The 57671-nt window shown below is 63.1% G+C and carries 49 protein-coding genes and 2 pseudogenes (1 of these 51 cut by a window edge); 27 read left to right on the forward strand and 24 right to left on the reverse strand.

Going from position 1 to position 57671, the window contains the following annotated elements; genetic code table 11:
• Positions 1-15: 15 nt before the first annotated feature.
• The 6 genes from ligD (at position 16) to EJ079_RS18940 (ending at position 7795) form a co-directional block, all read left to right on the forward strand.
• Entirely contained in the window at positions 16-2508 is a 2493-nt protein-coding gene (gene ligD / locus EJ079_RS18915; RefSeq protein WP_127809767.1) for a DNA ligase D, read from the forward strand.
• A gap of 227 nt (positions 2509-2735) precedes the next feature.
• On the forward strand, positions 2736-3641 hold the full coding sequence (locus EJ079_RS18920; protein WP_024501732.1) for a Ku protein: 906 nt from the start codon (positions 2736-2738) through the stop codon (positions 3639-3641).
• The gene (locus EJ079_RS18925; protein WP_127809768.1) at positions 3638-4753 is read left to right on the forward strand and encodes a tetratricopeptide repeat protein; all 1116 of its coding nucleotides are present in this window, start codon (positions 3638-3640) and stop codon (positions 4751-4753) included. Before EJ079_RS18920 ends, EJ079_RS18925 begins: the two co-directional genes overlap by 4 nt.
• 233 nt (positions 4754-4986) lie before the next feature.
• Complete coding sequence (locus EJ079_RS18930) at positions 4987-5631, forward strand: alpha/beta fold hydrolase (RefSeq protein ID WP_127809769.1); 645 nt, start codon at positions 4987-4989, stop codon at positions 5629-5631.
• A 4-nt stretch (positions 5632-5635) separates the two neighbouring features.
• Positions 5636-6406, forward strand: coding sequence for an exodeoxyribonuclease III (locus tag EJ079_RS18935; protein WP_127269168.1), 771 nt, complete (start codon positions 5636-5638; stop codon positions 6404-6406).
• Positions 6407-6598: 192 nt separating this feature from the next.
• Positions 6599-7795 carry a hypothetical protein gene (locus EJ079_RS18940; RefSeq protein WP_127809770.1) on the forward strand — a complete coding sequence of 399 codons (1197 nt, stop codon included), beginning with the start codon at positions 6599-6601 and terminating at the stop codon, positions 7793-7795.
• A 60-nt stretch (positions 7796-7855) separates the two neighbouring features.
• Here EJ079_RS18940 and EJ079_RS18945 read toward each other — a convergent pair whose 3' ends face one another.
• Both EJ079_RS18945 and EJ079_RS18950 read right to left on the reverse strand, forming a co-directional pair.
• Positions 7856-7966 (reverse strand): putative RiPP precursor, encoded by a 111-nt coding sequence (locus tag EJ079_RS18945; protein ID WP_127396512.1) that lies wholly within the window; start codon positions 7964-7966, stop codon positions 7856-7858.
• Between the two features lie 210 nt (positions 7967-8176).
• Positions 8177-8266 (reverse strand): putative RiPP precursor, encoded by a 90-nt coding sequence (locus EJ079_RS18950; RefSeq protein ID WP_127396513.1) that lies wholly within the window; start codon positions 8264-8266, stop codon positions 8177-8179.
• Between the two features lie 170 nt (positions 8267-8436).
• On the opposite strand from EJ079_RS18950, the gene EJ079_RS18955 reads away from it, so the two are divergent.
• On the forward strand, positions 8437-10053 hold the full coding sequence (locus EJ079_RS18955) for a WD40 repeat domain-containing protein (protein WP_127809771.1): 1617 nt from the start codon (positions 8437-8439) through the stop codon (positions 10051-10053).
• 42 nt (positions 10054-10095) lie between these two features.
• The gene (locus EJ079_RS18960; RefSeq protein ID WP_127809772.1) at positions 10096-10647 is read left to right on the forward strand and encodes an isochorismatase family protein; all 552 of its coding nucleotides are present in this window, start codon (positions 10096-10098) and stop codon (positions 10645-10647) included.
• Positions 10648-10948: 301 nt separating this feature from the next.
• On the opposite strand, the gene EJ079_RS18965 is transcribed toward EJ079_RS18960, so the two are convergent.
• The 4 genes from EJ079_RS18965 to EJ079_RS18985 all read right to left on the reverse strand — a co-directional run bounded on the left by EJ079_RS18965 (position 10949) and on the right by EJ079_RS18985 (position 13599).
• On the reverse strand, positions 10949-11161 hold the full coding sequence (locus tag EJ079_RS18965) for a hypothetical protein (protein ID WP_127811366.1): 213 nt from the start codon (positions 11159-11161) through the stop codon (positions 10949-10951).
• A 77-nt stretch (positions 11162-11238) separates the two neighbouring features.
• Positions 11239-11538 (reverse strand): DUF1236 domain-containing protein, encoded by a 300-nt coding sequence (locus EJ079_RS18970; protein WP_127396222.1) that lies wholly within the window; start codon positions 11536-11538, stop codon positions 11239-11241.
• A gap of 1236 nt (positions 11539-12774) precedes the next feature.
• Positions 12775-12975, reverse strand: coding sequence for a hypothetical protein (locus EJ079_RS18980; RefSeq protein ID WP_127396224.1), 201 nt, complete (start codon positions 12973-12975; stop codon positions 12775-12777).
• Between the two features lie 336 nt (positions 12976-13311).
• Positions 13312-13599: a hypothetical protein gene (locus tag EJ079_RS18985; protein ID WP_127268526.1), complete on the reverse strand. Its 288-nt coding sequence runs from the start codon at positions 13597-13599 to the stop codon at positions 13312-13314.
• A gap of 316 nt (positions 13600-13915) precedes the next feature.
• Between EJ079_RS18985 and EJ079_RS18990 the strand changes: the two genes are divergently transcribed.
• Together EJ079_RS18990 and EJ079_RS18995 are read left to right on the forward strand one after the other, a co-directional pair.
• Positions 13916-14134 carry an exopolysaccharide production repressor protein gene (locus EJ079_RS18990; RefSeq protein WP_306462370.1) on the forward strand — a complete coding sequence of 73 codons (219 nt, stop codon included), beginning with the start codon at positions 13916-13918 and terminating at the stop codon, positions 14132-14134.
• A 569-nt stretch (positions 14135-14703) separates the two neighbouring features.
• A complete protein-coding gene (locus tag EJ079_RS18995; RefSeq protein ID WP_027035237.1) occupies positions 14704-15006 on the forward strand; it encodes a DUF1236 domain-containing protein in 303 nt (100 codons plus the stop codon).
• 87 nt (positions 15007-15093) lie between these two features.
• Here EJ079_RS18995 and yghU read toward each other — a convergent pair whose 3' ends face one another.
• Complete coding sequence (gene yghU / locus EJ079_RS19000) at positions 15094-15960, reverse strand: glutathione-dependent disulfide-bond oxidoreductase (protein WP_127809774.1); 867 nt, start codon at positions 15958-15960, stop codon at positions 15094-15096.
• Between the two features lie 198 nt (positions 15961-16158).
• Between yghU and EJ079_RS19005 the strand changes: the two genes are divergently transcribed.
• The gene (locus EJ079_RS19005) at positions 16159-17064 is read left to right on the forward strand and encodes a S1C family serine protease (RefSeq protein WP_127809775.1); all 906 of its coding nucleotides are present in this window, start codon (positions 16159-16161) and stop codon (positions 17062-17064) included.
• Positions 17065-17385: 321 nt separating this feature from the next.
• Here EJ079_RS19005 and EJ079_RS19015 read toward each other — a convergent pair whose 3' ends face one another.
• A complete protein-coding gene (locus EJ079_RS19015; protein ID WP_127809776.1) occupies positions 17386-18000 on the reverse strand; it encodes a hypothetical protein in 615 nt (204 codons plus the stop codon).
• A gap of 247 nt (positions 18001-18247) precedes the next feature.
• On the opposite strand from EJ079_RS19015, the gene EJ079_RS19020 reads away from it, so the two are divergent.
• A complete protein-coding gene (locus EJ079_RS19020) occupies positions 18248-18847 on the forward strand; it encodes a YdeI/OmpD-associated family protein (protein ID WP_127809777.1) in 600 nt (199 codons plus the stop codon).
• Positions 18848-19143: 296 nt separating this feature from the next.
• Here EJ079_RS19020 and EJ079_RS19025 read toward each other — a convergent pair whose 3' ends face one another.
• A complete protein-coding gene (locus EJ079_RS19025) occupies positions 19144-19455 on the reverse strand; it encodes a hypothetical protein (RefSeq protein ID WP_127809778.1) in 312 nt (103 codons plus the stop codon).
• A gap of 389 nt (positions 19456-19844) precedes the next feature.
• Between EJ079_RS19025 and EJ079_RS19030 the strand changes: the two genes are divergently transcribed.
• Positions 19845-21467, forward strand: a complete 1623-nt coding sequence (locus EJ079_RS19030) for an ABC-F family ATP-binding cassette domain-containing protein (protein ID WP_127809779.1) — start codon at positions 19845-19847, stop codon at positions 21465-21467.
• A 72-nt stretch (positions 21468-21539) separates the two neighbouring features.
• Here the strand turns inward: EJ079_RS19030 and EJ079_RS19035 are convergent, their stop codons facing one another.
• Complete coding sequence (locus EJ079_RS19035) at positions 21540-21980, reverse strand: hypothetical protein (RefSeq protein WP_127267000.1); 441 nt, start codon at positions 21978-21980, stop codon at positions 21540-21542.
• A 256-nt stretch (positions 21981-22236) separates the two neighbouring features.
• Between EJ079_RS19035 and EJ079_RS19040 the strand changes: the two genes are divergently transcribed.
• From EJ079_RS19040 to EJ079_RS19050, 3 genes and pseudogenes are all read left to right on the forward strand, one after another.
• Positions 22237-22593 carry a hypothetical protein gene (locus tag EJ079_RS19040; RefSeq protein ID WP_127809780.1) on the forward strand — a complete coding sequence of 119 codons (357 nt, stop codon included), beginning with the start codon at positions 22237-22239 and terminating at the stop codon, positions 22591-22593.
• A gap of 396 nt (positions 22594-22989) precedes the next feature.
• Positions 22990-23095 (forward strand): annotated as a pseudogene (locus tag EJ079_RS33940) (ABC transporter permease); the annotation flags it as partial.
• A gap of 1097 nt (positions 23096-24192) precedes the next feature.
• Positions 24193-28439, forward strand: a pseudogene (locus tag EJ079_RS19050) (autotransporter outer membrane beta-barrel domain-containing protein); the annotation flags it as partial.
• A 309-nt stretch (positions 28440-28748) separates the two neighbouring features.
• Here the strand turns inward: EJ079_RS19050 and EJ079_RS19060 are convergent.
• The 5 genes from EJ079_RS19060 to EJ079_RS19080 form a co-directional block, all read right to left on the reverse strand.
• The gene (locus EJ079_RS19060; RefSeq protein ID WP_127809782.1) at positions 28749-28988 is read right to left on the reverse strand and encodes a MoaD/ThiS family protein; all 240 of its coding nucleotides are present in this window, start codon (positions 28986-28988) and stop codon (positions 28749-28751) included.
• Complete coding sequence (locus EJ079_RS19065) at positions 28976-31246, reverse strand: xanthine dehydrogenase family protein molybdopterin-binding subunit (protein ID WP_127809783.1); 2271 nt, start codon at positions 31244-31246, stop codon at positions 28976-28978. Before EJ079_RS19065 ends, EJ079_RS19060 begins: the two co-directional genes overlap by 13 nt.
• Position 31247: 1 nt before the next feature.
• Complete coding sequence (locus EJ079_RS19070; RefSeq protein ID WP_013530647.1) at positions 31248-31724, reverse strand: (2Fe-2S)-binding protein; 477 nt, start codon at positions 31722-31724, stop codon at positions 31248-31250.
• Positions 31724-32584, reverse strand: a complete 861-nt coding sequence (locus tag EJ079_RS19075; RefSeq protein WP_127809784.1) for a xanthine dehydrogenase family protein subunit M — start codon at positions 32582-32584, stop codon at positions 31724-31726. The genes EJ079_RS19070 and EJ079_RS19075 overlap by 1 nt, the downstream gene beginning before the upstream one ends.
• 284 nt (positions 32585-32868) lie before the next feature.
• Positions 32869-33762: a LysR family transcriptional regulator gene (locus tag EJ079_RS19080; protein ID WP_127809785.1), complete on the reverse strand. Its 894-nt coding sequence runs from the start codon at positions 33760-33762 to the stop codon at positions 32869-32871.
• A 100-nt stretch (positions 33763-33862) separates the two neighbouring features.
• Here EJ079_RS19080 and EJ079_RS19085 point away from each other — a divergent pair, with 100 nt between their 5' ends.
• Positions 33863-34621: an SDR family oxidoreductase gene (locus EJ079_RS19085; RefSeq protein ID WP_127809786.1), complete on the forward strand. Its 759-nt coding sequence runs from the start codon at positions 33863-33865 to the stop codon at positions 34619-34621.
• 54 nt (positions 34622-34675) lie between these two features.
• A complete protein-coding gene (locus EJ079_RS19090; protein ID WP_127269408.1) occupies positions 34676-34888 on the forward strand; it encodes a 4-oxalocrotonate tautomerase family protein in 213 nt (70 codons plus the stop codon).
• A gap of 74 nt (positions 34889-34962) precedes the next feature.
• Here EJ079_RS19090 and EJ079_RS19095 read toward each other — a convergent pair whose 3' ends face one another.
• The gene (locus EJ079_RS19095; RefSeq protein WP_127809787.1) at positions 34963-36621 is read right to left on the reverse strand and encodes an acyl-CoA synthetase; all 1659 of its coding nucleotides are present in this window, start codon (positions 36619-36621) and stop codon (positions 34963-34965) included.
• A gap of 429 nt (positions 36622-37050) precedes the next feature.
• On the opposite strand from EJ079_RS19095, the gene EJ079_RS19100 reads away from it, so the two are divergent.
• Positions 37051-38184: a KamA family radical SAM protein gene (locus EJ079_RS19100; protein WP_127809788.1), complete on the forward strand. Its 1134-nt coding sequence runs from the start codon at positions 37051-37053 to the stop codon at positions 38182-38184.
• Positions 38185-38484: 300 nt separating this feature from the next.
• Here EJ079_RS19100 and EJ079_RS19105 read toward each other — a convergent pair whose 3' ends face one another.
• The 4 genes from EJ079_RS19105 to EJ079_RS19120 form a co-directional block, all read right to left on the reverse strand.
• Entirely contained in the window at positions 38485-39675 is a 1191-nt protein-coding gene (locus EJ079_RS19105) for an integrase core domain-containing protein (RefSeq protein WP_127809789.1), read from the reverse strand.
• Between the two features lie 252 nt (positions 39676-39927).
• A complete protein-coding gene (locus EJ079_RS19110; RefSeq protein WP_245481698.1) occupies positions 39928-40611 on the reverse strand; it encodes a 4'-phosphopantetheinyl transferase superfamily protein in 684 nt (227 codons plus the stop codon).
• Positions 40612-40634: 23 nt separating this feature from the next.
• On the reverse strand, positions 40635-41102 hold the full coding sequence (locus tag EJ079_RS19115) for a GNAT family N-acetyltransferase (RefSeq protein ID WP_245481699.1): 468 nt from the start codon (positions 41100-41102) through the stop codon (positions 40635-40637).
• 14 nt (positions 41103-41116) lie between these two features.
• Positions 41117-45241, reverse strand: coding sequence for a Pls/PosA family non-ribosomal peptide synthetase (locus EJ079_RS19120; protein ID WP_127809791.1), 4125 nt, complete (start codon positions 45239-45241; stop codon positions 41117-41119).
• Between the two features lie 261 nt (positions 45242-45502).
• Here EJ079_RS19120 and EJ079_RS19125 point away from each other — a divergent pair, with 261 nt between their 5' ends.
• A complete protein-coding gene (locus tag EJ079_RS19125) occupies positions 45503-46111 on the forward strand; it encodes a BA14K family protein (protein WP_127809792.1) in 609 nt (202 codons plus the stop codon).
• A 90-nt stretch (positions 46112-46201) separates the two neighbouring features.
• Positions 46202-46549, forward strand: coding sequence for a DUF2934 domain-containing protein (locus EJ079_RS19130; RefSeq protein WP_027035205.1), 348 nt, complete (start codon positions 46202-46204; stop codon positions 46547-46549).
• 402 nt (positions 46550-46951) lie between these two features.
• Here EJ079_RS19130 and EJ079_RS19135 read toward each other — a convergent pair whose 3' ends face one another.
• The 4 genes from EJ079_RS19135 to EJ079_RS19155 form a co-directional block, all read right to left on the reverse strand.
• The gene (locus EJ079_RS19135; protein WP_127809793.1) at positions 46952-47902 is read right to left on the reverse strand and encodes an EamA family transporter; all 951 of its coding nucleotides are present in this window, start codon (positions 47900-47902) and stop codon (positions 46952-46954) included.
• 126 nt (positions 47903-48028) lie between these two features.
• Positions 48029-48448: a VOC family protein gene (locus EJ079_RS19140; RefSeq protein WP_127809794.1), complete on the reverse strand. Its 420-nt coding sequence runs from the start codon at positions 48446-48448 to the stop codon at positions 48029-48031.
• Between the two features lie 678 nt (positions 48449-49126).
• Entirely contained in the window at positions 49127-50158 is a 1032-nt protein-coding gene (locus EJ079_RS19150; RefSeq protein ID WP_127809795.1) for an MAE_28990/MAE_18760 family HEPN-like nuclease, read from the reverse strand.
• Complete coding sequence (locus EJ079_RS19155) at positions 50158-51342, reverse strand: DUF262 domain-containing protein (RefSeq protein WP_127809796.1); 1185 nt, start codon at positions 51340-51342, stop codon at positions 50158-50160. Before EJ079_RS19155 ends, EJ079_RS19150 begins: the two co-directional genes overlap by 1 nt.
• A 511-nt stretch (positions 51343-51853) precedes the next feature.
• Between EJ079_RS19155 and EJ079_RS19160 the strand changes: the two genes are divergently transcribed.
• The 6 genes from EJ079_RS19160 to EJ079_RS19185 all read left to right on the forward strand — a co-directional run.
• Positions 51854-52402, forward strand: coding sequence for a hypothetical protein (locus EJ079_RS19160; protein WP_127809797.1), 549 nt, complete (start codon positions 51854-51856; stop codon positions 52400-52402).
• 5 nt (positions 52403-52407) lie between these two features.
• On the forward strand, positions 52408-53046 hold the full coding sequence (locus EJ079_RS19165; protein ID WP_127809798.1) for a hypothetical protein: 639 nt from the start codon (positions 52408-52410) through the stop codon (positions 53044-53046).
• Between the two features lie 463 nt (positions 53047-53509).
• Positions 53510-54304 (forward strand): septum site-determining protein MinC, encoded by a 795-nt coding sequence (gene minC, locus EJ079_RS19170; RefSeq protein ID WP_127809799.1) that lies wholly within the window; start codon positions 53510-53512, stop codon positions 54302-54304.
• A gap of 64 nt (positions 54305-54368) precedes the next feature.
• Positions 54369-55184, forward strand: coding sequence for a septum site-determining protein MinD (gene minD / locus EJ079_RS19175; RefSeq protein WP_013530671.1), 816 nt, complete (start codon positions 54369-54371; stop codon positions 55182-55184).
• A complete protein-coding gene (minE, locus tag EJ079_RS19180; protein ID WP_024501686.1) occupies positions 55181-55453 on the forward strand; it encodes a cell division topological specificity factor MinE in 273 nt (90 codons plus the stop codon). Before minD ends, minE begins: the two co-directional genes overlap by 4 nt.
• Positions 55454-55631: 178 nt before the next feature.
• Positions 55632-57671: the 5' portion of a diguanylate cyclase gene (locus EJ079_RS19185; RefSeq protein WP_127809800.1), read on the forward strand. Its footprint extends 165 nt past the window's final position; the window shows 2040 of its 2205 coding nt (coding positions 1-2040); the start codon lies at positions 55632-55634; its stop codon lies beyond the right edge, outside the window.

Raw genomic sequence — 57671 nt, forward strand, 5'->3', positions numbered from 1 at the left:
GCTTGGACCTTTGCCATGACCACCCCGCCAAAGCTCCAATCCTACCGCGCGAGGCGTGAATTTTCCAAAACGCCGGAACCGGCAGGCGGCCTCATCACGGACGAAGGCAACCGCTTCGTTGTCCACAAGCACCACGCCACCGCGGACCATTATGATCTGCGCCTACAGGTCGGCGATGTCTTGAAAAGCTGGGCGGTGCCGCGCGGCCCTTCGCTCAATCCGGCCGACAAAAGACTGGCGGTCGAGACCGAGGATCATCCGCTCGAATATATCGACTTCGAAGGTGTCATTCCCGAAGGCGAGTATGGCGGCGGGCCGATGATCGTCTGGGATACCGGCAGCTGGGCGCCGATGGACGATGTCGAAAAGAGTTTGCGCACCGGCGCCTTCAAGTTCCGGCTGGCCGGCGACAAGCTCAATGGCGGCTGGATGCTGACCCGGCTGAAGCCGAAACCCGGGGAAGACGAAAACAAGAAGAACTGGCTGCTGTTCAAGGAGCGCGACCTCGCCGCCGACACCGCGCTTGACATCCTCACGGCCCGGCCGGAAAGCGTCAAATCCGGATTGCGCATCGAGGAGCTGGCGGCGCCGGCGAAGCCAGCCGCCAAACCCGCGCCCAGACAGGGATCGCTGAAGCCCGGCACGCTGCCGGGCGCGTTCAAGGCCCCCATGCTTGCTCGTATCGAGCCGCAACTGGCGACGCATATGCCAAAACCACCGGATGGCGAGGACACAAGGGAAGTCTGGCTGCACGAAATCAAAATCGACGGCTACCGCACCATGGCGCATCTTACTGAGGGCGCGGTCAAGCTGATCACCCGTGGCGGCATCGACTGGACGAAGCGCTATGGCGACCTGCCGCATGCGTTCGCCAAACTGCCGTGCCGCGACGCCATCGTCGACGGCGAGATCGTGGTGCTCGATGCCAAGGGCATCAGCCGCTTCGCGCTGCTGCAGGATGCGCTGGCGCAGGGCGCCGGCAGCAAGCTCCATTTCTACGCCTTCGATCTTCTCCATCTCGACGGCTGGGACCTGACCAAGGCGCCGCTGGTCCGGCGCAAGGCGCTGCTGGCGCAGATGCTGTCGGGCCTCGGCGCCAATTCCGCCATCCAGTTCTCCGACCATGTCGAGGGCTCGGGGCAGGGGCTCTACGACCAGGCGGCGGAACTGGGGCTGGAGGGTGTCGTCTCCAAGCGCGCCACGGCCATCTATCAGAGCGGCCGAAGCAAAAGCTGGACCAAGACCAAGGCGCTGCTGTCGGACGACTTCGTCATCGCAGGCTTCACCATCTCCGATGCGGCCGAAGGGCTGGCGGCGCTCGGCATGGCAGAGTTTGAGGATGGTGAATTCCATTATCGCGGCAAGGTCGGCACCGGTTTCGATGCCGCCACCGCCGGTGAGTTGCTCGGCAGGCTGGAGCCGCTGCGGGAAGGCGCCACGCCGCCCGAGGGCGTCCCGCGCGAAATCATGCGCGAGATGAACTGGGTGCGGCCGCTGCTGTCGGCGCACATCCATTACGCCAACCGCACATCGGACAACGCACTGCGCCACGGCGTCTTCCGCGGTTTGAGGGATGTCGGCCTGTCGACGCCGGTCTCGTCCAAACGCAAGCGGCTGATCGCCGAGGCCGACCTTGCCACCATCTGGGTGACCAATCCGACGCGCCGGCTGTTCGGCAAGACCGGCCCGACCAAGATCGACATCGCCGTCTATTATGCGCTGGTCGGCGATTTCATGCTGCCGCACATCCTCGGTCGGCCGGTGTCGCTGGTGCGCTGCCCGACCGGCCTGCCGAAGGATTGCTTCTTCCAGCGCCACGCCTTCACCGGCATGCCGCCCTCGGTGGTGACATTCGAGGCGACAAATTCCGAGGGCGAGACCAAATCCTATCTCTCGGTCGAAGGCGCGAAAGGGTATCTGGCGCTGGCGCAGTTCGGCGTCGTCGAGTTCCATACCTGGGGCACCCACCGCACCGGCCTCGACAGACCCGACCAGATCGTCCTCGACCTCGATCCGGGCGAGGGGATTTCATGGCGCGAGGTGGTCGAGGCCGCCGTGCACATCAAGGGCGAATTGGAGCGCCTGGGGCTGGTGCCGTTCGCCAAGACCTCCGGCGGCAGCGGCATCCACATCACCGTGCCGGTGACGGGCAAGCAGAACTGGAAGAAACTGCACCAGGCGACCAGCGCCATCGCCACGCATCTGGCGACAACGGCGCCGGACACCTTCACCACCACCATGGGCAAGGACAACCGCAAGAAGCGCATCTTCATCGATTATCATCGCAATGCGCGCGGCCACACCTCCGCAGCCCCTTACTCCTTGCGCGCCCGCACCAATCTGCCGGCCTCGACGCCGGTGAGCTGGAGCGATCTGGAATCCATCGATGCGCCGCAGGATCTGAACTATTCCTCCCTGCCGGGGCTGCTGGCGACGTCGGGTGATCCGTGGGCGGAGATCAACGAGTTCGCGCGGGATTTGCCAGTGTTCGAGGGAACGAGGAAGTAGTCGCGAGATGAGGGCGCAGCCCCGCCAGCGTCTCAATTCCAAGTCCATCGACGCTTCCGACAATTTGAATTATTCTCTCCGCCACGACCTCAAAGACGTACCGGAAGATTTCGTCAGGGATTTGCCCGTATCGTGTGGGGTCGGTGTAGGATTTCCTCGGCGCCAATCGTCCTTCGGACGAAAAGCGCTGCAGCAAATGTCAGTGCATGGCCGCGTAGGAGTGTTTCATGGCGCCCAGGGCAAGTTGGAAAGGTTACCTCAAACTCAGCCTCGTGAGTTGTCCGGTGCGGTTGTATCCCGCCACCAGCGCCAGCGAGCGCATCAGCTTCAACCAGCTGCACAAGAAGACCCACAACCGCATCAACATGAAACCGGTCGACCCCGAATTGGGGCTCGTCGAGCGTGCTGATCTGGTCAAGGGCTACGAATACGAGGACAAGCAGTACATCATCATCGATGATGCCGACCTCGATGCGGTGCGCATCGAATCCAATCACACGATGAACATCGAGGCCTTCGTCGACGAGGACGAGGTCGACGTCATCTATCAGGACGCGCCCTACTACATGGCGCCCGACGGTGCGATGGCGGAAGAGACCTTTGCCGTGCTGCGCGAAGCGATGCGCAAATCCGGCAAGCTGGCGATCGCCCGCCTGGTGCTGTCCAGCCGCGAGCGCGTGGTGACGATCGGCGCGCGCGAGAACGGCATGTTCGTGTGCACCTTGAGGAACCCGAACGAAGTTCGCGGGACGGCTGAATATTTCGGCAACATCCCAGCCGGCAAGCCCGACCCCGAAATGCTGCAGCTCGCCGAAGCGCTGATCAAGCAGAAGGAAACCACCTTCGATCCGAAGAACTATGAGGACCGCTACGAGGCGGCACTCATGACGATGATCCGCGAGAAGCTGAAAGGCCACAAGCCAATCATCGCGGCGGCACCAGAGCGCGGCAATGTCATCAACCTGATGGATGCGCTGAAGGCCAGCCTGTCGCAATCGAAGCCGCCGGCCAAATCGAAGAGCAAGGCCGACGAGGTTGCCAAGCCCGCCGCGAAGAAGGCGGCAGCGGGTGGCGCTGCTGAAAATCCGTTGAAGGCCAATCTGCTGAAGGCGGTCGGCAAGAGCAAGAAATGACGGCGCCGACCGGCGCTGTTTTCGGCACGATAGGCGCGCTGGCGGCTTTTCCGCTCAGGCTGGCTGCGCGGGAAGTGGAACGCCAGCACGGCCAGCTGCGGCGCGGTATCACCAGGCGCACCACGCATGTCGTCTTCGGCCGGACACTTCTCGCCAGGGCAGGCCTCGTCAAAAACGGCGATGCCGGGATCGAGCGCAGTGTCGCCGCCGAGCGCGCGGCCGGTCGAACGCTGATCAGCGAGAACGGATTCCTGCGCCTTCTCGGACTGATGAAGACACCGGAGGCGTCTTCACTGTCGCGGCAATCGCTGATCGATCAGTCGCGGCTATCAGGCTCCGACCTCGATTTTTTGTCGCTGTTCGATGCGTTCGAGCATGACACAGAACCTTATTCGTTCCGCGACCTGATCCTGGCGCGCAAATATGCCGGGCTCATCGCCGGCGGCGCGACATGGGGGGCGATCGCGCGCTCCGTCCACCGCTCCGGCCCGGTGGCGTCGCTGACCGCCAAGTCGCTCAATGTCGGCTCGCAGCATGGGCGCGCCGACGCGATCTATCTCGAAGGCGGCCAGAGCGAACTCGATGGGCAGTTGCTGTTCGATCTCGGAACAGCCGGGGCAGAGGGTGACGACACGCTGGAGGAGCTGTTCGCCGAGGCGGAAGCGGCGGAGGAGCAGGGCGACCATGATGGGGCCGCCGCGCTCTACCAGCGTTGCCTGGCCATCGATCCGAGCGATGCGATTGCCGCCTTCAACCGCGCCAACTGCCTGCGCGCCGGCGGCCACGCGGTGGACGCCGCGCATGACTATATCAATGCGATAAAACTCGACCCAGCCTTCGTCGAGGCGTGGTTCAACCTGGCCGGACTGATGAGCGAGCAAGGTCGCGAAGCCTCGGCGCGAAGGCACCTGCAGAAGGCGATCGCGCTCGACAAGACCTATGCCGATCCGGTGTTCAACCTTGCGAGGTTGGAGTTCGACGCGGGCAATCTGCCGGAGGCGCGGCAGCTGTGGGTGCGCTATCTCGAACTCGACGCGGATTCGGAATGGGCGCGGGTTGCAGCCAAGGGAGTGCAGTTCGTGGATCTGCAGCTGGCGCGGACGGCGGGGTGAGCATGATTGGCGAAGGCCGCGATGACAGCCAATCTCCCCCCTTGCGGGGGAGATGCCCGGCAGGACAGAGGGGGGGCGCTGTCCCGCCAACAGATCGGCCAATTTTGGGGCGTGTTCCCGCACGCAAGCCGGACCGAAGACTGGCATTCCTTCACGCCCCCCTCTGCCCTGCCCGGCATCTCCCCCACGAGGGGGGAGATCAGCAGCGTCGCCGTCGCGCCGGACATCACACCATGACCACCTTCCTCTTCGACGGTCCCGACACCGCTGCCATCACCATCCTGCTCGCCCATGGCGCCGGCGCGTCGATGGATTCGCCTTCAATGACCGCCACCGCCAAGGCGCTGGCCGCGGCAGGCTTACAGGTCGCACGCTTTGAATTCCACTACATGGCTGCCCGCCGCTACGGCCACCGCAAGCCACCGCCGAGGGCCGAGACGTTGAACCCGGAATATATCAAGGCGATAGCCGACCTCAGGGCAAAGGGCGTGACGGGACCGCTGATCATCGGCGGCAAGTCGATGGGCGGGCGCGTCGCCTCCATGGTCGCGGACGAGATGTTTGCCAAGGGCGAGATTTCAGGGCTGGTTTGCCTCGGCTATCCCTTCCATCCGCCGGCCAAGCCCGAGCAATTGCGCACCAAACACCTTGCCGATCTGAAGACGCCGACGCTGATCTTCCAGGGTACCCGCGACGAGTTCGGCACCAGGGACGAGGTTGCGACTTATGACCTTTCCGATCGCATCGAGGTCATCTGGCTGGAGGACGGCGACCACGATCTCAAGCCTCGCAAGAGCATCTCGGGATTTTCGGCGGCCGACCATCTGAAGACGCTGGCCGAGACGGTCAAGGCGTGGTCGGGTCGGATCGCTTCCTGAAGCGATGAAGATCGCCTCCTTCAACATCAACAACATCAACAGCCGGCTTGAAAACCTGCTGGGATGGCTGGCTGTGGCAAAGCCCGATGTCGCCTGCCTGCAGGAGCTGAAGGCGCGCGACATGCAGTTTCCACGCTCGGCATTGGCGGCGGCCGGCTATGGCGCGGTGTGGAAGGGCGAGCCGACGTGGAACGGTGTTGCCATCCTGGCACGGGGCGCCGAGCCAGTGCTGACCCGCGATGCCTTGCCCGGCGATGATGCCGACAGGCAGAGCCGTTATATCGAGGCGGCGGTGAACGGCATCATCGTCGCTTGTCTCTATGCGCCGAACGGCAATCCTCAGCCCGGCCCGAAATTCGCCTACAAGCTCGCCTGGCACGCACGGCTGGAGGTGCATGCCGAACAGTTGCTCGACACCGGCCTGCCGGTGGTGCTGGCCGGCGACTACAACATCGTGCCCGAGCCGCGCGATATCTACGCCACCCGCTCCTATGACGACAACGCGCTGGTGCAGCCGGAAAGCCGGGCGTCGTTCCAGCGCCTGCTCGATCAGGGTTGGCTTGATGCCCTGCGCAAGAAGCATCCGAAGGAAACGCTTTACACATTCTGGGACTATCGCCGCAACCGCTGGCCGCGCGATGCCGGCCTCCGGCTCGATCACATCCTGCTGTCGAAGAAACTGGCACGCCGCCTGACCGCCGCCGGCATCGACCGCGACGTGCGCGGCGAGGACGGCGCCAGCGACCATGCGCCGGTGTGGGTGGAATTGAAGTAGGCGACTGCTTTCATTGCGTCGCGCTTGAACGGGTCCCTGCAACGCGCTTAAAGTCTTTTGTCTCGATGCATGTTGCTGTCCCAATCCGGGTTCGCTTTTGGCCGACATGCAATAACCTGTCGGCAAAGTACTCCAACGCAGCCGGATCGCCCGTGAACGCAACCCCCCACGAGATTTGTGAATCGAGGCTCCATGCCTGACTTGGGCGCCGTCGAGATACTGGCCGCCGCCATTGTCGTGCTTGCGGCTGCTGTCATGTCCTGGCTGCTGTGGCGGAAGCGCAGCCGCCGCAAGGGACGGCGGCAGACCAATCCGGCTGCCGACTATGCCGTCCGTACCGAATGGAACGCCGGCGGGGGTATGCTCAATTACTCATCCTTCGTCTATTTCGATGTCGATCGCGACGGCAAATACGGCGCCGGAGACCGGCCGATGGCCGGGATCATGGTGCGGCTGTATGACGAGGCGGGCAAGCTCGCCGCATCCGCGCGCACCAACAATGCCGGCTTTGCCAATTTTCCCATGTCGGTGAAAAGCAGAAAGGCCGTGATCCGCAAGCCGGGCAACTGGCGCTTTGTGGTTTCGGTACCGCCCGGCTGGCAGGCGAAAAGCGAAAATGACATTCAGTCCCGACACTTCATGCCGCTGCCGGGTTCGCCGGCCGGGATGGTATCGCAGGAGATGCTGCTGCCGGTCGGTCTGGCACCGCCGCGCCGCGTCAGCGGGCGCGTTGCCGGCGATGGACCAGCGACCCTCTCCATGTCGGGGAACGGGCACGTCCTGGAGACGCGGGCACTGGCGCCGGGTGCCGTCTTCAGCTTCGACCTGGCTGAAGAAGCCGACACGGCCAGCGTCAGCGGCGGCGGCTTGGAGCGGCGGCTGACGCTGTCGCCCTACTCGGCGGATCTCGGCCTGCTGTCGCCGCAACGCGCCGGCATCGACACTGATGCCGCCCTCGAAACGATCGATTTCGACGATGTGACGTCGCGCCCCTTCAGGAAAATTCCGGCCGGTCATGCCGGATTGACGTGGCGCAACCTGAATGCGATGGCCCGCGACTACACCAAGGACAGCCAGGGCTATGTCAATGGCAATGTCTCCGGTGACTATGTGCTCTACACCAGCAGCGGGCTGCCGGCCGAATTCAGCCGCGAACGGCCGTTCGGCTTTCACTCGGTCATGCTGAGCGCCGCCTGGCTGGCGTCGGAAGGGGAGGTGGCGCTGATCGAAAGCTGGCTTGGCGAGCAGCTGATTTCAAGCGATCAGATCACGCTGTCGGCGCTCACGCCGCTGCACTACGCCCCGATGCTCAAGGCTGTAACGCGTGTTCGCCTGTCGACGAAACACTATTGGCAAATGGTCGTGGACGATTTGGTCTTGACGCGCTGAGATTGGGCACGCCAAAGCGGAGCGAAATTTCGCCCCGCTTCAATCAGGTTACGTTTACGGTCAGGTTGGTGCGGCGCCGTTTGAAATAATAATAGAGGGGCCGTTTGACGCTGTGACCGCCGACAGACGGCCTTTTTTCAAGAACGATGGCTTCACATAAATCTTCTTCATTTTCAGACTCTCCTAAAATCCCAGCGTGATGATGCCATACTGCGGCCATCTGTCAACCATGCGAGCTGAAAGCAACAAACCTGCAATAAATCCAACAATGAGCGACAAGGGGCCAGGGCCCCTATTCTTTGTTTCGCGCTATTCCGAAAACCATTGCACCTGGAGTTTGCTTCTCCAGCAGCTAGCGCGATCCGCCAAAGATGCGCCGGATTAAAGCGTGGCGCTGGTCGGGCCGTTTGCCGTGACGGCTGAAAGCTTCCCCTTCTTGACGAAGGTCGGCTTCGCATAAGTCTTCTTCATCGTGATCTCTCCTCCCTGCGCGATGATGGCAGATACGCAAGATGTGTCAACCAAGCCGGGCGTCCACACGGGCTCTTGGCGACACGAGCTTGCGGCTGATAGTCTCGACGTCGACATGCGGCGGGCAACCGTCACATGGTGAGGGCCGCAACAACGCCCGAGGGGTTTCAATGAACAAGGGTGCCGACAGATTGCTCGCGCTTGCCCTGGTCGTTGTCGCCGTAGGCTGCCTGGCGCGGATCTATTGGCCGGCAATCGGCGAGGCTTTCCTCTGGCGCGGCTTTTCAGGCCCGCCGATGGACCCAGCCTCGTTACGGCTGGCGGGGTTCCTGGTGGCGGCGTTCGCCTGCCTGCTTGGTGCAGGGCTGTTTTGGGCCGGCCTCTTGCCGGACCGGTCGGGCCAAGCAGCGGGCGCGCCGCTGTTTGGTCGCGCGGCGGAGATGCAGGATGCTGGCAGGCCCGGCCTGCGCAGAGTCTTTCTCGTCCTGCCATTGGTCGTGGTCGCCGCACTGGCCGCCGACCGGTTCGGCCCTTGGCATGAGGGCGGCGACATAGCCAGCGAGCCCGTCGAACCGAAGGCCGACGAACCCAACCCTGGCGAGCCGAAGGCCAACGAACCCAAGGGGCATGATGTCGCCAGCGCGCCGCCGGCCTCAGAGCCGGCAGCCCCACCGCCTGCACCAGCAGAAGTTGCTTCGCCGCCGGAGGCCGCCAATCCGCCTGCGGCACCGGTCCCACTGACGCCGCCGGCGCTGGTGCAACCGACCCCGCCAACGCTAGTGCCGCCGACCGCGCCCGCGCCTCCGGCGCCCCCGGAGGTCGCGGTCATTCCGCCGCCCATCGTGGCGCCATTGCCGCCGGCTCCGCCGCCGCTACCGACGCAGCCCGAGGGCCACCGCGATTCGGTCGTCTGGCTGGCGGTGGCGCCCGACGGGCACTCGATCATGAGCGCCAGCACCGATCACACGATCAAGCTGTGGGACATCGCCGCCAAGCAGCTGATCCGCACTCTCGGCGTGCACAAGGATATGGCCCGCACGGCGCTGTTCATGCCCGACGGCGTCAGCGCGCTGACGGCCGGCGACGACGGCGAGATCGTGCAGCGCAAACTTTCCGACGGCGCGGTGCTGCATGTCTTCTCCTCGGGCGGCAATGGCGGCGTCAGAAAGCTGGCGATCAGCCCGGACGGCAAACATGCCATCAGCGGGCACGACACGGGCAATGTCATCGTCTGGGATCTCAAGAAGGGCGCTGTGCTGCACGCCATGAGCGGGAACGGCTGGTCGGTCAGCGCCGTCGCCGTCGCGCCCGATGGCAGCCAAGCCCTCAGCGGCAGCATAGACGGCACACTGAAACTTTGGGACATCGAAAGCGGCAAGCAATTACGAAGTTGGCACGGGCATGAGCGAGGCACATATGGCGCCGCGTTCACCGCCGACGGGCATCATCTGGTCACCGGCAGTGGCGATTACACGATCAAGCTCTGGGATCTAGACAGCGGCCGCGAAGCGCGCCGCTTTGAAGGCCACGAAGGCACTGTCTACGCATTGGCGCTGTCGGCCGACGGCCAGCGCCTGGTCTCCGGCTCGCTCGACGGCACGGCGCGGCTGTGGGACATGGACACCGGCAACCAAATCGCGATGTTCGATAGCCGGACCGGCCCGATCTACGCGGTGGCCTTCACCGCCGATGGCACGGTGCTGACCGGCGGCAACGACCGCGCCATCAGGGATTGGCCGGCCACCGGCGGCGAGGGCGTCGTGCTGTTTGCCGGCGCGCCGGAATGAGCGAAATCTTGATCACCTTGTCCGCCGTGCTATGTAAAACCCATGTCAGAAGCCAGCCTCCCAGACAACGCGCCGCTCATTGTCATCGGTCTCCAGACCGGCATGTTCGACGGTGTGCACGAGCCGCCGATCCATGATGCGCCAGATATTGTCGAGCGCACCAAGGCGGTGATCGATTGGGCGCGGCGCGGCGGGCGCAAGGTCGCTTTTATCAGGCATGACGGACCCGATGGCGATCCGTTGGCACCGGATGAGCCGGGCTGGCCGGTTTGGCCCGCGCTCGGCCAGGCGGCGGACGAGCCGACCTTTGCCAAATCGGTGCGCGATGCATTCAGCAATCCCGCCTTCGGTGACTGGGTGGCCGGGCAAGGTGCGGGTGCTGTCGTGCTCTTGGGCGCACAGACCGATTTTTGCGTGGCCGCGACGGTCAAGGGCGCGATCGCCAGAGGGCTCGGCGTGACCGTGGTGTCCGATGCGCACAGCACGCTGGACAATGCCAGCGAGAGTGCCGAACAGGTCATCACAAGGCACAATGGCGAATTCGCGGAGGCCGGTGTCAATCTGGTGACCACAAAGGCGCTTGTCGGCGGCTGAAGCCCGACCGTCGCCGCAGGCCGCATCAGGCAGGCCGGCTTGAGGAGTTCGCGAGGGAAGACAGCGCTGGGCGGCTGCCGTGGTCGACGCGGACGGGGGGGCGCATTGTTGGGATGGCTCGGGCGCCCGCGTCAACCAGGGCGGCTCGTACCGCCGCATTAGCAACATTGCACATCGCAGGTCGCTCGAAACTTCCGCGAAAGCGGAATAGGCCGGAGCAAAAGTGCGGATTCGGCTGAGACTTTCGGCGCGCTTTCCCGGGACGGGGAATCAAAAAGTCTGCTGGTTGTCGGCATGCCCCTCAAGGCGTCCGTCGCTCCTGCACCGGATCGGCGAGGAACGACGCCGCAATCAGGTCGTCGGCATCGATCCGGCCATGACGATCTTCCATGATGGCCGCGACCTTTTGAAAGGTTTTCATTTCGGCATCCGTTACCCGCGCATCGCGCATTCTGGCTTGGAGATCGGCCAGGCGAACGCCCAAAGCAGGGGATCTCACAGCTTTGCTTGTCATCTTCACTCGTCCTGATTGGAACCTGACATGTGCGACCCGCCGCCGTGGCTGGCGGCGGGTTTGGGACCGTTCGAAATTCAGTCGTAGACCTTGATGATCTTGCGGGTGCCCGGATCCACCAGGACGGTGCGGTTGTCGACGACCACGTAGCGGTATTGGACATCGGGGATCTCATGAAGCTCGACCGTTTCCGGCAACGCGCTACCAATATTCAGTTCCACACCGGGAACCTTGACCGAAGCGAGGGGCTGCTTCTTCACATACTCGCGGATGACCGTGTCCTGTTCAGGCTGAATGACAACGTCCTGAGCGGCAACGGCGCCGACTCCGGCCAACAGCAATAGCGCCGCAGCGGTGCCCGTTAGGTGCATTTTCATACTGTTTCTCCTTGCGAGTCAGCATGACAAGATCGTCCAACGCTGACGAGCAACTGAACTTGAGCCAAATGAAAATGTTCCTCCGCTGGGGCTTCGGTCGGATGAGAAGTGCGACTTAAGTCCGGTCCGCGAGCGCATTAGTCTTACCGACGGGAACGGCTCTCTGTTCACGACTGTTTGTCTCCCGGATTCGGAGAAACAGATGGACAAAAGTGTTTGCCAAGCGCGCTGGTTGCTCGCACCGATTTTCGCGACGGCCGTCACCTTTCTGGGGATGGGAATAGTCCTTGGCTGACATGTCGTCGATCGGCGCAGCAACGTCCCTTCCTGCGCTGATAGGATTCGCAAGCCGCTTCGGCGGCTGGCGAATCCTCTATCTTCACCACGCGCGGGCCTGCTCATTCGGCAAGCGAGCGCTTCGTTCAGCTTATGCAACATTGGGAGGTTTACTATGGATCGGCGATCCTTCTTGACAGCAATGTTTGGCATTGCCGGGGCAGCAGCCCTTGCAGGGGCAATTCGCCCGACCGAAGCAGTGGCCGGTGTTCCAGGCGCCGGAAACGGCATTCTCGATGAAATAGAGGCGTCACAAACAGAGGCCTTCGACGACGGTACACATGCGGAGGTGCAGCCGGTCGACCATCGACGCTGGGATCGGGACTGGGATCGGGACCCGGATCGGGACTGGGATCGGGGCTGGCGCCGGCGCCGGCACGGGCGGCGATGGAGACGGGTCTGCCGTAGTTATTGGCGGCATGGTCGCCGTCGCGTCCGGTGCTATCGCAGACGCGGGCCCTCGGTCATCCTTCGGTTTTAGCAGCTAGCCAGCACGTCTTAGCGGCTTGACCAGCGCGATCGGCTCGGCGTCCGCATTTTTCCGGCGGTTGCCGAGCAGAATGCCGTTTGCCGAGGCTGGAGCTCCACATGGCGAGGCGGCGCGAAGGTGAATCCGCGCCAGACAGAAGCGAAGACGTCAAGATGACGGTGCACCGACGCATGCCATCCGTTGGCGAGAAATGGCCCGGCAGCCAGGTGCAAAGGGAGGCACGCCGGGCCAGCCGACTTCTGGCGGTCGCCGGCCATCCTTATATTCTATACGTCTAATATTAATGCAAGCGGCGCCAAAAGCCTCCGGTGGACAATACATCGCCCGAAGCCGTCCGCTCCACTGGACGAAGCCTGGAGGACCCGCGCGGCCGCAATCTCGCCATCGCTCGGCAATTGGTTCGGGCTCGTTCAGTTTGCCGCTTTGCTATCGTGTGTCGATCGAGCGGGCGGCGAAGGCAGGGCACGTTGATCCGCAGGCTGCTCGCTGAAGTAGAGCGAACTGCCGAGAACAACGAAGACGATGCCCACCGCCATCAATCCAACCATGAGCACGGCGATCGCCGTGCCTGGACCATGGCCTGTCTTGACGATGGTGGATCGGTGGGGCATCGCGCCGTTCTCCAGATATGGCACACCAGGGGTGCCGAACCTTCGCGACAAACGACAAGCGCGGCCCGATGTTCCCTTGGCGGAGCTTCAATCGGTCAGGTCGGGCTTTTGCTATTTCCTGTAGGACCAAGGTCTTATCTGTTGTGCGCAAAAGTCCAAGGGGCCTTGTTCAGTTCCGATAATGTCCCTTGGATGTTCCGCTATTTTAGGTAAATCTCATATAAAGCTTAGGGGGAAAACTTAGCCAGCCAAGCACATTTTCCCGCGAAACGGGCATGGAAAATGTGGCTTTGGCAAGTTCAACAACAGGCAGTCATGTCTCGGGCGACGAATGGCTCACGTCTCGTCGAATGGGCCCTCGCGGTTCTGATCGCGCGTGATCGCGGCTTCTTCCTCATCATCGGGAAGGGCGTCGTCGCTGTCCTGGTACGCGTTATCGTCGTCCTCGTCGGGCAGATCGCCGTCTTTTTCGATGCCGTAACGCATGTCGCCGTTTTCCGGCACGGACTCTGGCAGGATCTCGCCGCCCTTGATTGCATCCCAATCCTGCTGCTCGATGGTCGGCCCGTCCGCCTGCGGTGCGTCATCTTCGATATCGGCGTCTGGTTTGTTGCGCGGTGCCATGTTGGGCTCCTTTCCTTGAAAACTGCAGGCGAAACTCGGGGTGCCGGCGTTTGTTCCCGTGCTTGAACTGCAGGCGTGCTTCTGGATTGCCGACAGCTGGCAGCCCCCGCCAGCACCCGCCGCCGTCCCCGGATCGCCACGCTTGCCAAGTCGCCGCGCAATGGAGAGCGCAGTGGAGATGGGCCGCTTACTTGCGAAGTTGCTAAAATAATGAAATGTTGTCTGCGGGAAATGGGAATGAGGCAGGGACTGATCGGAACCGCCGCGGTTTCGACGGTTTTGGGAAACCATGTATTTTGGACAGTTTCTCGTAGGAATGTCAGCCACGGCCATCATCGTCGCGGTCTGGACCTATATGGTTACCGGCTCTTTCTGGGAGGCATTTGCCTGGACGATAGCGACGCTGCTTGTCCTGCAGGTCGGCTACTTCGTGCTCATCGTGAGGCTGATCTTCAGGGGCTCGCATGATATCGCGCCGAGCCAGGATCCGGTAGACGCCTTCCCGCCATTGCGTCGCGACGGTGTCCGGCTTTAAGACCGGGTAGCCAGGATCACTCGCGCGTGTGCGCCCGGGCAATTCGGGGAACCTCGCCACCAGCGCGACCACGGTGTTTGGTCACTGAGACAGCGTCCGAGCATATCCCTGCCGGAGATTTCGGCGCAGCGTTATCGTGGGAACATGACGCATGCGCGACCTCCTTCGCATGGAGCTCAGGCCGTCAGGTGGAACAAGTGATGATGCTTCGCGTTCTCTAGCGGTACCGGTGAGGTTGCCACCTCCATCGGAACTGCCATGGCTCGCTCTGCTCCCGGCGGGGCGAGCCTTTTTCGTGCTCCCATTGTCCAGACGCGAGGCTGATTTGACGCGGCGACGACAGGTGCTTCGCCAATCCGGCTACAGCAGGAATTTTTCGTCTTCTAATGTCCGTACACATTTGTGCAAGTTTTCAAGCATTTCCGCGCTGTCTGCCGCATGTCTGATCAGCAACAAATTAATATCCGAGCCGAAAACGTAACATCTTCAATTCTGAAGTTCGATGGAACCGCATGGCAGCGGTGGAGTTTTTATGGAGGGCGGAATTCAATTGTCACTAGGAGACGGTCATGAAACTTTATCTTACAAGCGCGGCGGCCGCAGTCGTCCTGATGGGCGGCATTGGTGCGGCGCTGGCGGAGAGCGTCGTCGTCGTCCAGCCGGAGCAGGAGACGGTCGTTCGCGAATACATCAAGAGGGAACCGCTTGCCTCGGTGAACCTTCTGGGGGTCGAACTCAAGCTCGGCTCCTCGGTGCCGGACACTGTCGAATTGCGTGAGGTGCCCGACGTCAAATATCGCGTCGCCGTGATCAATGACCAGACGGTCCTCGTCGATCCGGAGACCCGCCAGATCGTTGAAGTGCTGCACTAAGGGAGTTCCCGCAGCACTGGACCTTGGCGAAAACCCGCCCCGACGTCGCGTCGGTGGCGGGTTTCCTTTGCCGCGACCCGCTATGGCCTATTCGGCGGCCAGTCTATCCTGTGTCTTGGTCTCGAAATCGCTGGCGTCGTGGCGCTCATGCAATTGCATGGCAGGCTCGCCGAAAGCGCGGTTGACCATGCGGCCGCGCTTGACCGCCGGTCGTGCGTCGATCGCCTTGGCCCAGCGTTGCACATGTGTGTATTCCTGCACGGACAGGAACTCGGCGGAATCATTGTACATGCGGCCGAGCGCCAGCCCGCCATACCAGGGCCACACCGCCATATCGGCGATGGAATAGTCCTTGCCGCCGAGATATTCGGTCTCGGCCAGCCGGCGGTCGAGCACATCCATCTGGCGTTTCACCTCCATCGAGAAGCGGTCGATGGCATATTCGAACTTTTCCGGCGCATACGCATAAAAGTGACCGAAGCCGCCGCCCAGATACGGCGCCGAGCCCATCTGCCAGAACAGCCAGGACAGCACCTCGGCGCGGGCCGGCTGTTCGGTCGGCAGGAATTCGCCGAACTTTTCGGCGAGATAGACTAGGATCGAACCGGATTCGAAGATGCGCACCGGTGTGGTGCCACCGCGGTCCATCAGGGCCGGAATCTTGGAGTTGGGATTGACCTCGACGAAGCCGCTGCCGAACTGGTCGCCATCGTTGATCCGGATCAGCCAGGCATCGTATTCGGCGCCCTTGTGGCCGCGCGCCAGAAGCTCTTCCAGCATGACGGTGACCTTGACGCCGTTCGGCGTCGCCAGCGAATAGAGCTGCAACGGATGCTTGCCGACGGGCAGTTCCTTGTCATGCGTCGGTCCGGCGATCGGCCGGTTGATGCTGGCAAAGGCTCCGCCGCTCGGCTTGTTCCAGGTCCATACTTTCGGCGGGGTGTATTCGGTCATCTCGGGGGCCTCGTGTCGTGGGGAAGGATGGCAGGTCGCCATAAACTAGGGCTGCGGATGTGTAAGTTCAACTTGCGTTGAACTATTATCGATGCCCGCAGGGCCAACATCGGCAATTGGGCTCTTCCTTGCCCTTGCGCCTTCTCCGGCGTGGCATACCTATAGAAGATGTCGCCAAAGCCCATCCAGGACAAAAGCATGACCATCAATCCCAATCCGCGCTCGGTCGTTGCCGTGCGGGCTACTGTTCCCGAAGATGCCTTTACAGCCGGGGCGCTCGGCACGCTCAGGGAAGGCAGCGGCGTCGTCATTCGCAATGACGGGCTGGTGTTGACCATCGGCTATCTCATCACCGAAGCGGAAGAGGTCTGGCTGACCAGCCATGACGGCCGCGTCATCCCCGCGCACGCGCTCGCCTATGACCAGGAATCGGGCTTTGGCCTGGTGCAGGCGCTGGCGCCGCTCGGCCTGCCGGCCGTGGCGCTGGGCGATGCCGGCAAGGCCAGGATCGGCGACGCCGTCGTGCTGGCCGACGGCATCGGCCAGTCGGTGCAGGCCAAGATCGTCACCAAGCAGGAATTCGCCGGCTATTGGGAATATCTGCTCGACGAGGCGATCTTCATTGCGCCGGCGCATCCGTCCTGGGGCGGTGCCGGGCTGTTCGGCGCCGACGGCTCGCTGCTCGGCATCGGCTCGCTGCGCCTACAGATGAGCCGCAACGGCGAGGTGGCCGACATCAACATGGTGGTGCCGATCGATCTGTTGCCGCCCATTCTCGACGACCTCCTGACGCGCGGCCAGGTGGCCAAGCCGCCGCGCCCGTGGCTCGGCGCCCTGTCGGCCGAAAGCGACGGCAGGGTGGTGGTGATGAGCGTGACCGAGGGCGGCCCGGCGGCCAAGGCCGGCCTGCGTCAGGGCGACATCATCTCCGACATCCGCGACGGCGCGGTCGACGGGCTGGCCGATTTCTATCGCAAGCTGTGGGAAAGCGGCTCGGCGGGGGCCGAGATTCCGATGCGGGTGCTGCGCGACGGCCGCGAAACCTGGCTGCGCGTCAAATCGGCCGACCGCGGCAGCTTTCTGAAAAAGCCGCAACTGCAGTAGGCGCGTCGATGGCGTCGGCGACGGGCAGCCGCTCGGCCATCGCGGCCAGGGCCTCGTCGGGATTGCCAAGCGCCTCACGCGCCGCAGCCGGTTCTCGCCGCGCCCGGCTATGATCACCCTGGCCCCGGCTTCACTGCAGCGTCGGGCCAGCGCCAGACCCATGCCGGAGCCGCCGCCGACGATCAGGATTTTCTGATTTGAAATGCTCATTCGCTCTGCCTTTGCTTGGATGGAGAAGGGCAGGGAATTGGCAGTTCGGTACGGCAAGTGAAAACGGAAGAAACCGATAGCGCTATCGGAAGCGCCGATGATGCAAAGCGATCAGTTGCCGCAAGCGGTGAAGGCAGCGCCCGGGTTCCAGTCCTTGAAAGCGATGGCCTGGCCTTCGACGGAGACGGTCTTGTGCTTGGTGCTGCCGTCCGGCTGCTTTTCGCTGCTGGTGCCTTTGCCGGTCAGCACATTGTACTCGCAGGCGCTTTCGGCATTCTCCTTCAAATAGTCATCATGGTTATAGGCGAAGCCGGCGACGATGAAGGCACCGTTGCGCCAGGCGATGGTCAGCGTCATGTCGGTCCGTTCGCTGCCGACCGGCATCGCTGGCAGGTAGAATTTGATCGAGCCGTTGGGCAGCATCGTCAGTTCCGGCTCGGTGTCGGAGTTCTCGTAGCCCGGCCGGTCGTAGCCGTTCCATTCCCCGTGGACCTGCTCGTGCACGATCTCGACAGGCTTGAGGTAATTGTGCTCCTTGTCCCTGAGGAAGAAGTGGACGTCCATCGGCTGGCCGGGCTCGGTCTCCACCACCATGGCAAGATCGACGGCGCCATCGCCGTTGAAGTCGCCAGTCACAGCCGTGACGATTTTCCGGGTTTCGATCGGCTCCGCAAGGGCGAGGCTCGGCAACAGCAAAGATAGAAAAGCGAGCAGCAGAGATTTCATGGTGGCATATTCCCCCAGACTGACACCTTGCGGTCCTATAGCATGGCGGTGGAATATCGCGCGCCCTCTCTTCTCCCCGACGAAGTCGCGCGGCGATGCTTTCTTCGCTTTGTGGTACGCAACTGACGAAAACTGACAGCGATCTGTGCCACATGCCGGGCGATGACGATGGGCGCAATGCGGGCAATACGACAGTGGGAGCAGGAACTATGGTGGCGCGAGCGGCACTGAACAAACAGGCCGGCTAATGGCGCCGGTCAAGGTCGATCCCGACAAGGTGCACGAGTTTCCGGATGCGGGCAGCTTCTACGCGTGGCTCGGCAAGCACCACGCCACGGAAACCGAAGTGTGGATCAAGGTTCACAAGGTGGGGTCGGGACTGAAGTCGATCACGCCGAAGGAAGCCATCGACGTGGTGCTGTGCTTCGGCTGGATCGACGCGGTGCGCAAGGGGCTGGACGACAAGAGTTTCCTGCAGCGCTACACGCCGCGCAGCCGGAAGAGCATCTGGAGCCTGATCAACATCGACAATGTCGCGCGGCTGGTCGAGGAGGGCCGCATGACCGAGCATGGGCTCAAACAGGTCGAGGCGGCCAAGGCGGACGGGCGCTGGGCGCGCGCCTATGGCAGCGGCAAGCAGATGAAAATCCCCGACGACCTGCAAGCAGCCATAGACGCCGAACCCGCCGCGAAGGCGATGCTTGAAAAACTCAGTGCGCAGAACCGTTTCGCGCTCGCCTTCCGCACCCACAACATGAAGACCGAGGCCGGGCGCAAGAAGAAGATCGAGACGTTCGTAGCAATGCTGAAGCGCGGCGAGGCGATCCATCCGCAAGGCAGGAAGTAAGCCGCTCAGGCTCTTTCTGCGGCGAGGGGTATGCGTTGCGCATGCGGCCCGCCACCCGATCCCTGGGCAGATTGCGATCGGCACTCAGCGTCGCATGAAGTGCTTCAGTATCTGAATTGTTATAAGCATCTGTTTTTGTGCGGATTTGACAGGTGTCTGTCGCGCATTTCCTCCGGCATTGCGTAGTTAAGAAAAAAGCCGCCCTCGCTTTGCGAGTGGCGGCCTTTTCCCGGGAGGAAGTCAGGAAGGAGGGCAATCAAGCAGCCTTGGCGTGCTTGATGGTTCAAAGGCAGATACTATTGGTTCAAGTCGACCGGCGTCACGCCAAGGAGTTTCAGGGCGTTGGCGTAGGTCCTGATGCCTTGGGCCTGCTTGCGCTCGGCACAAAACCGGTTCGCCTTGTCCTGGAGCGCGGTTGCCTCGGCGATCTGGCTCGCACTGGCACCGGGTTTGGCTTTGGTCTGGATGGCTCCGTCGAGTTGAAGACCGAGCTGGCTGCAGTATTCGCTCCGGGTGACCGCTGCTTCCGCCCCCGACTGTGCGACCGCCAGCATGGCGAGCGAAATGCCTGTCAGGGCACCGGTCCATCCGGTCGAACGTCGTTGCATGTTTTGGACCATTTCTTCGCGTTGTGCAGCAGCCCGCTTGACCGCCGCGAGGGTGGTTATGACAGGCGATGTTTTCGCGAGTTTTTCCCGGATGTTGTTTCTTGTTTCTGGAGTGTGTCTGGGTGGGGTTGTCCCTTCTCCCCCTGGGGGAGAAGGTGGCCTCGCGAAGCGAGGTCGGATGAGGGGTGTTCCAGGGAACACCAACGTCTCATTCCGCTGGAACACCCCTCATCCGTCTCGGCGCTGACGCGCCGATCCACCTTCCCCCACAAGGGGGGAAGGCAAGGGCGTTCCGCTGTCTGCGGCGCTTGCGCCTCTTTCTTTGCGGCCATCCTTCGCGTAAGGCGCCGGGCAAATCCTTTCACGCAAGCATATAGCCCGGACACCGCATGATCAGACTTGAAAGCATCAGCAAGCAGAACGGCCGTCAGCTTGTCTTCATCGAAGCGTCGGCCTCCCTGCAGAAGGGCGAGAAGGTCGGCCTCGTCGGGCCGAACGGCGCCGGCAAGACGACGCTGTTTCGCATGATCACCGGGCAGGAGCAGCCCGACGAAGGCCAGGTGCAGGTCGATCGCGGCGTCACCATCGGCTATTTCAGCCAGGATGTCGGCGACATGGAAGGCCACAGCGCTGTCGCCGAGGTGATGAACGGCGCCGGGCCGGTCAGCGAAGTCGCGGCCGAAATGGCAGCCCTCGAGGCGGCCATGGCCGATCCCGACCAGGCCGACCAGATGGACGAAATCATCGAAAAATATGGCGAGGCGCAGCACCACTTCGAGGAACTCGACGGTTATGCGCTGGACGGCCGCGCCCGCGAAGTGCTCGACGGTCTCGGCTTTTCGCAGGAGATGATGGACGGCGATGTCGGAAAGCTCTCCGGCGGCTGGAAGATGCGCGTGGCGCTGGCCCGCATCCTGCTGATGCGGCCCGACGCCATGCTGCTCGATGAGCCAAGCAACCATCTCGACCTGGAGAGCCTGATCTGGCTGGAATCCTTCCTGAAAAACTATGACGGCGCGCTGCTGATGACCTCGCACGATCGCGAGTTCATGAACCGCATCGTCAACAAGGTGGTCGAGATCGACGCCGGTTCGCTGACCGCCTATTCCGGAAACTACGAATTCTACCAGCAGCAGCGGGCGATCGCCGACAAGCAGCAGCAGGCGCAGTTCGAGCGCCAGCAGGCGATGCTGGCCAAGGAGATCGCCTTCATCGAGCGCTTCAAGGCGCGCGCCTCGCATGCCGCACAGGTGCAGAGCCGGGTGAAGAAGCTGGACAAGATCGACCGCGTCGAGCCGCCGAAGCGCCGCCAGACCGTGTCCTTCGATTTCCTGCCGGCGCCGCGCTGCGGCGAGGATGTCGTGACGCTGAAGAACGTCCACAAGGGCTATGGCAGCCGCTCCATCTATGAGGGGCTCGACTTCCAGGTCCGCCGCCGCGAGCGCTGGTGCATCATGGGCGTCAATGGCGCCGGCAAATCGACGCTTCTGAAGCTGGTCGCCGGCGCTTCCGAGCCGGACACCGGCACGGTCGCGCGCGGGCCAAGCGTCAAAATGGGTTATTTCGCCCAGCACGCGATGGAGGTGCTGGAAGGCGAGCGCACTGTGTTCCAGACGCTGGAGGACGCGTTTCCGCAGGCCGGCCAGGCGCCGCTGCGGGCCCTTGCCGGCTGCTTCGGTTTTTCCGGCGACGAGATCGAGAAGAAATGCCGCGTGCTGTCAGGCGGTGAGAAGGCGCGGCTGGTGATGGCGCTGATGCTGTTCGACCCGCCCAACCTTCTGGTGCTGGACGAGCCGACCAACCACCTCGACATCGCCACCAAGGAGATGCTGATCACGGCGCTTTCGCAATACGAGGGCACCATGCTGTTCGTCTCGCACGACCGGCATTTCCTCGCAGCGCTTTCCAACCGCGTGCTGGAACTGACGCCCGAGGGTATCCACACCTATGGCGGCGGCTATACGGAATATGTCGAGCGCACCGGCCAGGAGGCGCCGGGGCTCAGGAGCTAGGTAAATGATAAGGGCGGCGTCGGCTCGAAGCCGGCACCGCCCTTTGAATATGGTCCGGCTGGAATGACGGCCTTACTCGAACGAGATGGCCATGCCGCTGAGGTCGGCGTTGACCTGCAGGCCGACTTGCTTGCCCGTGAGTTCGAGTTGGGCGCCCTTGTCATTGGTCATGATGATCACCTGGGCTCCCTTGCCGATCGTGCCGCCGCCGCCGGCTGCTCCGTAGACCCCGGTCACGTCGCGGGCGCGGCGGATATGGCGAACCGTGCCGCGGAAATATGTCTTGGACACGCCGAAAGCCAGGCCTCCGGACACGGCGCCGATCGAGATCGGGTAGCTCTTGCCATGGAAGGTGAAGGTGCCCTTGCCGCCGGAGCCGCCGACGAAAAACGCCGCCTTGTAGACGGCGAAGCGGATCGTGCCGCTATCGGCATGCGCGGCGCTGGCAAAGCCGATGCTCGCGGTGGCGATGGCGGCAACCGCGATGGAACGAAATCCGGATGAAATCTTCATGGTGAGAACTCCTCAATGTGCCGCTTTGCCGGCCGGGATGTCAGCGTGGGATCAAAGTTACAACTGAACAGTCTCGCCCGTGATTTGGTTCCAGGCCCCGTAATTTGGTTCCAGCCATGGGTTCGAATCCGGCTGCGGGAAGGCCGGGGAGAGGGCGAGGGGTTGCGGAGGGTGGGGAGGCGCCTGGCCGCAGCTATCGCCTTGTGGGATGAAGAGGTCTATGCAGGCCCTGCACAAGGATTAGGAGAGGCTTCGGATGAGAATCGCAATCTGCCTCGCATTGACCGCGGCAGTGGCTGGATGCGCGACATCCCCGGTCGACTATCAGGCGTCGCTTTCGCAGCAGGACCAGAAATGGGCTTCGCCGGCATGCCAGCAGGCCCGCCGGGCGGCTTCGGATTACCAGGCCCGCGAGAAGGAGCATCCGGGGTGGGGTTTCGGCGTCCTGCTTGGTCCATACTCGATGGGGCTCGTCGCAGCCATCAAGGAGCATGAGCAGAAGCAACGAAAGCTGTTCGCCCGCGAGGTGCACCTGCAATGCTCAAGCCTGCCGCTGCCGAAGGAACTGCAGGGCGATTTGAACCCTGCCGTACCGCCGACGAAGTATCCATAGCCTTGGCGGCGCCTTCCGGGCAAAAGGCGCCGGGGCTGCGGCGCGAGTGATGGAAGCCGCCGTTGGCGCGCACCAGCCCCGAGGCCGTTGAAGCGCGGCTGCAAAGCATCGGCGACGACCGAAGCTCCAACGTCTCGCGCAGCAACTGGCCAAGAACGATAGTCTCTCCGTCAAGAGCAACCTGCGCTACGTCGACAGGATCGTCAAAGGCATCGAGAGTGACTTCACCAAGGTTGATGGAGACATCCTGGTCAAGAATGACCAAGGCCGGCACCGGCTTGGCGATTTCTCGATCTCGTTCAAGGGCCAGGCAATGCTGACCTCTAAGGATACATTCGAAGCATTCGCGGGCTGAGTCCCCTCGCGGCGCCCGTCACCTCGGCAGGGAATCTCCCGGTGCTGAGGCCCTTGCAAGTGCCCGAGGGGGGCAAGGCGGATCTTGTTCGGGCGGATCGTGCTGTTCGTGACGGCGGCGTATTTGCGGATTGTGGAGGAGAGGTAGGGGGGATTTGGTGTATGGCTGCTTTGGGGCCGTGAGCCGACTGTCCGCTATTTGCATCGCCTCCCGACAAGCTGCCGTTCTCTGCAGCTTGACCGGCAGTATAAAAACGTGCGTTTCAGGTCGACACTGCTACGGGCAGACAAGAGCTGCCCAACACCACCGCAGGCTCGCGCTTCTTAATTGCTATCGCGACAAGCTAATTTAGATATATAAGATATATCTTCCATCTTCTCCCTCACATAGTTGCAGTTGCACAACATTCTTAGCGTTTTGGTAGCTCCCTGCACTATAGATGGATTGCCGCGCGACAGTAATCATGCTGCGTTCGGACATCCGGAATCGGGGGCTAAGGCATGGCGGGACGAATTCGCGCGGGCGGCGGGCTTTTGGCCGTGGCGCGCGGGCGGTTTTGGGCGGGAGCTTCCCTGGCAGCTTTGATCGTTGCCGGTGCGACCTCGCGCCAGGCGATGGCGGGCAACTACGTCGCCAACAGCGATAGCTCGCTTCGCACTGCGATCAGCGCCGCGAATGGGGACCCTGATTCCAACGCGACGATTACGCTGACCGCCAGCTTCACGGTAACATCCATTCCTCTGCCGGTGCCCACCAAGCCGCAGACGATCGACACCCAAGGGTTTACGCTGTTTGGCGCACCGGGCAGCGGCGTCGCAATCTCTGGCGCAGGCGCCGTGCGGACGCTGATGGGCACGTTCATGGGCTCGGACGGTGGCAGTTCATCAGCGGGGCTGCAGATGCGGAGTGGCGCCGCGGTGATCAATATGGGCTTGGTCCAGGGCGGAACTGGAGCTTCAGGATCTGGCGGCGCAGGCGTCGATTTTGGCGGCCCGGGCGCTGCCACGACGTTGACCAATCATGGAACCATCCGCGGCGGGCCCGCTGCGAGCGGCAGCGGCGGTATTGGCGTCTATGTTCGAAATGGCGCCGGCCAGATCATCAATACTGGCACCATCGAAGGGGGTGGCCCGGGTGGGGGCGCTATCGCGGCCAACGGCGCTGCCGTCTCGATAGATATTGTTAACAGCGGCACCATCCGGGCCGGTGCCGGCGCCGACGCGATCGGCTGGTTGCCGAGCGTCATGCCGACGACCGGCGTAATCCGTCTTGAGCTGCAGGACGGCTCGCAAATCTTCGGCAATGTGGTGGCGAACGCCACGGCGACCACCGACCGCCTTCGGCTCAGCGGAACTGGCTTCTCGATCCTGGATGGTTCGATCGGCAGCGCCGGGCAGTATCGCAACTTCGACATTTTCGAGAAGACCGGCAGTGGCACCTGGGCGCTGACGGCCGACAACACAGCCACTACCAATTGGGATATCCAGCAGGGCACGCTGCAGCTGGGCAATGGTGGCACCAGCGGCTCAATCATCGGCGACGTCGTCAACGCCGGCACGCTCGCCTTCAACCGCAGCGACGTGCTGACTTATGGCGGTGTTATCAGCGGCACGGGCACGGTCAGCCAGATCGGCAGCGGAACGACGATCCTCACCGGCGCCAACAACTATAGCGGCGGCACCACGGTCAATGCCGGCACGCTTCAAGTGGCCGCCGACGGCAATCTCGGCGCAGCCTCCGGCAATCTCAGCTTCGGCGGCGGCACGTTGCACACGACCGCCAGCTTTTCCACTGCCCGTGCTGTCCAGCTCAATGGCAATGGCGGGTTCGACACCGCCGCAGGCACGCAGCTCGACGTGACTGGCAAAGTGACCGGTGCCGGCACGTTGATCAAGAATGGTACCGGCACGCTCAACGTCACCAGCTTTTCCAACAATTACACAGGCGGCAACATCGTCAATGCGGGCACGCTCGCCGGGAACACCGTGGCCATCCGTGGCGACATCCTGAACAACGGCGCCGTCTCGTTTCTCGACCTTGGGCCCAACACCTTCGGCGGAAACATCTCCGGCTCGGGCAGCCTCGACGTCGAAGGCGTGGGCACGCTGACGCTGACCGGCACCAACACCCACGGCGGCGGCACCAAGGTCGGGGTCGGCAAAAGCGTCTCTGTCGCTTCAGACCAGAATTTGGGCACGGCGACGGGCCTGTTGGCACTCGACGGCGGCGAACTCGTCACGACGGCAAGCTTCGCCATGAGCCGCGATATCAACCTCACGTCCGGCTATGGCTTCTTCCGCACGGCGACGGGCACGACACTGACCGCCAATGGCGAGCTGAGCGGCGTGGGCGGCGTCTACAAGGAGGGCGCCGGCACCCTGGTGCTCAACGGCGACAGCACCTATTCCGGCCGCACCACCGTGGACGGCGGCAAGCTCGTGGTCGAGGGCTCGCTCGGCAACACCGAAACGACGGTCAACAGCGGCGGCACGCTGGGCGGATCCGGTTCGATCGGCGGCGCGGTGATCGTCGCCGATGGCGGCGTGCTGGCGCCGGGATCCAGCCCTGGCACGCTTACGGTCGGCTCGCTCAGCCTGAGCTCCGGTTCTATCCTCGACTACGAGCTTGGCCAGGCCGGCATTGTCGGTGGCGGTGTCAACGACCTGATCGAGGTGACCGGCGCGCTGACGCTGGACGGCAGCCTCAACATCACCGATGTCGGCGGCTTCGGGCCCGGCGTCTACCGGCTGATCAATTATGGCGGCGCGCTCACCGACCACGGTCTCGAACTCGACAATTTGCCGGCCGGCGTCACGGCCGCCGACCTGACGGTGCAGACCTCGGTCGCCAAGCAGGTCAATCTGATCAGCAGCGTCGGCACCGATTTGTGGTTTTGGGACGGCGACGCAGCCGGCAATGCCAACAACGATCTGGTCGATGGCGGCAACGGCGCCTGGACGGCGACGAGCCCAAATTGGACGACCAGCACCGGTCTGGTCAACGGAGCCATGAAACCGCAACCCGGCTTTGCCGTCTTCCAGACCCTCGGCGGCACCGTTGTCGCCGACGACAGTGCCGGTGCGCTGGAGGTCACCGGAATGCAGTTCGCCGCCGATGGCTACCGCATCGAAGGCGACCCCGTCACACTGGCCGGCGCCGGCGGCGAGAGCATCATCCGGGTCGGCGACGGGACGGTGGCTGGCGCGGGCTATACCGCGACCATCGCCTCGGTGCTGACCGGGGCGAGCGGCCTGACCAAGACCGATGCAGGCACGCTGGTGTTGTCGGGCGCCAACACCTACACGGGCGGGACCACGGTTTCGGGCGGTGTGCTTTCGGTTTCGGCCGACAACAATCTTGGCGACGCCGCCGGCGTCCTGACGCTTTCCGGCGGCACGTTGCGCAACACGGCGGTCTTCGGCTCGGCGCGCGACGTTACGCTTGCGGCCACCGGTGGCACCTTCGACACTGTGACCGACCTCACCTTGTCCGGCGCGATCTCGGGCGCCGGCAGCCTTGCCAAGACCGGCAGCGGAGCGCTGACGCTCACCGGAACGAACAGCTATGGCGGCAATACGCTGGTGAGTGCCGGCACTCTGATCGGCAATGCGGCTTCGATCCATGGCGACATCGGCAACTCCGGCACCGTCGTCTTCGACCAGACGGCCGACGCCAGCTTTGCCGGCGATATCTCCGGCACCGGCACGATGGTGAAGGACGGCGCCGGCTCGCTAACGCTTTCGGGCACCTCGCTGCTCGAGTGGACGATCGACCACGGCGGCCTCGTCTCGGCGGCCGAGCGCTTCGGCGGCGATGTCTCGGTTGGCGCGGGCGGCTCCTTCACCTTCGACCAGTCTGCCAACGCCAGCTATGCCGGCGTGCTCTCCGGCGCCGGCACTTTTGTAAAGGATGGTCCAGGCACGGCGCTACTCACCTCGAACAACTCGGCCTTCGCCGGCGCCACCTCAGTCATCGGCGGCACGCTCGCCGCGGGCGCGGCCAACGCGTTCAGCTCTTCGTCGCAGTTCTCGGTCGCGGCGGGTGCGACGCTCGATCTCGCCGGCACTTCGCAGACCATAGCCGAGCTGACCAATGCCGGGACTGTGGGTATCGCCGGCAGTCTTGGAAGCAAGCTGACCGTCAGTGGCGACTATGTCGGCAATGGCGGCAATGTTCTCATCGGCGCCGCCCTGGGTGCAGACAACTCACAGACCAACATGCTGGTTATCGCCGGGGCACGTCAGGCACGGGTACGCTCCAAATTGTCAATCTCGGTGGCGGCGGGGCGCAGACTGTCGAAGGCATCAAGGTCGTCGATGTCGGCGGCATCTCGAATGGCAGCTTCTCGCTCAAGGGCAACTACTCCTTCGAAGGCGATCAGGCGGTGGTCGGCGGCGCCTATGCCTACCGGCTCTACCAGGGCGGAACCAGCACGCCCGGCGACGGCGACTGGTATCTGCGTTCCGCCCTGATCGATGGTGGACCCGGAACTCCGCTCTATCAGGCCGGCGCACCGCTGTACGAGGCTTATGCGGGTGCGTTGCAGACCTTCAACCAGTTGGGCACTCTGCAGCAGCGGCTCGGCAACCGGTCGTGGACCGTCGAAGCGCAAGGCGCCGACGGTGTTTCCGACGATGTGAGGGCCGAAGCCGGCATCGGCCTGTGGGGCAGGATCGAGGGCACCAGCGGCTCCTATGATCCCCAGAATTCGACGACCGCGACGAGTTACGACACTTCGACCTGGAGGCTGCAGACCGGCGCCGACATGCTGCTTTCCGACAGCGCCGCCGGTCAGCTCATCGGCGGTGTCGCTTTCCAGTACGGCACCCTGTCAGCCGACGTCTCGTCGCTATTCGGCAGCGGGTCGATCGACACCACCGGCACCGGCGTTTCAGGCTCGCTGACCTGGTATGGCGCGGAAGGGTTCTACCTCGACAGCCAGGCGCAGGTGATCTGGTATAACAGCGATCTCGACTCGGCGACCGCCGGACAGCGGCTCGTCGACGGCAACAACGGCGTCGGCTACGCGCTCGGCGTCGAAGCGGGCAAGCGTATCATGCTCGACCCGAGCTGGTCGCTGACGCCGCAAGCGCAGCTTGCCTGGTCGTCCGTCGACCTCGACGCGTTCACCGACGCCTTTGGCGCAAGGGTTACTCCCGGCAGCAACAACAGCCTGCTTGGCCGTCTCGGCCTGTCGCTCGACCACCAGTCGCAGTGGCAGGACCGGGCGGGCCGCGCCGGGCACATGAATGTCTACACCGTCGCCAACCTTTATTACGATTTCGAGGACGGCTCGTCAGTGGACCTGGCAGGAAGCAGCCTGTCAAGCAGGAATGAGCAGCTCTGGGGCGGCATCGGCATCGGTGGCACAGTCAACTGGGCCGACGACAAGTTCTCCGTCTTTGGCGAAGCTGTCGCTCGTACGGGCCTGGAAAATTCCGGCGACAGTCACGCACTGACCGGTTCGCTCGGTTTCCGGGTCAAGTGGTAGATCGGCTGCGGCCGTTAGGTCCAATGCGGGAACCTGATGCCCACATTGCATTGATGGCCAATCATCACGCAAACGCAAACGCTGGACGGTCCAGCGGCCACAGCGATCATGCTGACCAGCGCGGTGCTACAAATGCCGATCAACTTTCTGACACTCGGCTGTCATGTCAAATGTCCGCATTTGGAGGTTGGCTAGCTCAGCGTAAACGACCGGGATTGGGCGCAAAGCAGACCACCTCCCTGTCGGAACCAACAGCGCTTTCATAGAATTTACGGTGACAGTGCACTTTTTACCTGTCAGTTGCCCGCCTCACCCCNGCCTCGGCAACAAAAAAATCTCCGCCCCCTCTGGCAGCTTCTTCGACCAGGTATCGCGGTAGATCGTCCCGTCGATGGCGACGGCGATGCCTTTGTCGATCAAGGGCTCGAGGCCGGGATACTGTTCAGCCAGCTTCCTGAACAGCTCCCTTATGTCCTTGGCCTCGATCTCGACCTTGCTGTTGCCTCCGGCGGTCGCGGCGAGCGAGCCCCAGAGCGTTACTTCGACCATTCCCGTTCCGCCTCGATCGCCGCCAGGATGCGCGGCGGCGACATCGGGATATGCGTCATGCGCACGCCCGCGGCGTTCGACACCGCATTGGCGATCGCCGCCAGCGGCGGCACGATCGAGGTCTCGCCGACACCGCGCACCCCGTAGGGATGGTTGGGGTTGGGAATCTCCAGGATCTGCGTGTCGATCATCGGCAGGTCCGAGCAGACCGGGATGCGGTAGTCGAGGAAGCCGGCGTTCTGCAGCCGCCCGTCCTTGCCGTAGATATACTCCTCGTTGAGCGCCCAGCCGATGCCTTGCGCGGCACCCCCCTGGTACTGTCCCTCGACATAGGTCGGGTGCACCGCCTTGCCGGCATCCTGCACGACCGTGTAGCGGATGACCTTGGTGGCGCCGGTCTCGGGATCGACCTCGATATCGCAGATATGGGTGGCGAAAGAGACGCCGGCGCCATCGGCGACGAGCTCGCTGTGGCCGGCGATCGGCCCGCCGGTCTTGCCCGACTCGACCGCGATCTCCTTCAGCGACAGCTTGCCGAGATTGCCGTGCTTCTCGCCCTTGGCGATTGCGTGGCCCTTTTCCCAGACCACGTCGTCGACGGCAATGTCCCACATCTGCGCGGCGCGCTCGCGCAGGATCTTGATCGCGTTGCGGGCGGCCGAGATCGTCGCCATGGAGGACGAGAAGGTGCCGCGGCTGCCGTCCGTCATGTCGTTGTAGCCGAGGCTGGACGTGTCGGCGACGATCGCCTTGACCTGGGAATAGTCGATGCCGAGTTCCTCCGCCGCCACCAGCGATAGCGATGCGCGGGAGCCACCGACATCGACCGTGCCGACGGCCAGCGAGACCGAGCCATCCATGCCGATGTTGAGGTCGGTGCAGGTCTGGCCGCCGAAATTGAACCAGAAACCGCAAGCCATGCCACGGCCCTGGTTCGGGCCGAGCGGCGCCTTCATGTGCGGATGGCTCTTCACCGCCTCCAGCGTCGGGCCGATGCCGATCGGTCCGTAGACCGGGCCGTAGGAGGATCTCGTACCTTCCTGCGCGGCGTTCCTGATCCGGAAATCGACCGGGTCCATGCCGATCTTCTTGGCCAGCTCGTCGACCGCGCTTTCCACCGCAAACGCTGCCATCGGCGCCGAGGGCGCGCGGTAGGCCGCGGTCTTCGGCCGGTTGACCAGCACTTCGTAGCCGACCGTCTTGACGTTATCGAGCTTGTAGCAGGCAAACGCCGTCATCGCACCGATCTCGGCCCAGGAGCCGGCATACGGGCCGCAGCTGTAGCGCAGCGTCGCTTCGGCGGCGGTGATCGTGCCGTCCTTGCGGGCGCCGATCTTGACGTCGATCGAGGTGGCGCTGGTCGGGCCCGAGGCGCGGAACACCTCGTCGCGGGTCATCACCAGCTTCACCGGCCGTCCGGCCTTGCGCGACAGCGCCAGCGCCACCGGCTCGGCCCAGACATGGGTCTTGCCGCCAAAACCGCCGCCAATCTCCGAAGAGGTGACGCGCAGCTTCGAGGCTTCCATGCCAAGCAGCTGGGCGCAGTGCTGGCGGTAGACGAAATGGCCCTGCGTGCAGACCCAAAGGTCGGCGGTGCCGTCGGAGCTGAAATTCGCCACGCAGGCATGCGGCTCGATATAGCCCTGGTGCGTCTGCTCGGTCTTGAAGGAGCGCTCGATGATGAAGTCGGCCTGCCCGAAACCCTGATGGACATCGCCATGGCCAAACTGGCTGCGCTTGGTGATGTTGGAGGGTTTTACCGGCTTTTCCTCAAGACCCTCGGTGAAGATGGCATCATTGATCAAGGGCGCCGTGTGCTTGGCCGCCTCGTCGACATCGGTGACATGCGGCAAAAGCTCGTACTCGACCTCGATGAGCTTCAGCGCCTGCCTGGCCGTGCGGGCATCGATCGCGGCGACCGCGGCCACCGCGTGGCCGTCATAGAGCGCTTTCGTGCGCGCCATGCAATTGTCGAGCACGTCGTACATGGCGGCATCGCCATCGGTGAGGTCGGGCAGGTCGGCCGCGGTGATCACCGCCTTGACGCCGGCGAGCTTTTCCGCCTTCGAAATGTCGATCTTGACGATCCTGGCGTGGGCGTGCGGGCTTCTGAGAACACGCCCGACCAACTGGCCGGCCATGTTGAAGTCGGCGCCATAGCGGGCGCGACCCGTCACCTTGTCGATGCCGTCGGGACGGATCGGACGCGTGCCGACGGAGGCGAATTTACGTCCGGAAAAACGTGGATCGAAATTCATCTCAGGCTCCCTTCATCACGATGGCCGCGTCCTGGACGGCGCGCACGATCTTGTCGTAGCCGGTGCAGCGGCAGAGGTTCCCGGCAAGGCCGAAGCGGATTTCCTCCTCGGTCGGGTCGGGGTTCTTGGCCAGGAGGTCCTTGGCCGCGATCAGGAAGCCCGGCGTGCAGATGCCGCATTGCAATGCGGCGTGCTCGAGGAACTTCTGCTGCAGCGGGTGCAGCGTATCGCCATGGGCCATGCCCTCGATGGTCTCGACGCGGCGGCCTTCAGCCTCGGCGCCGAGCACCAGGCACGAGCACACCAGCCGATCGTCGAGGATGATCGAGCAGGCGCCGCAGTCGCCGGTGCCGCAGCCTTCCTTGGCGCCCGTCAGCCCCAGCCGATCGCGCAGGACGTCCAGCAGCGTCTCGTCGGGCTGGCAAAGATATTCGACAGCGTCGCCGTTGATTGTCGTTGAAACTGCTATACCAGCCATCATTTGCCTCCTGCACGTGCATAGGCTGATGTGGCGGCCCGCTGGGCCAGCACACCCGCAACTTTTCGTCTGAATTCGATGGTGCCGCGCTTGTCGTCGATGGGACGGCAAGCCCCCGCGCAGACCTTGGCGAGCCGCTCCAGCGTCGCCTCGTCCAGCCTGGAGCCGATGAGCACCTCCGCCGCCTCCTCGACCAGAAGCACCGTCGCCGCCACGGCGCCCAGCGCCACGCGGGCCGATTTGACGACACCGTGCTCGTCGAGCGTCAGGTTCACGCCGGCACTGACCACCGCGATGTCCATTTCGGTGCGTGGAATGAAACGCAGATAGGCATCGCCCGAGCGCGGCTCGCGCTTGTCGAGCAGGATCGCCTCGATGATCTCGCCTTTGGCCAGCGACGTCTTGCCCGGCGCGGTCGGCACGCTCTGCACGGGAATCGTGCGCCGGCCGGCCGGCCCGACGACCACTGCCTTGGCGCCGGCGGCAACCAGCGCCGGCACGCTGTCGGCGGCCGGCGAGGCGTTGCAGAGATTGCCCACGATGGTGCAGCGTCCCTGCACCTGCTTCGAGCCGATCAGCTTGGCCGCCTCGACGACACCGGGCCACGCCTTCCTGAGGGCGGTGTTCTCTCCCAGGACGGCGCAGGGAACCGCGGCGCCGATGCTGAAGCCTTCAGCGGTTTCCCGGATCTCGCTCAAGCCATCGATCGCCTTGATGTCGACGATCAGCTCTGGTTCGGCAAAGCCGCCCTTCATCCTGACCAGGAGGTCGCTGCCTCCCGCGAGGATGGCGGCCGTACCAGCCGACCCGGCCAAGTGGCCAACGGCATCTTCTATTGAAAGCGGACGTATGTAGCGCATCGTCTCCCCTTGGTCATCGCGATTTCAGCGACCGTTATAAACAGTCTCCTCATAATGGCTATCCGGTTCCTCAACTGCGGCGATTAGGCCAGGCGCCGCAATATCCAGTCCAACAGACGGAAAGTGGCGCGCTGAATGGCAGCAACCGACTTTGGGATGATTTTCGTGAAACTTCGGCTATGGATCAAGTGCGCTCATTCGCCCTTGTCCGCCTTTGGACCGGAACGGCCTCAGCCCGTGAGGCGCTTTCCCGGGAAACTGTTCACATTTTTCCTGGAATTGCCCTAGAGATCGGCCTCAGCGAAGATGCGCGAGGCCCAGTCGAGGAAGACGCGCAGGCGTGGCGAGAGCTGACGGTTCTGCGGGTAGAGCGCCGACAGCGGTGTCGGCGATGGCGGATAGTCGGCCAGCACCTCGACGAGCGTCCCATCCGCCAGATCCTTTTCGAAGCGATAGCGCGGCGCCTGGATCAGGCCGAGGCCAAGCCGCGCCAGATCGGCGGCGGTGTCGGAATTGTTGGCGGCGACGCGGCATGGCAGCCGCACCTCACGGATACTGCCGGCGACGGTGAATTCGAACGGAAGGGTCTCGCCAGTGCGCGACGAAACAAAGCCCACCGCCTGGTGACCGTCGAGCGCATCGGGGGAGACGGGCGTGCCGTGGCGCTCGAGATAGGCAGGGCTGGCGCAGGTGATCTCGCGGATGACAGCCAGCCGCCGCATGATCATGCCGCTGTCGGGTAGCTCGCCGACGCGGATGACGCAGTCGACGCCTTCACGCACGAGATCGACCAGCCGGTCGCTTTGGCCGATCTGCAGGTCGATCCTGGCATAGCGGGCGAGGAACTCCGGCAGGCGCGGCAACAGGAAGGTGCGGGTGAGCAGCGTGCTGGCGTCGATGCGCAGCAGGCCGAAAGGCTCGGCATTGCGAAAGGCGGCCTCGGCATCCTCGATCTCGGCCAGGATCGACAGGCAGCGCCGATAGTAGGCTTCGCCGTCCTGCGTGGCGTTCACCTGCCGCGTCGTTCGTTCCAGAAGCCGCGCGCCGAGATGCTCTTCCAGCCGCCGGATCGCTTCCGTTGCAGTTGAACGCGGCAGGCCGAGATCGGCCGCGGCAGCGGTAAAGCTGCGCCTCTCCAGAACGCGAACGAAGAGCCGCATCGTGTCCAGTCGATCCATGGCCCTTGTTCGCAATTTCCGAATAGTGATGTCAATAGATGGCTGATTATACGGAAAGCGGGTCGGCCTATATCCGTGTCACCAACACGGAGAGACTTCCATGACATCCAATCAAACAAGTACGGGTGGCCAAACCAGAACCGCGATCGTGACCGGCGCCTCCAAGGGCATCGGCGCCGCCATCGCACAGCGGCTCGCCCGCGATGGCGTCGCCGTCGTCCTCAATTATGCACGGGGCCGCGCCGAGGCCGAAGAGCTTGTGCGCAGCATCGAAGCCGGCGGCGGCAAGGCAATCGCCGTTCAGGCCGATATCGCCGATCCGAATGGGATCGCAGCGCTGTTCGACGCCGGCGAGAAGGCGTTCGGCGGCATCGACATCCTCGTCAACAATGCCGGCGTCATGAAGATTTCGCCGATGGCGCAGACCGACGACGCTTCGTTCGACACGCAGATCGCGATCAATCTCGGCGGCGTGTTCCGCGGCATGCGGGAAGGCGCGCGCCGGCTTCGCGACGGCGGCCGCATCGTCAATTTTTCCAGCAGCGTCGTCGGCCTCTACCAGCCGGGCTACGGCGTCTACGCCGCCACCAAGGCGGGTGTCGAGGCGATGACCCACATCCTGGCCAAGGAGCTTGGCGCGCGCCGTGTAACCGTCAACGCGGTGGCGCCCGGACCGATCGAGACCGCGCTGTTCACGGACGGCAAGAGCGAGGCGCAGATCGAGGCCATCGGCAAGATGATCCCGCTCGGCCGGCTTGGCCAACCTGACGACATTGCCGGGCTGGTCTCGTTCCTGGCCGGGCCGGACAGCTTCTGGGTCAACGGACAAATCATCCGCGCCAATGGCGGCGTCGTCTGAGCCGTCGCAGACCGCTCCACCCCGAACCTGAAATTCCACAGAAAGGAAAAGATCATGCCATTCGCCAACATCAAGTTACCGCAAGCGGCGCTCTCCAGGGCGCAGAAGGAAGACCTCATCCATCGAACGACAGCCATGTTCGTCGACTTTTTCGGCGAGGGTGTGCGCCCCTTCACGATGGTGCTGGTCGAGGAGGTCGCCGACGGCGGCTATGGCCGGGCTGACGAAGTGTTCGTCGTGCCGGAAGTTTTTCGCGCAAAGGAGTAGTGCCGGGCCGTTCCCGGGGGAGCCACGGGTCTCGCCCGTCCTTCGGGACCTCCCAAGTGGGGAGATCGGCAGCGTCACCCCTTCCGCTTCTCCACCTCGGCCTTCCTCAGCAGGAACCGCTGAATTTTGCCGCTGGGTGTCTTCGGCAACTCGCTGACGAACTCGACCTCGCGCGGATAGGCGTGGGCCGAGAGGCGCTTGCGGACATGCTGCGCCAGTTCCTCGGCCAGCGCCTCGCTGCCTTGAAAGGCGGGCGCCAGAACGACGAAGGCCTTGACGATTTCGGTGCGCTGCGGGTCGGGCACCCCGACGACGGCTGCCTCGTTGACCGCCGGATGTTCGATCAGCGCGCTTTCGACGTCGAACGGGCCGATGCGGTAGCCGGCCGAGGTGATGACGTCGTCGGCGCGGCCGATGAAGGAGATCGAGCTGTCGGGCTCGAACTCGACCGTGTCGCCGGTGCGGTAGTAGCCGCCGGCTATGGCCGGCGTCTCCGCCTGATGATAGCCGCCGAACCAGCGCAGCGGCGAGTTGGCGATGTCTACGGCGAGGATGCCGGGCTGGTTGGGGCCAAGCTCGTGGCCGGCCTCATCGAGCACGACGATGCGATAGCCCGGCATGGCAAAGCCGGCCGAGCCGTGGCGCACCTTGTGCGACAGGCCATGATGGTTGTTGACCATCATGCCGTTCTCGGTCTGGCCGTAATGGTCATGGATGGGTGCGGCGAGATGAGCGTCGAACCAGCGGATCACCTCCGGGTTGAGCGGCTCGCCGGCGCTGCTCACCACGCGCAGCCGACCCTTGACGCGGGCGGCCGCCTCGGGTCCTTCGGCCAGCAGCAGGCGGAAGGCGGTCGGCGAACCGGCAAGGCTGGTGACGCCGAGACGCTCGATGATGTCGTAGGTGCTCCTGGCGGTGAAGGCGCCCTCGTTGAAGGTCGTGGCGATGCCGAGCAGCAGCGGGCCTGTTATGGCGTAATAGAGACCATAGGCCCAACCAGGGTCGGCGATGTTCCAGAAGACGTCGGCGGGCCGCAGTCCGATGGCATCGCGCATATAGGCGCCGAAGGCCAGCAGTGCACTGAGCGGCACCGGAACGCCCTTGGGGAAACCTGTCGTGCCCGAGGTCGACATCATCATGAACAAATCGTCGCCCTTGCGTATCACCGGCTGGCAGTCAGGCGAGGCGGCAGCAAAGGCGGCGCGGAAATCGATGTCGCCGGCCGGCAAGACTTCGCCGGGGGCAAGGATGGTCGCGACGCGGGGACAATCCTCGACCTCGTCGAGCTTGCCGCGGTTGGCCATGTTGGTGACGACGAGCTTGGCGCCGCTGGTTTTCAGCCGGTGGTCGATGGCCTTCGGGCCGAAAGCGGTGAACAGCGGCTGGTAGACCGCGCCGATGCGCCAGGTGCCGAGGATGAGCGCCACCAGGTCGGGAATGCGCGGCAGCATGCCGGCGACGATGTCGCCGGGGCCGATGCCAGCCGCTTTCAGCATGTTGCCGACGCGCGCGGACATATCCTTGAGGCCGTCGAAACTGAATTCCCGCAGCTCGCCACCGGCGGAGATGGCGCGCAGCGCCAGCCGATTCTGGCCGGTATGGCGATCGCAGCATTCGATGCAGGCATTGATGCCGGTCGTGGGGTCGCCCTGCAGCCGCGCGATTTCATCCTCGATGCGAAACTGAGCAATGGCATCGACATAGCGCGGCAGCGGCGCCGGTGTGTTGGTCATGGCAATCCTCCCTGGCGGCGCCGCATCTCCCCATGCGGCGCTGTTGCGCGAGAGATTGCCCGAAATTGTGGCGGTGGTCGATGCGGCGAAAGTTGGTGGGTGGGAAAGGTTGGCGTTTGAACACCCTCTCTGCCCTGCCGGCATTCGCGCTCGGCGTCTTTCTCCCCGTTTACGGGGAGAAATGCCCGGCAGGGCAATGAGGGGCGGCGCGGCGGCCGGCAATTTGGCGGCAGGCTCTGGCGCGCCAAGTGAAGTCGCTCTCATTTTCCCAACGTCGGCGCTGCCCCTCACCTGCCTGCCGGCATCCTCTCCCCGTATAGTGACGGGGAGAGGGACGCTCGCGCCTCGGCTTTCGCCAATCGCCAATGGTTGACCTCGCCAGCCATCCGGCCGATAGCTCCGCGCGAATTGCGACCCCGAGAAACTCCGATGACCACAGACACCAAACTCCACCCCGGCCCCGACACCGCCTGGCAGGCGGACGTCCGTCCCGGCGTGCGCCACGTGCGCGACCTGGCGTCCCTCCCGCTGTCGCCACCCGAGCGCGCGGCCGCCCAAGCCGCGGCGGCGAACCACAAGGTGCGCGCGCCCAAAGCCTATCTCGACCTGATCGACTGGAGCGACCCGGCCGATCCGATCCGGGCGCAGGTCATCCCCTCTCCGCAAGAACTGGAGGAGGTGGAAGGCGAGCTCGACGATCCGATCGCCGACCATGAATTCAGCCCGGTGCCGCGATTGACGCACCGTCATGCCGACCGGGTGCTGCTGTTCCCGACCTATCAATGCGCGGTCTATTGCCGGTTCTGCTTCCGCAAGGAATCGCTGACCTCGATCGGTCGTGGCTATACGCACGAGGCGCTGGAGCCGGCGCTGGCCTATATCTTGGATCACCCCGAAATCCGCGAGGTGATCCTGACCGGCGGCGATCCGCTGTCGCTGCCCGACAAGGCGCTGGCCGAAATCTTCGCGCGCATAGAAGCGATCCCTCATGTACGGCTGCTGCGCATCCATACGCGCGTGCCGGTGGTGCTGCCGTCGCGCATTACATCAGGGCTCGTCGCGGCGCTGCAGGGCCGGCTGATGGTCACTGTCGTCACCCATTTCAATCACGCGCGTGAAATCACCGGCGCTACCGAGGTGGCCTGCCGCACGCTTCGGCAAGCCGGGTTCGTGCTGCTCAACCAGAGCGTTCTGCTCAAGGGCGTCAACGACAGCGTCGAGGCGCTGGAGGAGCTCTGCCGCGAGCTGATGTACCGCCTCGGCGTCAAACCCTATTACCTCCACCATGGCGACCTCGCGCGCGGCATGGCGCATCGCCGCACGACGATCGCGCAGGGACAGGCGCTGACTGAAGCGCTGCGGGCGCGGCTGTCGGGCATCTGCAACCCCGTCTATGTGCTCGATCTGCCGGAAGGCGGCGGCAAGGTGCCGATCGGGCCTTGCCATGTCGAGGGACGGGACGGCGAGAACTGGCGGCTGCGCGGGCTCGATGGCGAGGTGAGGGGATATAGGGAGATCGTTGGCGCGCAAGAGGAACAGTCTTCGAAGATTCCAGGCTCGTGACGCCAGGATCCACCCGGATAATCCTACAGCGTCACAGCGACCGTTCATAATGGCCAGCGTCTGCGCCGCCCCTCACCTGCCTGCCGGCATCCTCTCCCCGTATAGTGACGGGGAGAGGGGTGCTGTCATCGGCGATTTCGCCAATCTCCAGCGTTGCGGGAAGAATGCCGGCGTCGCGGCCAGTGTCCAGCCGATAGATGGGTAACAGTTTGAACCGGATAGATAGGTAACAGTTTTCCCCCTTATGATGGGTTCGCGGCAGCGCCAAGCGGTTGGGTTGATAGGTAACAGTTTTCCCCCTTATGATGGGTTCGCGGCAGCGCCAAGCGGTTGGGTTGGCGCGGCGCTGCGGCGAACCAGTTTCCTGTGCTTGTGGTCGATGAAGCCGAGCGGATGGGCATGGAAGCGCACCGCCCATTGGCCGTTCTCAGTCTCTTCGATGGCAATCGGCTCGCCTGCCAGCGTGGCCGAGACGTAGATCTCTGCGCCCTGCCATTTGACGGCGCCGTTCTGGCGCACGCTGCGCACCGCCGCCTCGGCCGGATAGTCCGGCTCGGGRATCGTCTTAGGCATGGGACGGGTCGAGGGACGGTAATGCTGCGCCGGGGTGCCCATGCCAAGCGCCTCGTGCGGGCGCTCCTCATTGTAGCTGCGCCGGAAGGCCTCGAAAGCCTGAGCTTGAGCCGCCCTGTCGGCCTCCGGTGCCTTGGCCATCGGCAGCATGGTCAGGTGGAAGCGCTCATGGCGCCCGTTCTGCTGCGGCTTGCCCGGCTGGATGCGCTCAAGAGCGATGCCAAGCTTGATGAAGCGCGCCGCAAGCGGCGTCAGACCCGTGACGCCAGGCGATGCGAAGGGTGGGCCATTGTCGCTTCTGAACCGATCCGGCAGCCCATGCTCTTCAAACAGGCGCTCRAACACCGGCCAGGCCTCGGCGTCCGCCGTCGAACCCGTCGCTTCGAGCGCCAGAAGATAGCGGCACGCCCCATCCATCACCGTCAGCGGCTCGCAGCGCCACCCGTCGCCAGTCCGGAACCAGCCCTTGTGATCGCCCGTCCACAGCGCGTTCGGCCCCTCGGGCTCCGGCCATGGACCGTTGCCGGCCGCCTTCCAGCGCCTGCGCTTACGCCCCACAAGTCCATGCCGCTTCAGGATCTCRCCRGCCGTCGAGACCRCMGGCCARCCGCAGCAGGGCTCCGCACGCTTCAGCCGGGCCATGATCTTCTTGGGCCCCCACAGCGGATGCGCTTCCTTCTCCGCCACGATCCGCTCCACCAGCTCCGCTGCCGTTGCCCGGCCGTGCTCGAGCGGCGCCCGCGGCAGATCATGCAGGCCTTCCGGCCCGAACTCCCGGTAGCGTCCAAGCCATTTGTACCCGGYCTTGCGCGAGATCTCGAAGGCAGTACACAGCTGCGTCATCGTCTCCTCGCCAGAAAGGCATTCCACAACAAACCGAAGCCGCTCATCCATGATGCCAGTCTCTCGCCAAACCATCGCCGGTCCTCCCGGCGGACAAGAAAACTGTCACCCATCTAATCAGTCCATTCTGTTACCTATCTATCCGGTTCGGACANGATGCCAGTCTCTCGCCAAACCATCGCCGGTCCTCCCGGCGGACAAGAAAACTGTCACCCATCTAATCAGTCCATTCTGTTACCTATCTATCCGGTTCGGACACCGGCCCCTCTCTCCCCGTCACTATACGGGGAGAGATGTCCGGCAGGACAGTGAGGGGCAGCGCCAACGTCAACGATTGCCGCGTTCGGCTAGGAACTCATGACGCCGTAGCGCAGCAGAATAATCGCGCAGACCCCAAACCCCATCTCCATCGACAAACGCCAGCACCACCACGCGCGGGGCAACGCAGTAGGCGAGGCTGGCCTTGCGGCCTGTCTTCGTCGTCGCCTGGCCTGCGTTCAGGTCGACGGTGATGTCCTCATAACCAAGCACCTCGCGATCGAGCGGATAGACGGCCTTGTAGACGGCTTCCTTGGCGGCAAAGAGAATGCGGCCGGCAAGATGCCGGTCGGCTGCGTCCGTGCGGTCCGCGGGCGTTGTCACGAGCGCCAAAATATCATCCGGGAGAGGCTGCGCGGGCTCGACGTCGATGCCGAGCGAGGCGATATCGCCAATCGGTGCAATCGCCGCCACGGCCATGTCGTCGTCGTGAGCGAGCGAACCGGTTATCCCGTCGGGCCAGACCGGCGCGCCCGTTGGCGCGCGCAGGATGGCGACGTCGCCGGCGCCAAGCTCCGCCAGCAGTCCGTGCGCGATCCACCGGGCCGCGCCGCTGGCGCGCCGCATGGCCGGTTGACGCGCGGCGATGGAGTTCGCTTCCCCGGGCAGCAGATGGCCGTCGTCGCCATCGCGTATAAGCCGGCATCCGACCCGGATACTCTTGGGTGCGATGGCGGTCATCGCTTCGGCCAAGGCGATCTCCCCGGGCAGCCGCGTCACGGCTCGTGCGTCCGTGCCGGCAAAGCGAGATCGGCGATCATCTCTCCGTCCTCGTCGAGCCCTTCTTCGACGAAACCGGCGCTGCGATAGAGGTTTCGCGCCGCATCATTCTCCAGTTCGTAGCAGATCGAAACGTGGCTGATGTGGCCGAGCCCCTGGATTTCGCCCAGCACTTCGCGCAGCGCGGCCTTGCCGTAGCCTTTGCCTTGAGAAGCGCGGTCGATCATGAAGCGGTAGATGCGCGCCTCGTCGTCATCCTCGGGCGCCTCGTACATGAGGAAACCGACGACACGGGTCCCGGCCATGACGACGCGTGGCCGCGCGTCTGCGTCGGTTTCGGCTTCTTCCAGCGACGCCGCATTGCCGGCGACGAAATCCCTCTGCTTCGGGGCGAGTTCCAGGGCCGTGACCAGGGCACGGTTGGCCTCGGTCACGGCAACGAGACGGATGTCTCCGGTGTTCAAGCCGATGCCCTTTTTCAAGCCGATGCCCGGGCCGATGCCTTGGAGCCATCGTCGGTGATCGGCTCGACGAAGCGGTGCAGCTTGGCCGGGTTGCCACGCCATATGGAGTTGGGCTCCAGCTCTTCGCCCTTCATGACGAAGGAGTCGACATCGACCACCGAGCCTTCGCCCATCACGACGCCGTAGTGGACAAAGGCTGAAGGTCCGAGCGTGCAGCCCTTGCCGATGCGGATGAAGTCGGACTTGAAGGCGCCTTCCTCCAGCGAATGGGCCTGGATGACGCAGCCCTCGTTGAGGGTGGCGTCGTCGCCGATCTCCACCAGCGAGCGTTCGGTGAGGTTGCTGCCGCCGTCATAGACCCGTTTGCCAACCTTGACGCCCAGCATGCGCAGGATCATCGGCCGGAACGGCGTGCCGGCGAACAGCCGCACGATCGGCGAATCCGCCAGCTTCCAGTGGCGTTCATGGCGCCAGAACGCGACGTCGTAGATGGTCGTCATTTGCGGCTTCAGCCGGCCGAAACCAAGGCTTGCCCGTTCCACGAAGATGTAGAACGGAATGGTGATCGCCGAAGTCAGGAGCACGGCGACGAACAGCGCGACTTCAGCCCATTCGGTATAGTAGTTCAGCGCCCGGTCCCAGATCGCCAGCGTGGCGAACAGCATGATCCACTGCGTTGCCACGAACAGCAGGATCGTCACCAGATTGTGGCGGTTCTTGTGCGGGATGCGCCGGCGCCGGTCGTCTTCGTCGACGCCCGCGATGAGTTCCTTGTCGCGGTTCACCATGCGCGGGATTTCAAAGGCAGGGGAACCCAGAAGCCCGACATTCTCGCGCAGCGGCCCGTCGATGGGGATCATCACCTTGGTGCCGAGCAGGACGTTGTCGCCGGTGCGCCCGTCCGGCGGATAGTAGATGTTGTTGCCGAGATAGTTGCGCTCGCCGATCCTCGTCGGCTCGAGCCGGAAGGCGGAGGCGGATTTGTGCATGTTGATCATGAACAGCCCGTCCGACACCATGGTCTCGGTGCCGATCTCGCACAGAAGCGGGTTTTCGTGCTGCTGGTTGGAGCCGAAATTGGAGCCGGTCTGCACCACTCTGTTGAGGTTCCAGCCGATGGCCCTGATATAGTGCACGATGGCCGAGCTGTCGCCGAACAGGAGACCTAGCACGCGGGAGTTGCTCGAGAATTCGGCGACCGTCTGCAGCCAGTAGCGAAAGCCGTAAAGCGTGTAGGTGCGGCCTGGCTTCAGGATCAGGTTTGTCAGGCGCGGCACCAGCGTCGCCGCCAGGAAGGCCACGGCGATGTAGCCGAAAAGCGTGACCGTGGTGCCGATCGCGACGACGCCGATGGTTTCCTGGTAGTCGTCGCCGACATTTTCCCAATAGCTGTGGAACAAGAGCGGCAAGGGAGTGACGATGGCAAACAGCCCGATCAGCTGTACCGCTTCGAACAGGAAGCGCCTGATGTTGGACGGATCGACATTGCGCACCTTGCAATAGTCGGCCGTGGTCGGAACGGCCGGCGAGCCATGCCAGCGTTCGCCGTCGGGGATGCTTTGGCCGCGATGCAGCGAGGACGAATGGCCGAGCTGGGCGCCGTCGCCGATCCTGGTGTCGATGTCGAGCGTCGAGCCGACGCCGACAAAGGCATCGCGGCCGATGGTCAGCGGCCCGGTGTGGATATAGCCGGACTGCGCCCGGAAGCCGAGGATCATGGATTCCTTGCGCAGGATGGTGTTGGCGCCGATCGAGATGAGATCCGTGCAGACGGGCACGGATTTCGATTCGATGACGGCGTTCTTGCCGAGCTTGGTGCCCAGAAGCTGCAGGTAGATGCTGTAGAGCGGGCTGCCGCGGAACAGCACGACGGGGGCGGTGCGGATCAATGTCTTGACCACCCAGAAGCGGAAGTAACGCACGCCCCAGATGGGAAACGCCTCCGCCTTCCAGCGGCCGACCAGCACCCATTTGGCGATGACGGCAAAGCCCGACATGCCGAAGAACACGGCGGCAGAAAGCGCCACGCACCTGATGTACAGCTGCAGCGGATCGTCGAGCGCGTCATACATCCAGTTGAGGCCGCCATTGATCGCCCACAGGGCGCCATAGCTGTAGAGCGCGTAAAACAGCAGCTGTGCGGCCCCGCAGGTCCAGTAGGCGAGATTGGAGGCCCGGCGGGTGAGGACGGGCTCGTTGGTGGCCGTCGTCATCTCGTCCGCTACGCCCAGATGCAGCGCCAGCCGCGCCACGGTCGGGTGGAGATAGATGTCGCGCATCGACGCCGTCGCCCATTCCTTCCTGGTGCGCAGGCGGGCGCAGAAATGCGCCATCAGCAGCGAGTTGGCGCCGAGATCGTCGAAGAAATTGTCCTCGACGGACACTTCGTCGAATTTCAATACGGCGGCCAGCGCGTCGGCGAGGAAACGCTCGTCGTCATTGCCGGGCGCGACCGTGGCGCGATCGCCCGAAAGCCGCACGCTTGTCGGCTTCGGCAGCTGGCGCAAATCCACCTTGTTGGAGACCGTCATCGGGATAACAGGCAGTTCCTCGAGATAGGAGGGCACCATGTAGTCGGGCAGCCGCCGTTTCATCGTCGTGGCGAGGTCGGCGCGCGAGATCGACGGTTGGCCGGCCTTCGCTGCGAAATAGGCGACGAGTTCGACGCGGCCGGGCTCGATCTCCCAGGTAGTGACGGCGGCCTGGGCGATTTCAGGCTGGTCGAGCAGCACCGCCTCGATCTCGCCGAGCTCGATGCGGTAGCCGCGGATCTTGACCTGGGTGTCGATGCGGCCGGCATACTCGATCTCGCTTTGGTCGTTGATGCGGCCAAGGTCGCCGGTGCGGTAGATGCGCTTCGACGGGTTGTTCGGCAGGCCGACGAAATCGGCGATGAATTTCTGCTCGGTCAGGTCGGGCCTGTTGAGATAGCCGACCGCGAGCCCGATGCCGGCAATGCCGATCTCGCCCAGTTCGCCGGGCTCGGCAAGCTGCGGCAGCGAAGCGTCGAGAATGACGATCGAGTAGGTCGGCAGCGGCGCGCCGATGGTGACGGGGCTGTTCGGCGTCAGCGCGCCCATGGTGGCGGTGACGGTCGCCTCGGTCGGGCCATAGGTGTTGAGGATCTGCCGCCCCGGCTTCGACCAGCGCACCACCAGATTGTGCGGGCAGGCCTCGCCGCCGACCAGCAGCGTGCGCAGGCTGGGCACATCCGACGTCATCGACGACAGCAGCGTCGGGCTGCAGGCGATGCAGGTGATGTCATGGAGGCGCAGGAAATCGGCCAGTTCCTCGCCCACCAGCGGCATCTGGCCCGGTGCCGGTACCACCGTCGCGCCGGCGACGAACGGCACCCAGATTTCTTCGGAGGAAAAGTCGAAGGCGATGGTCATGCCCTGGTAGACGCGGTCGTCCGGCCGGTAGCCGTAGGATGCGGCGGCGACGCGGATGAAATTGACGAAACTCTGGTGCTTGATGACCACGCCCTTGGGCTTGCCCGTGGTGCCCGAGGTGTAGAGGATGTAGCAGGTGTCGTCCGATAAAGCGGCCTTCGCATGCGGCTTCAGCGGCGCGTCGGACTCTTTGGAGATTTCGGCAGCAGTGCTGTCGATCAGCAGATGCGGGACGGGCAGCTGACCGGCGCGCGACGCATAGGCGGCGATGGTGACGATCAGGCTGACGCCGGCGTCTTCGATGATGAGCGCCATCCGCTCCTCGGGGAAGGCGGTCGCCAGCGGCACGAAGGCAGCGCCCGCCTTCATCACGGCGAGCAGCGCGACATAGGTCTCCGCCGAGCGGTCGAGGATGAGCCCGACGCGGTCGCCCGGCCGCACGCCGCGCTTGACCAGCAGGCGGGCGAACTGGTTGGCGCGGCTGTCCAGTTCCCGATAGGTCCAGACACGCCCGTCGGAGATCACCGCCGGCAGCGCTGCAAACATGTCGGCGAGCTGTTCGAAGACGGTGTCGAGCCTCTCGCCGGGCAGGCCTTGCCGGGCAAAGTCGGCGCCCGTCAGGATTTGCCCGCGCCTGGCTGTCGCGGGGGCCGTTTTTACCAGCGCATCGACACCTGCCAGGCCGCTCTCCAGCCCCGATCGGTCCGCGTCCAGTTCGGCGATATCGACACCGTGATCCATTTCCATGCTTTCCCGTCCAGGCCGGGCATCGCCCGGCACGGCCATTTTTCCAGTTGTTGTGGGATGCTTATGCCATCCGATCTTTTCGGCAGTTTTTCCGAACTGTTGAATATTGTTTCTGAACTGTGTCTGGGCGCTCCTTTGAGCCTCCCTTGGCGGCTCTTGCCGGGCCCGCCCGGCGGCAGCGCCGGCGCGTACGCTTGGGCGTTTTTCTGGAACCAGCCTTGAGGCCCCGCATTCTATGAGCAGGGACTTAAGGAGCGTGTCGTGAAAGCGGTTTTGGGACTGGTCTGCGGCTTCGTGCTGACCCTTGCGGTCTTCGGCAGCGGACTGGGCTTTGCGGCCTGGGTGCTTGCCGCAAAGCCGCCGCGGCAGGCAACGGCCACCGTCAGCGTGGCGGAACTGTGGACCAAAAAAGCGCGGCCGGTGAACAAAGCCGGGCAGGGCCTCGAACGCCTGCCGGCCAAACAGTCCGCGCCGCTCGACATCCCCGCCAAACCGCAGGAAACACCGCCCGACCCGACGGTCACCGGCGCCATCGCGCCCAAGGCAGCCGACCTGCCGCCTCCGCATCTCGCCTGGTGCGCCAGCCGCTATCGCTCCTACCATCCGGACGACAACAGCTATCGCTCCTATAGTGGGCAGATGCGCCCCTGCATCTCGCCCTATCTCCAAGCCGCCGGCCAGGTCGGCCAGCCGGCCGCCGGCGATGGCGACGAAAACGGCGCCGGCCTGGGCGTCTACGTTGCCAGCGATGGCGGCGAAGCACTTTCGGCCGACCATGTCGATTACTGCTTCAGCCGCTACCGTTCCTACCGCTCGGAAGACAACTCCTACCAGCCCTATTCAGGCGGGCCGAGACGGCAATGCCAGTAGAGCCCGCGCGCCGCACGATCCGATCGCGCGGATTTTCCGGAGCGTCCGCATTGGCGCGGCGTTCAACCCCTGACCCAAGGAGGACTGACCATGAGCGACGACCGGGACGACAGAATTCGTGAGCGCGCCTACCAGATCTGGGAACGGGAAGGCCGCATGCACGGCGACCCCGAACGGCACTGGCACCAGGCCGAGGCCGAGATTGACCGCGAGTCGGCCCTGCCGCTGACGGCGGATGACGCACTGCCCGAAACTGGCGAGATCGCCAGTTCCGACGTGCTGGAGGTCGAGGCGCTGGCGGTGCGCACCGGCATATCGGGCGACGAGGCGCAGGAACTGCTCGACCGCCTGGGCAACGACCGCGCGGCAATCGAGCAGGCCGCCCGCAGCCTCAAGGCCAAAAGGCGGCGAAACCCCGATGAGGGACTGGCGAAATGATCAGAGGCTGAAGGACAGAAATACCGTTGCGAGGGCTGGCCGATCACCCGGCCCGAAAGCCCGCGCCTCTGGCGGAGGACGCGGGCCGATCGGACGGCCGATCTTCGGCAGGCGATGGAGGGCACCACCTGCCGCATCCATTAACAATTAGCTTCAGCTAATGTTCCGTCAAGTTGGATCTGAATTTACTTTCGAATGTCGGCCTCCACCGCCTGCGCCGCTGGCCTTTGGTCGGGAATGCATGTGTCCGGGCAGGCAGTGTCGATGTCTATAGGAATTTTTTCCTTGACGGGTGAGGGCAGCTATGCTACATTTTTGCCTATGGTGATGATTTGCGCCAGTGACCCGCCGCGAGGCGGGTTTTTGCGTTGGCCCGCCGCACAGCCGCCACCCGCAAGATCTCTACGCCACGCGTGGTTGAGCTGGTTTGACCATTGTGGCGAGCACGATGCCGGCGACGATGAAGGCCGCACCGACCAGATCGTAATCGTGCAAGCCCTCGCCGAGCAGCAGATAGGCGAGCATGGCCACGAACACCGTCTGCAGGTAGAGCAGCATGCTGGCCCGGCTAGCGCCCAGCGTTTGCACGCTTTTGTTGTAGAGATAGTACATCAAGGCGCCGCCGGGGCCTGCCAGATAGGCGAGCGCGAGAAGGCTGTGGACGTTCATGGCGGAGCGTTCGTCGTTGAACAATTCCCACAAATGGAAAGGCAAGGCGACCAGCGCACCGGCGCCGAGCAGCAGCACGACCATCGGCAGGAGTTCGATGCCGAATTTGGCACGGCGCAAAAGCACGGTGTAGAGGCCCCAGCAGAACGCGCTGCCGACGATCCACAGCTCGCCGGCGTTGACCTTGAGTTGCAGCAGCGCCGTCAAATTGCCATGGGCAACGATGAAAATCATCCCGGCAAGCGCAACCAGCGCGCCAAGCGACTTCCACAGCCCCAGCGGCTCGCCAAGCACGAAACGGGCGAGCACCATCGTCATGACCGGCGACAGCGCCATGATGATGCCGGCCGTGGTGGCGTCGGTGTGGTTGAGGCCATGGTAGATCATACCCTGGCACAGCGTCAGGCCGATCGCCCCCACGGCGACGACCTCAACGGCGCGGGTTCGCAAAAGCCCGACCATCGCGTCGTGATGACGGTGCACGATCGGCAGCAGGATGGCGCAGGCAAGCGCCAGCCGCCAGAAGCAGAGGCCCCAGGGCGGCATTTCAGGCGCCACCCATTTGGCCGCGATATAGACACCAGCCGAAAGCAACCAGCACAGGACGGCGGCCGGATAGCCGGCCAGGGAGGATATGGGGCGCACGGGTTGCGCGGCTTGATGCGCTATCGGCGCTGCCTGCATGTCATGCCCCCTTCGATGATTTCGGCCGGACGGGGCAACATAGCCTGTGTCGTGGGGTCGTGCATCCGTTTTGAAGGGGTGGGGAATGTGCGCTCGGCTGCCTATGTCCTCGATGGAGTAACCATGTCAGTCCGCCTTGTCGGCAGAAGGCATTGCGGAAACGTCCATCCACATCGCGCCCACGGCATGGCCATCGGGATCAGCGAGGTCGCGGGTATACATGAACCCATGGTCTTCGATTGGATTGATGTCGGCGGTGCCGCCGTTCGCGGCAGCCGCTGCGGCCATCGCATCGACCGCCTCGCGGCTGTCCAAGGACAGCGCTAGCATGACCTCGCTGGACGTTGATGGCGGGATGGGACGCGTGGTCATCGTCTGCCATTTTTCACGGCTGAGCAGCATGAAATTGATGTGGTCGCTCCACACCATCCCCGCGGCCGCCTCGCTGGTAAACTTGGGATTGTTCTTGAACCCGAGCGATTCATAGAACGCCATGGATGCCTTCACGTCGTTCACCGGCAGGCTCACGAAAATCTTCTTGCTCATCGATCATTCCTTTGATTGTCGAGGTGCCAGCGAGTGGCGCCTGCTTTAAGACGGTTGACCGCCCGCGGATCCGACACCGCATCTCAAGTTTTTTGAAGCGCCGGCGCAGTGGCACGGATGCCGAGGCACGGCATAAGCGTTCACTTTGGTATCGGATGTTCGCTTTTCGTGAGCGCCACTGGCACCAAGGCGGCGGCCGAGATCGACCGGGAGTCCGCCCTGCCGCCGACCGCCGACGACGCACTGCCGGAACCGGCGAGATGCCAGTTCCGATGTGCTGGAGGTCGGTGCACATATCGGGCGACTAGGCGGAGGCGCTGATCGACAGGCTGGGCCGCGCGGACGTCGAACAAGCAGCGCGCAGTCTCAAGGCCAAGCGGAAATCCTAGGCAGGGAGAGCGAGATGATCCGGAAACGGAAAGGCGGAAATATCGGCATTATTTACGCAAGAAGGACGAAAAGACGGGGAAAAGGCGCAACCTGGGGACGTTTGATAGCCGCGAGGCGGCGGGAAAAGAATGAGCGGGAGGTGCAGTATTTCAAGTCGCATTGATGGAGTGGATGGCCTGCCGCGCATTGCGGCAAGACCTTGCCAAAATCTTTGCTGCTCGAATAGCAGCCGATCGGCCTGGCCCTCGGGGGCCGCACCAGCGTCTCAGACGATGACTCGTGAAGCGATTAGCCAAAGCGCACCAGCTCGCAACCAACTTTGGCTCGGACCCCGATCCTGAGTCCGACCTCGGTCTCGTCCACCACAGTGGCCGTCTCTACGTTGACGTCATTTAGCTGAATGCTGTTTACGCTAGCCATCATCGTGAGGCCCTTGCCGAATATGTAAAATTCGTCACCTACACTCAAGGTCGCGCTTTTCACTTTCGCAACCACGATGTCGTCATGAAAACGCTCGGTGATCACTCCGACAATCGTAGCGCGGCCAAGCTCCTTAGCTCGACGCAGCGTGTCATACTGGATGAAGTCGACAATGCTTCGACAGAGAGCTTCGAAAAAGTGTGTAAACTCGATGAGAACCTCGGCACCGAGAACGTCGTCAACATCACCGTGGGCAGCTTCGTTCCGATAGTCCACTATTTGCTTTAGTTCGCTGGCTGCGGTCTCCGACAAGCGCGCTTGTGCAGCGAAGAACTCCGCGACAGCGGAGTGGGACGTAACCCATGCATCTATACCTGACAGACCGCACTGACTAAAAAGCCGCTGAAGCTCGGCCATGCGTAGGTTCTGCTCCGCTCTCAGCAGAGCCTCGGGCTGGAGTTGGTAGCCGACCTTGTTAGCCATCGCCTCGCTCGCCGCAATTATGACGGTCGCGACATCAAGCGTCTGATACCTCTGCTTATCATGGTCCACGAGTATCTGGCCTAGGCCGCGGGTATACTTCGCTTTGAAGCCATCCCCCAGAGCCGTCAGCGTGTATGCTCCTGACAGAAAGGCTAGATATTCGCGAAGGACCTGGAGCACGAAGGATTCGAAAAGCGCGTAGGTCCTGGTGATCGCGGCACAATGATCGATTATCCTCCAGCTTGTCGCATCAGCCGCCTCGCCGAGGATCTGGCTAATGTCGAAGCATTTCTCGCCTTCCGCCTTGCAACCGAAGCTCGGGGCGGCGACTTGACTGCGAAGGTTGGCAGAGAAAGAAATATGCTTACGAACGGCGCTCAACGCTTCAAGGCTACGATCAAGCAGCGCAGTGTGCATCAGGCGATGGCCCCATCAACCATCTCGGTGAACAACCTTATCCGAGTTTGGATATCCTCCTTCGCGTTCCCCCGGCCAGTGAACGTCCCTTCCTCCTGCTCCTCAAACATCTGCATTGTCGCGGCCCGGATCTTGGCCGCCTTCGCTCTCACCTCATCAGCCTTGGGCAAGAATGTCGACATGCCGACCATAACAGCATCATAGTAGGCCTTCTGTGCTGCCGGCGCCCAGTCGTTCTTGGCGGGATCGAACGGCTTGAACAGTAAGTTTCCATAGACATCATTGGCAAGGTCAAGCGTTTCTATGAATTCGCGCTCCAATACCGCGACATCGGCATCAGTGAAGTTCGCCGCCTTCCGCATGTAGAGATCGAGAAAGCCTTGCATGCCGTGCCGGTAGTTGGCAGCGTGTCTCAAGGCGAAAAAGCGTAGGACCATCTCGACGTCCTCCATCTTGGCGTACATGGGGATGTCGAGTAGGCCATGAGTTACCTCGATCTCGTTCTCGACATAAAGGGGGACGCCCCATGCCGCGCGGAACTTCGGTAGGCGCGAGAGCCGGTCGACTAGGTTATTGACGCGGCCGCGATACAGCGCGTTGCGTATCTCTTGCCGCGTCAACTCCACACCGCCGGTATTGAGCCGCTCGAAAACCGTCTCACGCAGGCTGGACGCTTCGTCCTCGTCGGTTGTCGACTCTTTCAGCAATACGATGGACGTAATGGACCTGCGGTCTAGACCTGCCTGAATTTTGTCAGGCAGTGTCTGGTAGGTTCGCCCATTGATTTCAGGCCATTGTTTCAGGCCGGCTAGCTCGAACGTACCCGCATAGAAATCCCGCAGAGCCGTGATGCGCTGTTGCCCGTCCATTACTTCGTATGAATTGTACTCCTTCTCGTAGAGGAAGACCGGTGGCACAGGGATATTCATGATGAAAGATTCAATTAGCAGACTCTGCTTCTCCGGCGACCAACGGGGGCGTCGTTGGTAGAAAGGTCGCAGATCCATGTAGTTGGTCTGTTTCAGAGAGGCAACGAAACCTGGAAGCTTCTCACGATTGGTCTCGATGACGATGCGCCCCTCGCCACGGGCGTATCGCTCATTTATCTCCGCGTCAGTAACTCTCACCGGCCTTTCTTTAGGCAGCTTGACCCACAGTTTCTGTTCGGATGGTGCAAGCGTCATCCACTATTCTCCCCAAGCGACCTAGGTGGCCGACATTTCATCAATTGGTCAGCGCTATCACAAGTATCGTCGTTTGACGGTTCTGTCATGCGCCGCCGAACAATAGTCTCAGGGCCGTGACGGATTGGAAGACATTCGTTTCCTGTGGGCCAGACCGAACCAATTGTCGGACGGGAGCCGGAGCGAAGGAGCACGAGGTACTCGGCGGGGCCAACGACCTCTTCAGAGAGGCTGGTATAGTCCCAATGAGCCGTCCGCACGCCGGAGAGGCAGCCGAGCCTGCCGCGATGATCCATGGTTCACCGCCCTTGCTGCCCCAGCAACAATAGCGCTACCTACTATTTGCAATAATGCGAGGGAGAGTTCAGTGGGGTGCTCAAGGGGTAAGGCTCATCCAAACGGCCAGACGAAGCTACGGCTTTTCACGGATTCTGCCGGCTATTGTCAAAACCCAAGTTGCAACGGGCCTCTTTTTCCTGAGGACTATAAGGACCACCCGCATATTGCCGAAATGGCGCATATTTTCGCTGCAATTGATGGCGGCCCCAGAACGGATAGAGACCTCACTGATGGGGAGAGAGGGGCCTATGAAAACATAGTCCTACTGTGCGCGAACTGCCACACCCTAGTTGACAAGACACCCGAGGCTCACCCCGCTTCTCTAATGGCAGCGTGGAAGCGCGATCATCTTGATAGGATACGTAGGACATTCGGCCTAAAAATTCACGAAAGCAGAGCAGAACTGAGAGGTGATCTTGACGGCTTGCTTCGTGAGAACAGAGCTGTTCATGAAGCCACGGGTCCAGACCTTGACTACCGCTTCAACCCTGAAGCCGCAGAGGCAGAAGTTTGGAAAGCAAGGGTTAAATCAACGATTATACCAAACAGCAATAAGATCTTGTTATTGGTTGACGCTAATCGGCATTTGCTGACGGAGGGAGAGAAGGATACCGTTGAGCGTTTTCGATTTCATGTAAGAGGGCTCGTGCTAAGACATCTCGACGGCCAGGAACTGGCCAATACGAAATTCCCCCAAGAAATGAACAAGTTGGCTCAATAGACAAGATGAACACAGTTTTAATAAATAAGATAATTTCCGAAAGTCAGGATGTCCAGAGTTTCAAGTGGCTATCTGATAATGTAATAGAGATATCAAGGAAAGAAATATCTGGTTTTAGAGCTGCAATACTCAGCAAGAGTGTGGTTACTACTGAAGACGTTTCACCGCTCCTGACTCAGGGAGTGGCAGTCATTGTAAATTTCCCTAAGATTGGCATGTGGAGCGGTGACGCAATCGACGTATGTGAAAAAAACGATATAGCATGGGGAAGGTTTGGGGTTCTCCTTCGTGCGTTTGGCATGGATGATCCACAAAACAGTGTGGATCCGGAGATTAATTTTTCCCGCCGTGCTCTTTCACAGCACAGCAAGGTAGCGGATTTAGGGTTTATTTTGGATCATTTACTGAAAATACGGCACGAGACCGGTAAAGTATTGCGGGTGGCTCTCGTGTATGAGTATGATTTATCTGGGGACGACGTTCGACGGGCTCGAGAAAGGCTCGGAAAATTTGATTTTATACTTAAGACAAACCCAAACGGCTCAATTCTAAAGGATGCTCATTCCGCGGCCGAAAGCATCGGCGCAAAGGTATACCCAATTGGCGATTTGATGAGACACCTAGCGAAGCTAAATGACAACTAGAAGTGACTTGGTGGCGCTCGCAGGAATCTGGGAGATGATCAGTGCATGTGAGAAGAAAGTCCCAAGATGTAAATGGTATATATTTGGATCGGCTATGCGTGAGGCGCGAGCACCGTCGGATATAGACGTCCTTTGTCTGGTTGAAAATTATGATGTCTCTAGTGACATTTGGCAGATTTGCGAGTACTCTCTTCTGAGAGCCCCCTTGCATCTTCGTGTCCTGTCAACTCAGGACGAAAGTGCGCTGAAGTTTATCCAGAGAACTGGAGCGGTGCCGTTGAGCTCCTAGAGTACGCAAGGGTGTCCGAGAAGATGACCGCTTCTGGCGCTTAACAGGGACTTTCGCCCACCCGATGGGCCTGTCATGAACTGTCCTTCCGTTCCACCCTTCCCACCCCTGGCATTAACCATTCGTTAACCATTCCCTCGCTAGCGTTTACCTCTCAGTAAGGATTCGCCAGCCGTGACCTTTGCCGCCCCCCTCGAGGCCAAATCCATCCGCTTTCGCGCCCGCTCCTTCGTCGCTTTCACGCTGACGCCGGAGGCGCCTTTGGACGTGTGGCTGGAGGGGCTGGACCACTGGATCGGCAACTCGCCGGGCTATTTTGCCGGGCGGCCGGTGGTGCTTGATCTCAACACCTTGAAGCCCGATGTCGCGGCGATCGAATCGTTGGTGGACGTGCTTGGCCATCGCGGCATCCGCGTCTACGCCATCGAGCTCGACGGTCACACCGCACTCGAGCCCAACCTGCCGCCAGTGCTGGTCGGCGCCAAGGAGGCGACGACGGATGGGTTGCTGCCCCGCAAGGCGAGAGAGGATGTTTCCGGAGAGGACAAGGCAGAGGGCAGGGCGCTCGAAGTCGGCCTCGATAAGGGCGGCAAGGTTGACGCAAGCAAGGCGGGCGATAGCGAGCCGCAGGTTGAAGCTTCGGGCACGCTGATGATCAAGGCGCCGATCCGCTCCGGCCAGGCGATCGTGCATCCGCATGGCGATGTCATCGTGCTCGGTTCGGTCGCGTCCGGCTCGGAGATCATCGCGGCGGGCTCGATCCATGTCTACGGCACGCTGCGCGGGCGGGCTTCGGCGGGTGCGCTGGGCAACAGGGGCGCGCGCATCTTCTGCCGCAAGAACGAGGCGGAGCTTCTGGCGGTCGACGGCTGGTACGTCACCGCCGAGGAGATGGAAGGCGTTTCGCGCGGCAAGCCTGTGCAGGCGTTTCTCGATGGCGACGCGTTGCGGGTTTCGACGCTGAGCTGACATTCGTTTCGATATTGGGGCGGCCGGGCCGCTCGACCAAGAAAACAACAACGGAGGCTTTTCAATGGGCAAGGTAGTGGTGGTCACCTCGGGCAAGGGGGGCGTCGGCAAGACGACCTCGACGGCGGCCCTCGGGGCGGCCGTGGCCAAGACCGGCAAGAAGGTGGCCTTGGTCGATTTTGACGTCGGCCTGCGCAACCTCGACCTGATCATGGGCGCCGAGCGGCGCGTGGTGTTCGATCTCGTCAACGTCATCCAGGGCCAGGCAAAGCTGTCGCAGGCGCTGATCCGCGACAAGCGGGTGGAGACGCTGTTCCTGCTGCCGGCCTCGCAGACGCGCGACAAGGATGCGCTGACCGAGGAAGGCGTCGGCGAAGTCATCGACAAGCTGCGCTCGGTGTTCGACTACGTGTTCTGCGACAGCCCGGCCGGCATCGAGCGCGGCGCGCAGCTCGCCATGCGCTTTGCCGACGAGGCGGTCATCGTCACCAATCCGGAAGTGTCGTCGGTGCGCGATTCCGATCGCATCATCGGCCTGCTCGATGCCCGCACCTTGCGGGCCGAGCAGGGCGAGCAGATCGCCAAGCATGTGCTGGTCACCCGCTACGACGCGGCGCGTGCGTCGCGCGGCGAGATGCTGTCCATCGACGACGTGCTGGAAATCCTGTCGGTGCCGCTGCTCGGCATCATTCCGGAAAGCCAGGACGTGCTGCGCGCCTCCAATCTCGGTTCGCCGGTGACGCTGTCGGAGCCGCTCAATTCCGCTGCCAAGGCCTATATCGATGCCGCCAGACGGCTGGAGGGCGAGGAATTGCCCGTCATCGTGCCCTTCGAGCGCAAGGGCTTCCTCGATCGTCTTTTGGGAAGGAGGGCGGCATGAACCTGCTCGACATCTTCAAGCGGCGCTCCAGCGCCCCGGTGGCGCGCGAGCGGCTGCAAGTGCTGCTCGCCTATGAGCGCCGCAACCGCAGCCAGCCAGACCTCGTCTCCATCCTGCGCGAGGAGATCATGGCCGTCATCGCCAAGCATGTGCAGATCGACCAGGATTATCTGCAGGTCTCGATGGACCGCGGCGAGACCATGTCGACGCTGGAAATCGACATCCAGATCCCCAACAAGAGCGCCGTGCCGCTGGCGATGGCTGGTTGACTTAGCAAGACTTGGGTTCCTCGCCCTCATTTCATGGGGGGTGAGGAACCGTGCGTCGTGCGAGGAGCCGCGGCTGGCGTCGTTAGGACGTTGATAAGCATTTGGTAATAAAAGCCGGGAATGAGATGCTGGCTCGATGTGACATGCGAAATGCTGTCGTTCTCGGCGGAGCCATGACATGCGCATCAAGAGCCAGATCATTCTCTCCATGGTGGCCGCCGCGGCCCTGATCGCGCTGGTCGGCGGCGTCGCGATCTTTACGCAGAAAGTGGCGACCAAATCGTTGGGGTTGACCGAAGCGACCAATGTCGCGCGGGAATTGGCCGACACCATCGTCTTCAAATCAACCGATGGGACGCTTTCGCTGCTCGAGCGGCCCGAGGCGCTCAAGCAATTCTTGTTGCACCAGCACCGCCGCCTGCACAGGGATTTCCTGGTCCTTGACAGCAACAAGACCATCCTCGCCCATGCCGCCGACGAAGAGCACCAGGTCGGCGATAAATTCAATCACGACCCCGGCAACGAAATCGGCCAGACCCTGGCGGACGGCATTCCGCGCAGATTTGTCGACCCGGAGGAAGTGAACGCCATGCTGGCCGTTCCGATCGAAAATCCCGAGGGTGCGATCATCGGCGCCGTGCTGCTGGAATATGACCCTGTTCTGCAGGCCGCCGAACAAAGCACCAACAGCCTGCTCTGGCTGGTTGGCCTCAGCGCGGCGGCCGCCGTGCTGGTCGCGGTCGGCTTTGCATGGCAGCTGCTCCGCCGTTTCAGCTCTGGCCTCGGGGACATGATGCGCGGCATGGAAGCGCTGGCGAAAGGCAATGCCATGACGCGCATCAGCCACGCCCGCAACGATGAATTCGGGCAGCTGGCCGATGGCTTCAACACGATGGCGGAGCAGCTTGCATCGGCGCGTGCGCATGTCGAGGACATCGTCGAGACGGCTGCCGAAGGCATCGCGGTTCTAGACGGGGACGGCCGCATCGCCAGCGCCAATCCGGCGGCTGCAACGATGATCGGGCGGCGTGCCGACAAGATCGTCGGGCAGCAATGGGATTCGGTGCTGACCATTCGCGATCCCAGAGGCGGCGCGTTCGCCGCCGGCGCTTCTCCCATCGAAATGGCGCTAGCCACGGGCCGCCAGCAGCAGGGCGAAGTGCGCCTGGCCAGATCCGACGGCTCGCACCTGCCGGTCATCGCCAGTTGCGGTCCGCTCAGCCGATCCGAAGGCGGTCTCGTCCTTACGCTCAACGACATCAGCGAGCTGCGCCGCGCGGAAGGAGTGGTCAACGAGCGTGCCGATCAGCTGGCACTCCTCAACCGTGAACTGCACGAAAAGTCCGAAACCACGACCCGTCTGGTGAAGCTTGGCGAACTGCTGCAGGCCTGCGTCACCTTCCCGGAAGCATTCTCGGTGGTCGGCACCGCCATGGCCGAGTTTCTCGGTGGCTTGAGCGGAACCGTCCACCTGACCAGCGCGTCGCGCAACCTGGTGGAAGAAATGGCCCATTGGGGCGACGTCCGCTCGAGCGCCACGCAATTCGCGCCGGAAGACTGCTGGGCGCTCAGGCGCGGCCAGGAACATGTCGCCGGCCCCGGCATGCTCACGCCGCGCTGCGCGCATATCACCGAGAACGGCAAGAAGGGCTATGTCTGCATGCCTCTGGCGGCGCAAGGCGAAACGCTGGGCATCCTTCATCTGTGCGAACCGAATGCGGCCGAGAAGCCGCAATGGCTGGCTGAAAGACAGCAGATCCTGCGCGGTGTCGTCGACACGCTGGCGCTCGCCCTGGCCAATCTGCGCCTGCGCGAGACGCTGCGGCAGCAGTCGATCCGCGACCCGAACACCAGTCTGTTCAACCGGCGATATCTCGAGGAGACGAGCAGCCGCGAACTGCGCCGGATGGAGCGCTCGGGCCAGCCGCTGGTGATCATCATGCTCGATGTCGACCATTTCAAGCAGTTCAACGATACGTTCGGCCACGAAGCCGGCGATCTCGTCCTGAAGCAGGTCGCCGCCACCTTGATCGAGCACGCCAGGGATAGCGATGTCGTGTCGCGCTACGGCGGCGAGGAGTTTGCCCTGGTCATGCCGGGAAGCTCGGTCCAGGAAGGTGCCGAGCGGGCGGAAGCGCTGCGCCAGGCAATCAGGAAGCTTCATTTGACGCATCGCGGCCGAACGCTGGGCACCGTTACAGCCTCGTTCGGGGTCGCC

Origin of the sequence: Mesorhizobium sp. M7A.F.Ce.TU.012.03.2.1, from assembly GCF_004006095.1 — a bacterium.
Classification (GTDB): Bacteria; Pseudomonadota; Alphaproteobacteria; order Rhizobiales; family Rhizobiaceae; genus Mesorhizobium.

What these genes read in the sequence shown, in the direction of transcription:
- ligD (WP_127809767.1), top strand. Translation starts at nt 16, where the DNA reads ATGACCACCCCGCCAAAGCTCCAATCCTACCGCGCGAGGCGTGAATTT.
- EJ079_RS18920 (WP_024501732.1), top strand. Translation starts at nt 2,736, where the DNA reads ATGGCGCCCAGGGCAAGTTGGAAAGGTTACCTCAAACTCAGCCTCGTG.
- EJ079_RS18925 (WP_127809768.1), top strand. Translation starts at nt 3,638, where the DNA reads ATGACGGCGCCGACCGGCGCTGTTTTCGGCACGATAGGCGCGCTGGCG.
- EJ079_RS18930 (WP_127809769.1), top strand. Translation starts at nt 4,987, where the DNA reads ATGACCACCTTCCTCTTCGACGGTCCCGACACCGCTGCCATCACCATC.
- EJ079_RS18935 (WP_127269168.1), top strand. Translation starts at nt 5,636, where the DNA reads ATGAAGATCGCCTCCTTCAACATCAACAACATCAACAGCCGGCTTGAA.
- EJ079_RS18940 (WP_127809770.1), top strand. Translation starts at nt 6,599, where the DNA reads ATGCCTGACTTGGGCGCCGTCGAGATACTGGCCGCCGCCATTGTCGTG.
- EJ079_RS18945 (WP_127396512.1), bottom strand. Translation starts at nt 7,966, where the DNA reads ATGAAGAAGATTTATGTGAAGCCATCGTTCTTGAAAAAAGGCCGTCTG.
- EJ079_RS18950 (WP_127396513.1), bottom strand. Translation starts at nt 8,266, where the DNA reads ATGAAGAAGACTTATGCGAAGCCGACCTTCGTCAAGAAGGGGAAGCTT.
- EJ079_RS18955 (WP_127809771.1), top strand. Translation starts at nt 8,437, where the DNA reads ATGAACAAGGGTGCCGACAGATTGCTCGCGCTTGCCCTGGTCGTTGTC.
- EJ079_RS18960 (WP_127809772.1), top strand. Translation starts at nt 10,096, where the DNA reads ATGTCAGAAGCCAGCCTCCCAGACAACGCGCCGCTCATTGTCATCGGT.
- EJ079_RS18965 (WP_127811366.1), bottom strand. Translation starts at nt 11,161, where the DNA reads ATGACAAGCAAAGCTGTGAGATCCCCTGCTTTGGGCGTTCGCCTGGCC.
- EJ079_RS18970 (WP_127396222.1), bottom strand. Translation starts at nt 11,538, where the DNA reads ATGAAAATGCACCTAACGGGCACCGCTGCGGCGCTATTGCTGTTGGCC.
- EJ079_RS18980 (WP_127396224.1), bottom strand. Translation starts at nt 12,975, where the DNA reads ATGCCCCACCGATCCACCATCGTCAAGACAGGCCATGGTCCAGGCACG.
- EJ079_RS18985 (WP_127268526.1), bottom strand. Translation starts at nt 13,599, where the DNA reads ATGGCACCGCGCAACAAACCAGACGCCGATATCGAAGATGACGCACCG.
- EJ079_RS18990 (WP_306462370.1), top strand. Translation starts at nt 13,916, where the DNA reads ATGTCAGCCACGGCCATCATCGTCGCGGTCTGGACCTATATGGTTACC.
- EJ079_RS18995 (WP_027035237.1), top strand. Translation starts at nt 14,704, where the DNA reads ATGAAACTTTATCTTACAAGCGCGGCGGCCGCAGTCGTCCTGATGGGC.
- yghU (WP_127809774.1), bottom strand. Translation starts at nt 15,960, where the DNA reads ATGACCGAATACACCCCGCCGAAAGTATGGACCTGGAACAAGCCGAGC.
- EJ079_RS19005 (WP_127809775.1), top strand. Translation starts at nt 16,159, where the DNA reads ATGACCATCAATCCCAATCCGCGCTCGGTCGTTGCCGTGCGGGCTACT.
- EJ079_RS19015 (WP_127809776.1), bottom strand. Translation starts at nt 18,000, where the DNA reads ATGAAATCTCTGCTGCTCGCTTTTCTATCTTTGCTGTTGCCGAGCCTC.
- EJ079_RS19020 (WP_127809777.1), top strand. Translation starts at nt 18,248, where the DNA reads ATGGCGCCGGTCAAGGTCGATCCCGACAAGGTGCACGAGTTTCCGGAT.
- EJ079_RS19025 (WP_127809778.1), bottom strand. Translation starts at nt 19,455, where the DNA reads ATGCAACGACGTTCGACCGGATGGACCGGTGCCCTGACAGGCATTTCG.
- EJ079_RS19030 (WP_127809779.1), top strand. Translation starts at nt 19,845, where the DNA reads ATGATCAGACTTGAAAGCATCAGCAAGCAGAACGGCCGTCAGCTTGTC.
- EJ079_RS19035 (WP_127267000.1), bottom strand. Translation starts at nt 21,980, where the DNA reads ATGAAGATTTCATCCGGATTTCGTTCCATCGCGGTTGCCGCCATCGCC.
- EJ079_RS19040 (WP_127809780.1), top strand. Translation starts at nt 22,237, where the DNA reads ATGAGAATCGCAATCTGCCTCGCATTGACCGCGGCAGTGGCTGGATGC.
- EJ079_RS19065 (WP_127809783.1), bottom strand. Translation starts at nt 31,246, where the DNA reads ATGAATTTCGATCCACGTTTTTCCGGACGTAAATTCGCCTCCGTCGGC.
- EJ079_RS19070 (WP_013530647.1), bottom strand. Translation starts at nt 31,724, where the DNA reads ATGGCTGGTATAGCAGTTTCAACGACAATCAACGGCGACGCTGTCGAA.
- EJ079_RS19075 (WP_127809784.1), bottom strand. Translation starts at nt 32,584, where the DNA reads ATGCGCTACATACGTCCGCTTTCAATAGAAGATGCCGTTGGCCACTTG.
- EJ079_RS19080 (WP_127809785.1), bottom strand. Translation starts at nt 33,762, where the DNA reads ATGGATCGACTGGACACGATGCGGCTCTTCGTTCGCGTTCTGGAGAGG.
- EJ079_RS19085 (WP_127809786.1), top strand. Translation starts at nt 33,863, where the DNA reads ATGACATCCAATCAAACAAGTACGGGTGGCCAAACCAGAACCGCGATC.
- EJ079_RS19090 (WP_127269408.1), top strand. Translation starts at nt 34,676, where the DNA reads ATGCCATTCGCCAACATCAAGTTACCGCAAGCGGCGCTCTCCAGGGCG.
- EJ079_RS19095 (WP_127809787.1), bottom strand. Translation starts at nt 36,621, where the DNA reads ATGACCAACACACCGGCGCCGCTGCCGCGCTATGTCGATGCCATTGCT.
- EJ079_RS19100 (WP_127809788.1), top strand. Translation starts at nt 37,051, where the DNA reads ATGACCACAGACACCAAACTCCACCCCGGCCCCGACACCGCCTGGCAG.
- EJ079_RS19120 (WP_127809791.1), bottom strand. Translation starts at nt 45,241, where the DNA reads ATGGAAATGGATCACGGTGTCGATATCGCCGAACTGGACGCGGACCGA.
- EJ079_RS19130 (WP_027035205.1), top strand. Translation starts at nt 46,202, where the DNA reads ATGAGCGACGACCGGGACGACAGAATTCGTGAGCGCGCCTACCAGATC.
- EJ079_RS19135 (WP_127809793.1), bottom strand. Translation starts at nt 47,902, where the DNA reads ATGCAGGCAGCGCCGATAGCGCATCAAGCCGCGCAACCCGTGCGCCCC.
- EJ079_RS19140 (WP_127809794.1), bottom strand. Translation starts at nt 48,448, where the DNA reads ATGAGCAAGAAGATTTTCGTGAGCCTGCCGGTGAACGACGTGAAGGCA.
- EJ079_RS19150 (WP_127809795.1), bottom strand. Translation starts at nt 50,158, where the DNA reads ATGCACACTGCGCTGCTTGATCGTAGCCTTGAAGCGTTGAGCGCCGTT.
- EJ079_RS19155 (WP_127809796.1), bottom strand. Translation starts at nt 51,342, where the DNA reads ATGACGCTTGCACCATCCGAACAGAAACTGTGGGTCAAGCTGCCTAAA.
- EJ079_RS19160 (WP_127809797.1), top strand. Translation starts at nt 51,854, where the DNA reads ATGGCGCATATTTTCGCTGCAATTGATGGCGGCCCCAGAACGGATAGA.
- EJ079_RS19165 (WP_127809798.1), top strand. Translation starts at nt 52,408, where the DNA reads ATGAACACAGTTTTAATAAATAAGATAATTTCCGAAAGTCAGGATGTC.
- minD (WP_013530671.1), top strand. Translation starts at nt 54,369, where the DNA reads ATGGGCAAGGTAGTGGTGGTCACCTCGGGCAAGGGGGGCGTCGGCAAG.
- minE (WP_024501686.1), top strand. Translation starts at nt 55,181, where the DNA reads ATGAACCTGCTCGACATCTTCAAGCGGCGCTCCAGCGCCCCGGTGGCG.